We start from the raw sequence: 56,896 nt of genomic DNA, 5'->3' as shown, positions 1-56,896 counted from the left end.
GATCGTCGCGGACGGCAGCGGCGACCGCATCAAGGAGTCCGTCGGCGGCAGCCACGTCTCCTTCGACCTGGCGGGCGGACCGACCCAGGGGCTGGAGTTGCTGCCCGGCGTCAACGCCGTCGAGATCCGCGGCGACCGCGCCCTGCTGCGTACGGACGACTCGGACGCCACGGTGGTCGAGCTGGCCCGCCTCGGCCGGGTCCGCAATCTCCGGGTCTCCCCGGCCACGCTCGAGGACGCGTTCCTCTCACTGACCTCCCCCGCCACCGACTCCGAGAGCGAGACCGTGTGATGCTCCCCTACATCGTGCTCGAGATCCGGCGCACCCTGCGCGACGGCGTCTTCATGATCTTCGGGATCGGGATGCCGGTCCTGATGTACCTGCTCTTCACCAACCTCGGCGGGGGCGGGGACGACGCGAGCGGGTGGAAGGCCTTCTCGATGGTCGGTATGGCCGCGTACGGGGCGCTGGGCGCCGCCATGTCGATCGGTACGGGCGTCGCGTCCGACAAGTCCCTCGGCTGGCTCCAGCAGTTGCGGATCACCCCGCTCGACCCGTCCCGGGTGGTCGTGGGCCGCGCGATCAGCGGTTCGGTGACCGTGCTGCCGACCATCCTGACGGTGCTGCTCGCCGGGGCGCTGGTCAACGGCGTGCGGCTGGAGGTCTGGCAGTGGACGGCGCTGCCTCTGCTGCTGTGGATCGGTGCGCTGCCCTTCACCATGCTCGGCATCGGCAACGGCTACCGGCTCACCCCGCAGGCCACCGGCGTGGTCAACGTGGCCTGTCTGATGGGGTTCGCGATCGTCGGCGGACTGTGGTTCCCGCTCTCCGAGTACCCGTCCTGGCTCCGCTCCATCGGCACGTACACGCCCGCCCACCGGTTCGCCGACCTGGGCTGGGCGACCACGGGCGGCCACGCGCCCTCCGCCGGAACGATCGCCGTGCTCGCCGGGTGGCTCCTGCTGTTCGGTGCGTACGCCGTCGTCTCGTACCGTCGGTCCGCGAGGACCGTGTGACAGGAGCGAGCATGTCCCGGAGCGGATCAGGATCGTGGAAGGAACGGTGCAGGCAGCACCGGGAGGCAGGGCGCCTCGGGCCGCCCGGACCGTACGCCCTGCTGCCCTGGCTGCTGTTGGGCCTCGGCGCCTTCTCCAACCTCTTCCAGGGCGAGACTTCCAACCCCTGGATCGGCGGTCTCGGGCTCCTCGTCTTCAACTCCCTCTACCCCTCCGTGGTGTTCCGGGGGTTCGAGAAAAGGAAACGCGAGAGCCCGGTGTCGTACGTACTGCTCGCCGTGATGGCCCTGGTCACGTTGGGGCTGGCGATCGGGTACGGCGGCAGCTGGCTGCTGTTCTTCCCCCTGCTCTCACTGGCCTGCGGCACCATCCTGCGCAACCGGCAGCTGATGTTCGGCATGTTGGGCCTCGCGGCCGTCGCCACGTGTGTCGCCATCTGGCGCGGGGGCAACAACTCGGACCCCTGGACCATCGGATACGGCACCTTCATCTCGGGTGCGGTGACGGCCGCGATCCTGACCCTGTCGGAGACCGTGACGGAGCTGCGGGCCACCCGTCAGGAACTGGCCACGACCGCCGTCGAGAAGGAGCGGCTGCGGTTCTCCCGCGATCTGCACGATCTGCTGGGGCACACGCTCTCCGTGATCGTCGTGAAGTCGGAGGCCGCGCGTCGGCTCGCACCGCGCGACATGGACGCGGCGCTGGCCCAGGTCGCCGACATCGAATCCGTCGGCCGTCAGGCCCTCGCCGAGATCCGGGAGGCCGTCACGGGCTACCGCGAGGGGAGCCTGGCCACCGAACTCGACCGGGCCAGGTCCGCGTTGACCGCCGCCGGGATCGAAGCGGTGGTCCACCGCTCGGGACCGCCGATCACCCCGCAGGCGGAGGCGCTGCTGGGCTGGGTGGTGCGGGAGACGGTGACCAACGTCGTACGCCACAGCAACGCGACCACCTGCTCGTTCGTCGTGGCCGGCGCGGCCGAGCACGTCCGGCTGACCGTCACCGACGACGGCCGCGGACCGGCGGGCCCGCCGCCCGCACCCGGCATCGGCGGCACCGGCCTGAAGGGCCTCACCGAACGTCTCGCCGCGGCGGGAGGCTCGCTCACCGCGGGTCCCGTGCCGGGCGGCGGCTTCGTGGTCGGCGCGGAGCTGCCGGTGGACACGGTGGACGGCGCCGGAAGTCCCGCCTCACCCCCTACGCTGGGCCGGTGAACGAGATGCCCCGAGATCATCCGCCGCACACGTCCGTCCGGGTGCTGCTCGCCGAGGACCAGGGCATGATGCGCGGCGCGCTCGCCCTGCTGCTCGGGCTCGAACCGGACATCGAGGTCGTGGCCCAGGTCGGCGCCGGGGACGAGATCGTGGACGCCGCGCTGCTGTCCCGTCCCGATGTGGCCCTCCTCGACATCGAACTCCCGGGCCGCAGCGGGCTGGACGCCGCCGCCGACCTGCGCGAGGAGGTACCGGACTGCCGGGTGCTGATCCTCACCACCTTCGGGCGGCCCGGCTATCTGCGCCGTGCCATGGAGGCGGGCGCGGCGGGGTTCCTGGTCAAGGACGGCCCGGTCGAGGAGCTCGCGGCGGCGATCCGCCGGGTGCTGACCGGTGAGACCGTCATCGACCCCGCCCTCGCCGCTGCCGCCCTGAGCGCCGGCCCCAGCCCGCTCACGGCACGGGAACGGGACGCGCTGAACGCCTCGGTGGACGGGGCGACGGTCTCCGACATCGCGGCGAAGCTGCATCTGTCCGAGTCGACGGTACGTAATTACCTGTCGTCGGCGATCGGGAAGACAGGGACGCGGAACCGCATGGAGGCGGTGCGGGCGGCACGGCGGCAGGGCTGGCTTTAGAGCCTGTCGGGTGGTGTTCGCAGGTGGGGTGCCGGGCGTGACCGGCGCCCCACCTGCCCTCAGTCGCCGGACGGGCTCGACATGCCCGACGTGCTCGATGCGCGGGACGGAGTCGAGGTGCTCGACGGGCCTGCCATGGCCGACGGGCCGGACCTTCCGGAGCGCGACGAGCGGTGGCGCGGCAGCCACAGGGCCATCAGCAGCAGTCCGCCCAGCAGTACCGTGCCGGCCGTCCGGAACGCCAGCGCGAACCCTGCGGTCAGCTCCTCCGCGCCGGTGCCTTCCCCGGTCCGTGCCGCCGCGACCGTGGAGAGCACGGCGAGACCCAGCGCACCGCCCATCGTGCGTGAGGTGTTGACCAGCCCGGAGACCAGACCGGCGTCCCCGGGCGCCGCACCCGAGGTGGCGAGGGAGGCGAGTGGCGTGGACGCGAACCCCGCACCGGCCATCATCAGGATGCCGGGCCCGAAGATCGACGTGAGGTACGAGCCGTCCGCGCCCATCGTGGACTGCCAGCCGAAGCCCGTGGCGGTGATCGCCAGACCGATCAGGACGAGGTTCTTCGCGCCGACGTGTGCCATGATCCGTGGCGCGAACGTCGAGCCGAGCACCACCGCCAACGAGGTGGGCATCAGGGCCAGTCCGGCCTGCATCGGCGTGTAGCCCAGCACCGACTGCGCGTACACGGTCATGAAGTACCACATCGAGAACGTCGCGGAACCCATCACGATCATCGCCACGTTCGCCGCTGCCACCGCCCGCGTGCCCAGCACCCGGAGCGGCATCAGAGGCACCGCCGTCCGCGCCTCCACCAGGACGAAGAGGGCCAGCAGCGCCACCCCGCCGAGCAGCGGCACCAGGGTGGCCGCAGCCGTCCAGCCCTCCCGCTCGGTCTGCACGATGCCGTACGAGACCATGGCCAGCCCCACCGTGACAAGCACCGCGCCCAGCAGGTCGATACGGTGCCGCCCGCCCGCCCGGCTCTCGGCGAGCCAGACCGTGGCGCCGATCAGGACGAGCACGCCGAACGGCACATTGATCAGCAGGACCCATCGCCAGGAGAGGAGGTCGGTGAGCGCCCCGCCGACCAGTCCGCCGGCCGCGCCGCCTCCGGCGCCGACGGCCATCCACGTGCCGATCGCTCTGGTCCTGGCCGGGCCCTCGGGAACTGCGGCGGTGAGAAGCGTGAGGGTCGCAGGCGAGAGCACGGCGGCACCGAGTCCCTGCGCGGCACGGGCGGCGAGCAGCTGCCAGCCCTCCTGGGCGAATCCGCCGACGAGCGAGGCGGCGGTGAACAGGCCGAGACCGACCAGGAACATCCGCTTGCGCCCGTATATGTCGGCGGCGCGCCCGCCGAGAAGCATGAACCCGGCGAACGCGATCGCGTACGCGCCCAGGACCCACTGCAACTGACCGGCGCTCAGCCCCAGGTCGGACCGCATGGACGGCAGCGCCACATTGACGACGGACACGTCGAGGATGACGAGGAACTGGCCTGTGCAGGCGGCGAGTACCACCGCCCAGGTGCGGGATTTCTGCAGGGGCGTGGGCGCCATGACGTCAACCATGAGCGTCATACTCGCAGGCGCCCTGCGCCCCGTACATCGGTATATGGCCGGACACCCGGCTCCGACTATCGACGGAGGAGCGTGACGACCGCCGCGCCGCCGAGCCCGATGTTGTGGGCGAGTCCGACCCGGGCACCGGGCACCTGCCGGTCGCCCGCCTCGCCGCGCAGCTGCCAGGTGAGTTCGGCGGCCTGGGCGATGCCGGTGGCGCCGAGCGGGTGGCCCTTGGAGATCAGGCCACCGGACGGGTTGACCACCCACCGGCCGCCGTAGGTGGTGGCCCCGGACTCGACGAGCTTGCCGGACTCGCCCTCACCGCACAGGCCGAGCGCCTCGTAGGTGAGGAGTTCGTTGATGGAGAAGCAGTCGTGCAGCTCGATGACGTCGAGGTCCGCGGCCGAGAGCCCCGAGGTGTCGTACACCTGCCGGGCGGCGGCGCGTGACATGGGCAGTCCGACGGCGTCGATGCAGGTGCCGGAGGCGAAGGACTCGCCGGTGTCGGTCGTCATGGCCTGGGCGACGATCTCGACCGCTCTGTCCTCCAGCCCGTGGCTCCCGACGAAGCGTTCCGACACGACGACGGCTGCGGCCGCCCCGTCGGAGGTGGGTGAGCACTGGAGTTTGGTCAGCGGGCGGTGGACGGTCCTGGCGGCGAGGATCTCGTCGACCGTGCAGACGTCCTGGAACTGGGCGTACGGGTTGTTCACCGAGTGCCGGTGGTTCTTGGCACCGACCGCTGCGAGCTGCGCCTCGGTCGTCCCGTACCGCTCCATGTGTTCGCGGGCCGCGTTGCCGAAGATCTGGGCGGTGGGCGGAGACATCTCGAAGCCGTGGGCGGCGGCCATGATTTCGTAGTGCCGGGCGACGGGCGAGGTCCTGAAGTCCGCTCCGCCGTCGGACCCGCTCCCCAGCGATCCGCGCGTCATCTTCTCGAAGCCGAGCGCGAGGACGCAGTCGCTGATGCCGCCCTCGACGAACTGCCGGGCCAGCATCAGCGCGGTGGAGCCGGTGGCGCAGTTGTTGTTGACGTTGTAGACGGGTACGCCGGTCAGTCCGAGCTCGTACGCGGCGCGCTGGCCGGCCGTGGAGGCCTGGAAGCAGTAGCCGACGGGGACCTGCTGCACCTCCTCGTAGGCGACCGAGGCGTCGGCGAGCGCGGCGTTCCCCGCCTCCTTCGCCATGTCCCAGTACTGCCAGTCGCGTGTCTCCGGCTTCTCGAACTTCGTCATCCCGACACCGACGATGTACGCCTTCATGGAGAGGTCACGTCCCTTCAGTCACGCGGGAGGCCGAGAATGCGCTCGGCGACGACATTGAGCTGAACCTGGGTGGTGCCGCCCGCGATGGTCAGGCAGCGGGACATCAGAAATCCGTGCAGGGCCCGATCCCCCGGACCTTCCGCGGTCGCGCCCGCAGGTCCGAGCAGTTCCAGGGCGAGTTCGGCGACCTTCTGCTGGTGGGTGGTCTGGACGAGCTTGCGTACCGAGGCTCCGGCGCCCGGCTCCAGTCCGGACACCTGCTGCAGCGTGGTCCGCAGTCCGATGCAGGCGAGTGCGTGCGCCTCGGCGGCAAGGGCGCCGAGGCGCGCCCGGTAGCTGCCGTCGAGCTCGCCGGAACGGTCGATGAGCGCTTCCAGTCCGGTGTCGAAGGTCATCTGGTCGGCCATGTGGACGCGTTCGTTGCCGAGGGTGTTGCGGGCGACCCGCCAGCCGTCGCCCACGTCGCCGACGACGGCGTCGCTGGGCAGCAGGGCGTCGTCGAAGTACACCTCGTTGAAGAGGGAGTCGCCGGTGATCTCCTTCAGCGGGCGGATGTCGATGCCTTCGGTGTTCCTCATGTCGACGAGGAAGTAGCTGAGCCCCTGGTGCTTGGGGGCGTCCGGGTCGGTCCTGGCGAGCAGGATGCCGTGATCGGCCCACTGGGCGGCGCTCGTCCATACTTTCTGGCCGTTGATCCGCCAGCCCTCGGAGGTCCGCTCGGCCTTCGTGCGGAGCGAGGCGAGGTCGGAGCCGGCGCCGGGCTCGGAGAACAGCTGACACCAGAGGAGTTCGCCGCGCAGGGTGGGCATGAGGTAGCGGTCCTGCTGCTCCGGTGTCCCGTGTGCGAGGAGCGACGGCACCACCCAGGTGGCGATCCCCAGGTCGCTCACCTTCACTCCCTGCTCCTTCAACTCCTGCTGCACGGCGAGCTGGTGGAGAGGTCCGGCGTCCAGACCGTAGGGGGCGGGCAGATGCGGGGCGGCGTAGCCGGTCGGGGCGAGGACGCGGCGGGCTGCCTTCGGGTCGAGCCCCCGGGCGGCGGCGACGGCCTCGCGCGCCTCGGCGCGGTGGCGGTCGGCCTCGGCGGGGAGTTCGAGGGCGAGTTCGCGGCGTGCTCCGCCCTCGGCCAGCCGGAGGGCCCGCAGCCGGTGGGCGTCCCCCGCCCCCAGCAACTGCCGCGCCACGAGCGCCCGGCGCAGATGGAGGTGGGCGTCGTGCTCCCAGGTGAAGCCGATGCCGCCGAGGACCTGGATGCAGTCCTTGGCGCAGCTGTACGCGGCGTCGAGCGCGGTGCCGGCGGCGAGGGCGGCGACCAGTCCCCGTACCTCCGGGGCTTCGTCCGCCGCGCGGGCGGCGTCCCACACCAGGGCGCGGGCCTGTTCGACGCGGACGAGCATGTCGGCGCAGAGATGCTTGATGCCCTGGAACCGCCCGATGGGACGGCCGAACTGTTCGCGGACCCTGGCGTACGCGACGGCGGTGTCCAGCGCCCGGGAGGCGGTGCCGCACGCCTCGGCGGCGAGGAGGACGGCGGCGAGATCACGGACGGCCGCGGAGTCGATCCGTACGGCGCGGTCCGCGGGTACGAGTACGCCGTCGGCCCGGACCTCGGCGGTGGGGCGGGTCGGGTCGGCGCCGCGGTGCGGGCGCACGGTCAGCCCCTCGGTGGCGGTGTCGACGGCGAACCAGAGGGTGCCGGCGGCCGATTCGGCGGGGAGCAGAAGCAGGTCGGCGTCGGCACCCGAGAGCACAGGCGGAGCCGTGCCGTCGAGAAGGTGACCGTCCTCGCCGTCCACGACGGTGAGGGTGCCGGGGCCGAGGGCGACGGCGCCGATGCGGGTACCGGCGGCGAGGGCGCCCAGCAGGTCGCTCCCGCCCGCGTCGCCCAGCACCGCCGAGGCGAGCGCGTTCGCCAGGTACGGGCCGGGGAGCGCGGCCCGTCCCGCCTCCTCCAGAACCACGGCGAGGTCGAGGAGTGTGCCGCCTGCTCCGCCGTGCTCCTCGGGCAGATGGACGCCGAGCAGCCCCTGCTCGCCGAGATCGCCCCAGTAGCCGGGGCGCACGCCGGGTGCGGAAGGAGCGCTCGCGTCGAGGAGCTTGCGAATCTCGTCCGGGGGTACGGCGCGCGCCAGCCACCCCCGTACGGCCCGTGCCATATCCCGCTGTTCCTGGGTGATTCCGATGCCCATGTACGGATCCTCGCCGGTCGCGGCCACTGGAACGGCGCAAGAGTAGAACACGTTTCAATCTGATGGAAGGTCAGATGACCGCACGGTTCCGGCCAAGTACCTCGCCATGTCCTGTTGGTACCGCGTTCACCGGAATACCCCGGACCTGCGGAAGCGTTCAACGTGCACACACTTGGCGGTCGGTGCCGCCCGCCGCCGGACCCGCACTCCGCCCTCACCCCTCTTCCTTCCTTCCGCCGCCCGGAGGCCGCAGGTATGCCACAGACGACGAACGATCAGCACGTCGAGGAGCAGCAGCTCCCCGATCCGCGGGAGCGACGTGCGGGCGGCGGTGTCGTCCCCGTACTCGCCTTCGCGGGTATCACCGTCGCGGTGATGCAGACCCTGCTCGTCCCCGTCATCAAGGACCTGCCCGCCCTTCTTCACACCGATCCGTCCAACGCCACCTGGGTGATGACCGCGACGCTGCTCGCCGGGGCCGTCGCCACGCCGATCATGGGCCGGCTCGGCGACCTCCACGGCAAGCGGAGGATGCTGCTCGCCAGCCTCGCCGTCATGGTGATCGGCTCGCTGGTCTGCGCCTTCACCGAGGAACTCGTCGTCATGATCGTGGGGCGGGCGCTCCAGGGCTTCGCGATGGGCGCCATCCCGCTGGGCATCGGCATCATGCGCGACGAGCTGCCGCGCGAGAATCTCGGCTCGGCGATGGCGCTGATGAGTTCCTCGATCGGCGTGGGCGGCGGGCTCGCGCTGCCCGGCGCCGCGCTGGTCGCGCAGCACGCCGACTGGCACACGCTGTTCTTCGGCGCCGCCGGGCTCGGGGTGCTGTCGATGGCCCTGACCGTCCTCGTCGTACCGGAGACCTCGCTGCGCGCGCCCGGCCGGTTCGATCTGCCCGGTGCGCTCGGGCTCTCGCTCGGTCTGGTCTGTCTGCTGCTGCCGATCACCAAGGGCAGCGACTGGGGCTGGACCTCGGGCACCACGCTCGGTCTGATCGCCGCGTCCCTGCTGATCCTGGCGCTGTGGGGGCTCTTCGAGCTGCGCAGCCCGGCGCCGCTGGTCGATCTGCGGACCTCGGCCCGGCGCGAGGTGCTGCTCACCAACCTCGCCTCGGTGATGGTCGGTGTCGCGTTCTACGCGGTCTCGCTCGTCCTGCCGCAGCTGCTGCAGCTGCCGACGTCGACGGGGTACGGCCTGGGGCAGTCGATGGTCGTGGCGGGGCTGTGCGTGGCGCCGCTGGGTCTGACGATGATGTTCGTCGCCCCGCTGTACGCCCGGCTGTCCGCCCGCCGCGGGCCCAAGGTGTCGCTGATGCTCGGCCTGCTGGTCATCGCGATCGGTTACGGGGCGGGGCTCGGTCTGATGAGTGCCGCCTGGCAGACCGTGGTGATCGCGGTGGTGCTCGGGGCCGGTATCGGGCTCGCGTACTCCTCGCTGCCCGCGCTGATCATCGGGGCCGTCGATCCGTCCGAGACGGGCGCGGCCAACGGTCTGAACACCCTGATGCGGTCGATCGGTACGTCGGTGTCGAGTGCCGTGATCGGCATGGTGCTCGCCAACACCTCGGTGCGGATGGGACCGGTGTCGGTTCCCTCGATGGAGGGATTCCGGACCTCGTTCATGATCGCTACGGGTGCGGTGGTGATCGGTCTGGTGCTGGCCGCGTTCCTGCCTTCGCAGCGCGACGCGATGCGGCCGGTGCTGCTGGCGAGCAGCGCGGACGAGGCGGCGCCCGTCCGGGAGGCGTCGCATGCCGTCGCCGGTTCGGGCGGGTTCCGCGGCCGGGTGCTGGATGCGGACGGCATGCCGGTGGCCCGCGCCAACGTCACACTGATCGACCGGACGGGCCGGCAGGCGGGACTCACCGTGACGGACGAGGCCGGCAGGTACGCCCTGACCGCCCCGTCCTCCGGCGGCAGCTTCGTGCTGGCCGGGTCCGCCACCGGGTACGCGCCGCGCGCCTGCCCGGCGGCGTACCCGGCGAGCGGACTGCCCGTCGAGATCGACCTCGTGCTGACGGTCAGCGCACCGGAGCGTCGAACCGCGGTGACGTCATGAGCAGATGGGAGACGTCCGACCCCGCCGGGAGTTCCTGCGGCTGCGCGCCGCGGGTGAACAGCCGCGCGGGGCGGGCGCCCTGCACCCGGGCCTGGCGGCCGTTGACGCGCAGCCAGGATCCCTCGCGCAGGCCGAGCACCGGCACGTCGTTCTCCTCCAGGAACTCGGTCAGCCGCTCCTCGCGGGTCTCGCCCTTGTGGGTGCTGGCCGGGTCCGGATCCAGGTAGTGCGGGTTGATCTGGAACGGGACGAGGCCGAGCGCCTCGAAGGACGGCGGCTGAACGATGGGCATGTCGTTGGTGGTACGGAGGGTGGGCGCCGCCATGTTCGTACCGGCGCTGGCCCCCATGTACGGCAGCCCGGCGCGCACCGCCTCGATGACGGCGTCGCGCAACCCGGTGCGGTAGAGGGCGCTGAGCAGCCGGAAGGAGTTGCCGCCGCCGATGAACACAGCGTCGGACGCGGCGAGTTCGGCGGTCGGGTCGGCGTTCTCATGGACACCGCGGACGGTGATGCCGGACGGCTCCAGGGCGTCACGGACGCGTGCGGTGTACGTGGTGTAGTCGGCCAGCGCGTAGGGGACGAAGGCCAGTCGGGCACCGGAGGGCAGGAATCCGATAACGGTGTCGAGGGCGTGTTCCAGGTAACCACGGCCGTGCTGGGTGGAGTTGGAGAGCAGAAGCAGATTCACAGGGTTCCTCGGACGACTCAGGTGATTCGGACGGTTCGGGTGACTCGGGGGGCACCGGTATCCCGGTGACCCGGACGTTCGGGCGGGTCAGTCGGTGGTACGGGGGCGGCGGGCCCGCGGCTTCGGGCGCTGCGGTGGGTGGGTGAGCCTCTGCTCCAGGAGCTGGGCCGCCTGGCGCAGGGCGTCGAGCCGGTCCTCGGGCGCCCCCCGGAACCGCTCCTCGCCACCGCCGAGGCTGAGGCTCCCGTACGGCTCGCGCCCCAGGAACACCGGAACGGCGACGGTCGCGATCCCGGTGTCGTACTCCCCGACGGTGCAGGCGTACCCCTGGGCACGGACCTTCAGGAACTCCTGTTCCAGCTGGTCCGGGTCGGTGACGGTCCGCTCGGTGAAGCGGGCCATGGGGCGGCCGCGGAACAGCCGGTGGCGCTGCTCATCGGGCAGGTAGGCGTAGTACGACTTGCTGGTCGCCCCGGCGTGCGCCGGGTAGAGCTCGCCGACCAGGGGGTAGTAGCGCAGCGGTCCGGTCTCGCCCTCCTCGGCGGCCACACACCGCATGTGGAAGCTGTCCGGCAGGCAGAACAGGACGGTGTCACCGGTGGCCCGGCGCAGCTCCTCCAGGACCGGCCCGGCGAGCAGTTCCAGCGATCCGGAGCGCTCCCAGAGCCGGCCGAGCCGCAGCACGGCGGGGCCGATGCGGTAGCGGCGGGTGGCCGGGTCGGAGACCAGGAAGCCGCGGCCGGCGAGCGTCGCGAGGAGCCGCTGGGCCACCGAGGTGTCCCAGCCGAACTCCTCGGCGACCTCGGTCACACCCCAGTCCGGCCTGGTCCGCTCGAACGCGAGCAGCACGAGGAGCGCCCGGTCGACGGTTTGCAGGGCCCCGGCGGGGGTGCGCCGGTCCAGATCGAAGTCCGCCATCGTCATCTCACCATTCAGACCTGAATTGCAAATAACGGGAAACAGTTGCGCTCAACGCTATCCGATCCCGAATCTGCTCTCAGCACCCCGTCCGGCGCCCGTGACTCCCTGCCGGGCGCCGGACGGGTGTGATGGATGCGCGAGAAAGGCCCCCCATGTTGAAGTACGTGCTGGACATCCTTGACCTGCTGGACGACCCCCAGGCCAACGGCAAGACGGTCGTCGAGTACCTCGACTCCGTAGCGGGGGCCGAGGGCTCGTCCGCGCAGGTCACCACGGTCGCCGGCGAACGGGGCTCCACGGACTTCGTGCTCGTGAGGATCCCCGGCAGCCAGGGCCGCACCTCCGGCGGCAGCGCCCGCACCCTCGGTGTGGTCGGCCGCCTCGGCGGCATCGGCGCCCGGCCCGAGGTGACCGGTCTGGTCTCCGACGCCGACGGCGCGGCAGCCGCCGTGGCCACCGCGGCCAAGCTGCTCGACATGCGCCGCCGCGGCGATGTGCTGCCCGGCGACGTGATCGTCGCCACCCACATCTGCCCGGACGCGCCGACCGAGCCCCACGAACCGGTGCCGTTCATGGGCTCGCCCGTGGACATCGCCACGATGAACCGGCACGAGGTGACCGGCGAGATGGAGGCCGTGCTCTCCATCGACACCACCAAGGGCAACCGGATCATCAACCACAAGGGCCTGGCCCTCTCCCCCACCGTCAAGGAGGGGTGGGTGCTCCGGGTCAGCGAGCAGCTCGGTGAGCTGCTCGCCGTCGTCACCGGTGAGCCGTTGGTCACCTACCCGGTGACCACGCAGGACATCACGCCGTACGGTAACGGTGCACATCACATCAATTCCATCCTGCAGCCCTCCACCGCGACGGCCGCTCCGGTCGTCGGCCTCGCGGTCACCTCGGCCGCCGCGGTGCCGGGCTGCCAGACGGGCGCGAGCCACGAGACGGACATCGCGTCCGCCGCCCGCTACGCCGTGGAGGTCGCCAAGGCCTACGGCAGTGGCCACCTGGACTTCCACGACGCGGTGGAGTTCGACAACCTCGTCAACCGCTACGGGTCGCTGGCTCACCTGCAGACCTTCGGCCGTACACCCCAGGAGTCCTGATGGCAGCCGCCGCCCCGCAGGCCGAGGCCAAGAGCATCGGCAGCGACGACTACTCCCTCTCGCGCGTCCCGCGCGACAAGAGGTTCGGATTCTGGTCCATGCTGCTGCAGTGGCTGGCCCAGTCCGGCTCGATCTCGCAGTTCACGCTCGGCGCCACCATCGGTGTCGGCATGACCTTCGGGAACGCCTTCCTCGCCTTCACGCTCGGCGCGGTGATCCTGGAGATCGTCATCTTCGCGATCGGTCTGGCCGGGATGCGCGAGGGTCTGGCGACCCCGATGCTGACCCGCTGGGTCGGCTTCGGCCGCAATGGCTCGGCGCTGGTGAGCTTTGTCATCGCGGTCAGCCTGGTCGGCTGGTTCGGGGTCCAGAACACGATCTTCGGCAACAGCGTCTCGGCGCTGGTCGGCGGGCCGTCCTGGATATGGTGCGTGCTCGCGGGCATGGCCATCACCGCCCTGGTGATCTTCGGCTTCCGCTACATGGCGGTCTTCGCGAAGATCGTCACCCCGCTCTTCTTCGCGATGGTCGCCTGGTCCGTCGTCTCGACGCTCAAGGACCACTCGATCAGTGACCTGATCAACTCGCCGCCGCCCGGCCAGACGATCCCGCTCGCCGTCGCCGCCACCGCCATCGCGGGCGGCTTCATGACCGGCGCGATCGTGGCCCCGGAGATGACCCGCTACAACCGCAAGGGCTCGCACGTCTTCATCCAGAGCGCCTCGTCGATGATCCTCTCCGAGTACATCGTCGGCATGACCGGTGTGCTCCTCGGCCACCTGGTCAAGAGCAACGAGGTGTCGCACATCGTGCTCTCCACCTCGGGCGCCTTCGGCGTCATCGTGGTCCTGATGTCCACCGCGAAGATCAACGACTGGAACCTGTACGGCTCCTCGCTCGGCGTCGTCAACTTCTTCCAGGTCGTCTTCGGCAAGCGGCTGCACCGCGGCGCGGTCACGATCGTCCTCGGCATCGCCGGCACGGTCCTGTCCGCGATCGGGATCATGACCCACTTCACCGAGTTCCTCTCGATCCTCGGTGTGGCCATCCCGCCGATCGGCGGCATCATCGTGGCCGAGTACTGGGTCGTGAAGAGGATGCGCAAGCCGCTGGACGACACCCGCGAGGCCGAGACGCTGCCGAGGACCTCGCCGACCTGGGTGCCGATGTCCATAGTCATCTGGATCGTGGCGTTCTGCGTCGGCAAGTTCTACGACGGCGGCATCCCGGCGCTCAACTCGCTGGGCACGGCCTTCGTGCTGTACGCGGTGCTCGGCCTGCTGGGCTGGGTCAAGCCGTACGGCACCTCCACCCTGGGCGACGAGGACAGCGCTGTCCCCGCCTCCCGCGCAACGACCTCCGTGGGAGCAGCATGACCACCCCCGACCCCGCCGCGCCCCTCGTCCCGGCGTCCGACCGGGCTCAGGCCGAGGTCATCGACCTCTGCGCCGAACTGATCCGGTTCGACACCTCCAACCCCACCAGCAACGAACGCGCGAGCGCCGACTGGGTGGTGGGCCGTCTCGCCGAGGTGGGCATCGACTCCGAGCTGGTCGAGTCCGCCCCGGGCCGGGCCAACGTCGTCGCCCGCATCGCCGGCCGCGACCCTGAGCGCGGCGCCCTGCTGGTCCACGGTCACCTCGACGTGGTCCCGGCCGACGCGTCCGAGTGGCAGGTGCCGCCGTTCTCCGGCGAGATCCGCGACGGCTACCTCTGGGGCCGCGGCGCGATCGACATGAAGGACACGGTGGCGGTCATGATCGCCACTGCTCGGCACTTCGCCCGCACGGGCACGAAGCCTTCCCGCGACCTGGTCCTCGCCTTCCTCGCCGATGAGGAGGCGGGCGGCAGGTTCGGCGCGCACTGGCTGGTCGAGCACCGTCCGGAACTGTTCTCCGGGGTGACCGAGGCGATCGGCGAGGGCGGCGGTTTCTCCTTCGCCATCGACGACACCCGGCGCCTCTACCCGATCGAGAACGCCCAGCGCGGCATGGCCTGGATGGAGCTCACCGCCACCGGACGGGCCGGCCACGGTTCGTCCCCCAACGACGAGAACGCGGTCACCGACCTCGCCGAGTCGTTGACCCGGATCGGCCGCCACACGTTCCCGATCCGCCTGATCGAGCCGGTCCGCGCGCTGCTCGAAGAGGCCGCCCGCCTCCAGGGGGTCGACTTCGACGAGGACGACATCGAGGGCAGTCTGGCGAAGCTGGGCCCGGTCTCCGACTTCATGCAGGTCGTCCTGCGCAACTCGGCGAACCCGACCATGTTCGGCGCCGGTTACCAGACGAACGTCATCCCGGGGAAGGCCACGGCCCGCGTCGACGGCCGGTTCCTCCCCGGACACGAGCAGGAACTCATCGACACCATCGACCAGTTGCTCCTGCCGTCGGTCAGCCGCGAGTGGGTCAACCACGACATCGCGATGGAGACGACGTTCGACGGCCCGCTCGTCGACGCGATGTGCGAGGCCGTACGCGCCGAGGACCCGGACGGACACCCGGTCCCGTACTGCAACCCCGGCGGCACGGACGCCAAGGCCTTCACCCACCTCGGCATCCGCTGCTTCGGCTTCAAGGGCCTGAAGCTGCCGCACGACCTGGACTACGGCCGGCTCTTCCACGGCGTGGACGAGCGAGTCCCGCTGGAGGGGCTGCGGTTCGGGGTCCGCGTCATGACCCGACTCTGGCAGAGCTGCTGAGCCGATCCAGCAGCTCCGCCGGGGGCCGCCCCGACCCGGGCCCACCCCTCGTACGCCCCCGCCGGACCTGTTCCGGCGGGGGCGTACGGCATGGAGCGCAGCCCTGCCCGAGCCGTACCCGGACGTTCACGACCGCTTCACGGAACGGTCAGCCGGGGCGCCCCTCCCCCTCCCTGTGACCACCTAGCGTCCTTGGTTCAGACCGGTTACCGACTCGTTATGATGACCGCGCCAGAGACAAGGAACCCCCGTGAGAATCACCCCTCTTGTGATCGTTGCCGCGTCCGCGGCCCTCGCCGCACCGACCGCTGCCCACGCCGAGCCCGACACCTCTCACCCGCCCGCGACACCCGGTGTGAGTGCGCCCGGTGGGCGGTACGAGCACGCGGTGACACTGAAGTTCAGCACCGAGCGCGGAACCACCGTCCGCTACACGCTGGACGGCTCGACCCCGACCCGCGGGAGCAGCGTCTACTCCCCCGGCCGCCCGCTGCGGATCACCGAGGACACCAACGTCACGGCTGTCGCCTTCCACGGCAGTCAGGCGAGCCCGCCCGTCTCGTACGGCTACCTGATCAAGACGCAGGAGAAGCCGCTCGCCACGTTCGTCGTCATGTCGGACGTCCACGTCGGCGACCACGCGCACAACGACAAGAAGTACGAGAGCTTCTTCGACACCATCGGTTCGATCTTCCCGAACCCGGACGCGATCCTGTCCAACGGCGACATGATCAACGACAACGGCGACGGCAAGGGTCCGGACCACAGGATCGTCTCGGAGATCTTCCAGGCGAACCTCAAGCGCAAGGGCATGGACAGCACCCAGCTGCTGATCTCCAACGGCAACCACGACGCGAGCCTCGCCGCGATACGGGCCGGCTACCCGAAGGCGTGGTTCCCGGACTCCGGCGGCGGCTACTACGAGTCCGACGTCAAGGGTGTGCACCTCTTCACGGTGAACACGGAGACGTACAACAACGACACCGCGCAGCGCACCTGGCTGAAGACCCGCCTGGCCGAGCTCACCGCTGACCCGGCGAACGCCAACCGGCCGATCCTCGTCCAGGGCCACCGCCCCACCACCGGAACGGCGATGGACGGCCAGCAGGCGTCCAACCCGCGGCTGGCCGAGGACCTGAGCGCCTTCCCGCAGGCGATCCTCTTCAGCGGCCACTCGCACCTCAACATCAACGACGACCGGTCGATCCACCAGCGCGACTTCACGTCGGTCAACGACGGTTCGATGTCGTACGTCGAGATCGACCACGGCTACCAGATGGTCACCGGGACGGGCCTCGCCAACCGCTTCGAGTCGCCGACCGCCCAGGCGCTCTTCGTCGAGGTCTACAAGGACCGTACGGAGATCGACCGCATCAACATGGCCGCGGACCAGCACGACATCTACGCCGGAGGCCAGTGGTCGGCGAGCTGGCAGCCGCCGTACGCCAGCGCGGGCACACTGAGCGGTCCGGGCTGGACGGTACGTCTGAAGGGCTCGACGAACCAGCAGATCAAGGACAACTTCCGGTACACGGCCGCCGAACGGAACAAGGTGGCACCGGAGTTCACCACCGGCGAGCCGCTGACAGCGGTGCGCGGCCCCGAGGGCGCCACCGCCGTGCGGATCGCGCAGGCCCAGGACGACCAGATGGTCCATCACTACGAGGTCGACATCACCGACACGACCACCGGCACCAAGGCCGTCTCGTCCAAGGTCCTCTCCGACTTCTACATCATGCCGCACCCCAACACTCTGGACATCCCGGTCCCGGGCGCGGTGGCGGGCCACGCGTACGAGGCGCGGGTCGTGGCGGTGGACGCGTACGGCAACGCCTCCCCGGCCGCGACGCTGACGTTCACCCGCTGACGCGCCGGAAAACCCCCTGGAGCGGTGGGCCGGCGGGCCCACCGCTCCTGCGGCCGCACCAGATGTCGGCCCTGTCGGCACATGCCACCCCGCCGACAGCGCCGACCGGCCCGTACGGCACGATGAGGCGCCGTTTCATTCCCGTACGACCAGGAGGAACCCCGTGGCCGCCGAGCCCGAGCCGGAGATTCTCGCCGCCTTCCAGGCGGCCAAGGGCTTCATGCCGGTGGTCGAGGGGCTCGCCCTCCACGCGGCCGCCACCGACGCCGCCGCGCTCGGTCTGCCGCTGCTGGAGGTCGGAACGTACTGCGGGCGGTCCACGATCCTGCTCGCCGACGTCGCCCGGGCGGCCGGTGTGACCGCACTCACTGTCGACCATCACCGGGGCAGCGAGGAGCAGCAGCCCGGCTGGGAGTACCACGACCCGACCGTCGTGGACCCGGAGGTCGGCCGGATGGACACGCTGCCGACCTTCCGCCGCACGCTGCACGCGGCGGGCCTCGAAGACCATGTCGTGGCGCTCGTCGGACGGTCCCCGCAGGTCGCGGCCGTCTGGGGCGGGCAGCTCGGCTTCGTCTTCATCGACGGCGGGCACACCGACGAGCATGCGAACGGTGACTACGAGGGGTGGGCGCCGCATGTCGCCGAGGGCGGGCTGCTCGTGATCCACGACGTGTTCCCCGATCCCGCGCACGGTGGCCAGGCGCCGTACCGGGTGTATCTGCGGGCGCTGGAGTCCGGGGCGTTCACCGAAGTGTCGGTCACGGACTCGCTGCGCGTCCTGCGCCGTACCGGAACGGGGATCTGAGCCGCCGGATAGCATCGCGACGTGCCGTACGACACCAGTGTTTCTCCCACCCCGCGCCCCGCACGGCGCCGCCGGACCCTGCTCGCCGCTGCCGCGCTGGGCTGCGTGTGCCTGATCGCGGGCTGCGGGGGTGGCAGCGGCGGTGGAGCGGCTGCGCAGCCGCGCGAGGGCGGTGGTGGCACGTCGTCCACGCCGCCCCTGTCGCCTTCGCCCGCGAAGAGCAGTCCGGCGAGGACGACCTCGGTGCCGCCCTCCCCGTCGAAGTCCGCCGGCCGCACGGTGTCCGGGCCGCTGTCGGGGAAGACGGTCGTGATCGACCCCGGGCACAACCCGCGCAACCACGAGCACACCCGCGAGATCGGCCGCCAGGTGGACATCGGCACCGCGCACAAGGAGTGCGACACCACCGGTACGTCCACCGACTCGGGTTACGCCGAGGCCGAGTTCACCCTCGACGTGTCGCACCGGCTGCGGGCGCTGCTGCAGGCGCAGGGCGCCGAGGTGGTCCTCACGTACGACAACGACCGCCCGTACGGGCCGTGTGTCGACGAGCGGGCCCGGATCGGCAACAACGCCGGGGCCGATGCGGTCGTGTCGGTGCACGCGGACGGTTCCGCGGTCGGCAACCGCGGCTTCCATGTGATCCTTCCCGCACTCGTACGCGGCGGTGCTGCGGACACCTCGAAAATCGTCGAACCGTCTCGCGAACTCGGCACCCGGATCGCCGGCCTCTTCGTCCGGGCTACCGGAAGTGCACCTTCCAATTACGTGGGCGGCAATACAGGGTTGGACACCCGTAAGGATCTGGGCGGACTCAATTTGTCCAAGGTGCCCAAGGTGTTCATCGAGTGCGGCAATATGCGTGATCCGAAGGACGCCGCCCTGCTCACCAGCGCGGGCTGGCGCCAGAAGGCCGCACAGGGCATTGCGGATGGCATCAGTTCCTACCTGCGCGGGTAAGCACCCCTGGTTATGCGGTGGTTGTGCGGTGGTTATGCAGGGTTATTCAGGGGGATGACCGTCCAAGGTTCGGGCCAGGACACAACCCGCCCGGGCAGACGATAGATTCATCCGTACGATGGGGAGCCGCCCCCGAGCTTCGTACCGTGCCCGCCGTACCGGCGGCAGCGACGACCGCCCCGACGAGACGACCGACTAAGGACCTTCACGTGAATATCCGCTCGCTCACTAGAGGCGATGGCGTGGTGATCGGAGCAGCGGTGGTGCTGTTCATCGCCTCTTTCCTCGATTTCCTCTCCTACAACGGCCTCGGCGTCGACGCGCCGAACGCCTGGGACTCGCTGGGCAATGCGATCGGCGTCTACCTGGTCGGGGTGATCGGTGCGGCACTGATCGTGCTCTCCCGTTCGCAGCCCCAGCCCCGCAAGATCGTCGGCCTGGACCTCGGCCAGTTCGGTGTCGCGGCCACGGTCTTCACCGCGTGGAACGTCTTCTGGACGATCATCGACCTCGGCCAGGTCGACGCCGGTGCCGGTCTCGTCCTCGGCCTGATCGCCTCGCTCGTGCTGGCCGGCGGCGCGGTCGCCACCCCGCTGGTTCCCGCACTGAAGGCGCCCCTGATGGGCGCCCCGCGCCCGCAGCCCGTGCAGGCGCCGTACGGCGGCCAGCCGCAGCCCGGCCAGGGGTACGGCTACCCGGGTGCCCAGCAGCAGCCGTACGGTGCGCAGCCGGGTCAGCCCCAGCCGTACGGTGCCCAGCCGCAGCCCGGTCAGCCCGACCCCGCCCAGGCGCAGGCGCAGCAGGCCCCACAGGGCGGCGCCGCGCCGGCCGGTGACTTCACGCCGTTCTGGTTCGCCGTGCCGGTGGCCCGTCCGCTCTACGGGGAGGACGGTTCGCCGAGCCCGATCGCCGAACTGGCACCGGGCACCTGGTACCTCGCGGTCGAGCAGCGCGGTCCGAGCCTCATCGCCCAGACCCAGGACGGCCGTCGTGGCGTTCTGCAGGACACCACGGGCATCCAGCGCGGCTGACAGCACTCCCGCTCCGCGGCCCCTCGCCCCTTCCGGGCGGGGGGCCGCTGCCGTACTCTCCGTCCGTACAAAGCGATCTGATGTGTCATCAGTTCGATATGGCTGGAGGGACCGGTATGCGGCTCGGACTCGCTCTCGGCTACTGGGGCCGCGGCCCGAACCCCGCCCACCTGGATCTCGCCCGCGAGGCGGAACGGCTGGGCTACGACTCGGTGTGGACGGCGGAGGCCTGGGGCTCCGACGCCTTCACCCCGCTGACCTGGATCGCGGCGCACACCTCCCGCATCCGGCTGGGCACCGGCATCGCGCAGATGGCGGCACGCACCCCGACCGCGACGGCCATGCACGCACTGACCCTCGACCATCTCTCCGGCGGCCGCATGATGCTCGGGCTCGGGCTGTCAGGGCCCCAGGTGGTGGAGGGCTGGTACGGGCGCCCGTTCCCGAAGAGCCCGTTGACCGCCACTCGCGAGTACGTCGAGGTCATCCGGCAAGTACTGAGGCGCGATGGCCCTGTTGAGCTGGACGGGCGGTTCCACTCTCATCCGTACACCGGTCCTGACGCGACCGGGCTCGGCAAACCGCTGAAGCCGATCACCCATCCGCTGCGGGCCGGGATGCCCGTACTGCTGGGCGCCGAGGGCCCGAAGAACGTCGCGCAGACGACCCGGATCGCGGACGGCTGGCTGCCGTTGTACTGGTCGCCGCTGCGGACCGATGTGTACGAGGCGTCGCTGACCGAGCTCCCCGACGGCTTCATGATCGCGCCGATGGCCCGCGCGCACGTCTGTGACGATGTCACGGAAGGCCTGCTGCCGGTGAAGGCGATGCTCGGCTTCTACATCGGCGGGATGGGACACGCCGCCCGTAACTTCCACGCCGATCTGATGGCACGGATGGGCTTCGAGGAGGAGGCGCGGCGGATCCAGCAGCTGTTCCTGCAAGGCCGCAAGGAGGAGGCGGTGCTGGCCGTGCCGGACGCGTTCGCCGATGAGATCTCGCTCGTCGGCCCGCGTGAACGGATCGCGGAACGGCTGGAGTTGTGGCGGAAGGGCCCGGTGACCGACCTGCTGGTCACGGCACCGGACCCGCAGACTCTGCGCGTCCTGGCAGACCTCAACAACGCCTGAGCGCCCGCCTCAGCGGAACGTCGCCCGCTCCAGCCAGAAGTCCAGCAACTCCCGGTCCCCGAGCACCTCGGCCCGCCCGCTGTCCACGTCCAGCCGCCGGTTGATCAGCACCATCAGGTCCGTCAGCTGCGCGCGCACCGCGACGGTCGCCTTCTCGTGCGCCCGCCGCCAGGCGAACCCGTCCTCGCCGAACTCGATCAGCCACTCCGCCCCGGGCACGTCCGTGGCATGGAAGTGGAGGGACCGGCCGGCCCCCCGGAGCTCCGCGGCCTCCGGGTCCCCCTGGGACTGGGCGAAGGCGACGATCTCCAGCCACTCGTCCATCGTGTCGGCCGCCAGCTCGGGCGCCACCGCGTAGTCGGCCCGCACGGCGAGCACCGCGTCGGCGCGGTGGACGACCGTCTCGTGCGCCATGCGCCGCGCCCAGAACCCGGCGCTCCTGTCCCACGACCAGCTCCAGACCTGCCGGTCGCGACCTGCGTCGCGCAGCACGTCAGCCGTCTTCGCCGCCCCGTCGGCCAGCCAGGCGTCCAGCACGGCCGGGTCGTCGCCGTCCGGCGTGAACTCCGGCACCTGTTCGTCCGGGAGTTGCCCGGTCGCCCGGGTGCGGACGATCTCGCCGGCCCAGCGGTGGGCGCCGCCGACGTGCACGGCCAGCTCGCGCAGCGTCCAGTCGGGGCAGGTCGGGACCGGCGCGGCGAGATCCGCGCCCTTGAGCGTCGCCCTCAACTCATCGGTCTGCCGGACGATTTCGTCGCAGTAGCGATCATGTGCCAGAAGCGTCATGGCGGCACCCTATTGCGGCCGCCTCGCAGCCCACATCCCGTTATCCGCCGAGCTGGGACGTGGACGGCACCTTGTCCTTCACCTCGGCGCCCGCGCTCTTGCCCGCGTCCTTGATGCCGTTGATGACGTTCTCGAAGGCACCGACGTCCCCCGCGCCCGCCTCGCCCGTGCGGAGCTTGGTCCCGAGCCCCTTGAGCGATGCGATGCCCGCCGTCAGCGGCGCGACCGCCTTCGACAGCAGCGGGTCGCCCTTGGCGTTCTCCGCCGCCGCCTTGAGCCGGTTGTACGCGAACCCGCCCGCGAGCCCCGCCTTGACCAGTGCGGTCTTCCGCCCGTCGGCGCCCTTCTTGAACTTGCCCGCACGGTACGGCTTCACGATCCACTGATACGTGGCTCCCGCCGCGAGCCCCGCATTGGCGACGAACCGCGTCTTCGCGAGCTTCTGCTTCTCCGGGGACGCCGTACCGCTCGGGGTCGGGGAGGAACTCGAACTGCTGCTGGACCCCCCGCCGCACCCGGTGGCGCCCACCAGCACGGTGCAGGACAGCAGCAACGCCACGAACAGACGCCGGAGCGGTACGGAACTGGGCACAGCGGGCCTCCCTGAATGGGCACACGGTGGGTTCTGCGGGTGAGTGACGCGGTCCGGCACTCCCGGCCAGGCTCATCCCGGCCCGGGTGCCGCGCCACTCGGGAGGCGCCGTCCGGGTTTCAGGCCGGGGAAAGCGGCAACCCGGTGTTCATGCCTCCTGGAAAAGGAACGAGAAGCAGCACCGCCGCACGTGTCATAGCCGTCGTGGCCGATGTCATGGCCGCCATCATCGGCCTGTGGATCCTCATGTACCTCCTGGACGCGAACCGGGCCAACGACCTGGTGGACTTCGTCAGGGGCACGGCCCGCTGGCTGGCCGGCTGGTCGTACGACCTGTTCACGTTCGACGCGGCGTGGGCACGGGTCGTCGCCGGATACGGCCTCGCCGCCGCCGTCTACCTCTTCGTCGGACATGCTCTGGCGAGCCGCATCCGGCGCTACTGACCCGCCGGCGAGGAAGCGTTCAGTGGTCCGAGCAGACCATCAGGTGCGCGAAGCCTCGCCGCAGCAGTCCGGTTCCAGCCCGTTCGGCAGCCGTTCGCCGCTGAAGACCGCGGTGGTCGCCTCGTCGCCCCCCAGTGCGGCCACCGCGAGCAGCAGCGAGCCGGCGGTCCAGGTGGTGTGCTCCTCCGGCCAGAACGCCCGGTTGCCCTCGAAGACGTAACCGGTCCAGTACATGCCGCCCTCGGCGCGCAGGTGCTGGATGGACTGGAGGATCTCCAGAGCCCGGTCGGACTCACCCATCACCCAGAGCGCCAGGGCCAGTTCGCAGCTCTCGCCGCCGGTCACCCAGGGGTTGGGCAGCACACAGCGGACCCCGAGGCCGGGGACGACGAAGCGGTCCCAGGCTTCCTCGATCCGTTCCTTGGCGGCCGTTCCGGTGAGCGCGCCGCCGAGGACCGGGTAGTACCAGTCCATCGAGTAGTGGCTCTTGTCGAGGAAGCGCTCGGGGTGGTTGCGGATCGCGTGCGCGAGGGCACCGGTCGCCAACTCCCAGTCGGGCTGCGGCTCTTCGCGCTGCTCGGCGATGGCGAGTGCACAGCGCAGCGCCTGGTGGATGGAGGAGCAGCCGGTCAGCAGGGCGTCGTCGACCGGGGTTCCGTCGGGTTCGCGCTTCCAGCCGATCTGGCCGCCGGGCTGCTGGAGCCGCAGGACGAATTCGACGGCCGCGTAGACGGTCGGCCACATCCGGTCGATGAACGCGTCGTCGCCGGTGGCGAGGTAGTGGTGCCAGACGCCGACCGCCACGTACGCGCAGAAGTTGGACTCCAGGCCCCGGTCGGTCGGCCGGTCCGGGTCGCCGTCGTGGTAGGCGGCGTACCAGGAGCCGTCCTCGTTCTGGTGCCGGGCCAGCCAGTCGTAGGCGCGTTCCGCCGCGGTGTGCTCACCCGCGGCGTCGAGGGCCATGGCGGCCTCGGTGTGGTCCCACGGGTCGAGGTGGTGGCCTCGGAACCAGGGCAGCGCTCCGTTCTCGCACTGCACGGCGAGCAGTGCCTCGACGGTCTCGGTGGCCTGCTCGGCGGAGAGTACTCCGGGCAGCACGAGGTGTTCGGTCTGCTCGGGAGTGGTCACGCCTCGGCCTTCGAAAGGTCGTCCGCGGCGGCGGCCCTGGGCAGGTGCGGCTTGGTGGCGTAGGCGACGAAGCTCTTGCCGACGACCGGGTTGAGCAGTTGCTCGGCGACCCGGGTGACGGCCGGCTTCTTCATGATGTCCCAGACCAGCAGCTTGTGGTACGCGCGGACCGGGAGCGCTGCGTCCTTGCCGTCGCGGCCGACTCCGAACGCGCACTTCAGCCACCAGTACGGCGAGTGCAGGGCGTGGGCGTGGTGGGTGCCGTACGGCTTGAGACCGGCGCCACGGATCTTGCCCAGGAGTTCATCGGCCTTGTAGATGCGGATGTGGCCGCCCTCGACCTCGTGGTACGCGTCGGAGAGCGTCCAGCAGATCTTCTCGGGGCCGTACCGCGGCACGGTGATGGCGATCCGGCCACCGGGCTTGAGGACCCGGACCATCTCGGCGAGCACGCCCTTGTCGTCGGGAATGTGCTCCATCACCTCGGAGATGATGACGACGTCGAAGGACTCGTCGGGGAACGGCAGGTTGAGCGCGTCGCCCTCCATCGCGGTGGCGGTGGCACCCTCGGGGGCCTCGCCGGCCTCCTTCATCGCCGCGAACCACTTCGCGACCTCGCGGATCTCCTCGCCGTTCTGGTCGAGTGCCACCACCTGGGCGCCGCGCCGGTAGCACTCGAAGGCGTGGCGTCCGGCGCCGCAGCCCAGATCGAGCACTCGGTCGCCTGCGGCGAGCGGGAAGCGGGTGAAGTCCACGGTCAGCACGAATACCTGCTTTCGCGGTCGGGGGTCGAGGGGGGTCAGGGAGCAGGGGCGGCGGGGACGGGCGTCGGGGTCACCGACGGCCGCCGGAGTGCGTGGTGGCTGCGCGGGCGGCGATCGCCTGCCGGTAGAGCTCCGCGGTGCCGATGGCCGCCTGCTTCCAGGTGAACCGGGACAGCACCCGTTCGCGGCCCGCGGCGCCGAGCCGGGCCCGCAGGTCCGGGTCGCCCAGCAGCCGGGCGAGTGCGGCGGCCAGCGCCCCGGCGTCGGCGGGCGGCACGGCCAGGCAGGTCTCGCCGTCCGGGCCGGCCACCTCGGGGATCGCCCCGCCGGTGGTGGCGACGAGCGGGGTGCCCGTGGCCATGGCCTCGGCGGCGGGCAGTGAGAACCCCTCGTACAACGACGGGACACAGGCGATCTCGGCGCTCCGCACCAGGTCGACGAGTTCGGCGTCGCTGATGCCCTTGACGAACTCGACGGCGTCCTGGAGTCCGTACCGCTCTATGGCCTGCGCGACCGGTCCGTCCTCGGCCCGCTTGCCGACGACCACGAGGTGCGCCCGCGGGTTCTCGGTACGGAGCTTGGCGAGCGCCTCGACGAGGTGGACGAGGCCCTTCAGCGGGACGTCGGCACTGGAGGTGGTGACGATGCGGCCCGGCACCTCGGCGATCTTCGGGTCGGGCGACCACAGGTCGGTGTCCGCACCGATGTGCACGACATGGATCCGGTCCTGCCGCACCCCGAGGTGGTCGACGATCTCCTGCTTGGAGGAGCCGGAGACGGTGAGGACCGACGGCAGCCGACGCGCGACCCGCTTCTGCATGCGGGTGAAGGCGTACCAGCGGCGCACGGAGGCGCGGCGGCGACGGCTGCCGGCGGCGTCCAGTTCCAGCTGCCGGTCGACGGTGATGGGGTGGTGGATGGTGGTGACGAGCGGGGCGCCGAGATCCGCCAACAGCCCGTACCCGAGGGTCTGGTTGTCGTGGATGACATCGAACTCGCCGCGGCGCGCGGCGAGATGGCGGCGGGCGCGGAGGCTGAAGGTGAGCGGTTCCGGGAAACCGCCGGTCCACATGGTGGCGACCTCGGCGGCGTCGATCCAGTCCCGGTACTCGCCGCGCCCGGGGGTGCGGAACGGGTCGGGCTGGCGATAGAGGTCCAGGCTCGGCAACTCGGTGAGCGGGACGCCCTCATCGAGTACGGGATAGGGCTGGGCGCCGATCACTTCGACGCTGTGGCCGAGGCGGGCGAGCTCGCGGCCGAGGTGGCGTACGTACACACCCTGACCGCCGCAGAACGGGTTGCCCTTGTAGGTGAGAAGTGCGATGCGCAGGGGTCGCCCGTCGGTGCTGCCCGACGCGTGGCCGCCCGTGCGGGGGCCCGCTTCTATGGCCTCAGCGGTCACACTCGGCCCCCTTCTCACTGCGTGTTCGCCGGAGCGTAACCGCTCGCGCTAATCTAGAACAAGTTTCAGACTGGATCGTTCAATGAGCTACGAATCTACCGGCAGGTAGCGTCGACGCAACGGCCGGATCAGGTGATTCGCGCCACCACCGGGCACCCTGGCATGCTGTGCGCCGCCGGGGCCCAGACGCCTCCCCCGGTTGCGGACAGAAGCCATGGATGGGGACACATGACAGCGGAAGCCAAGCCGGCATCGCCGCCCCTGACGGAACGGCAGGAGGCCCGCCGTCGTCGCATTCTGCACGCCAGCGCCCAGCTCGCCAGCAGGGGCGGTTTCGAGGCGGTACAGATGCGTGAGGTGGCGGAGGCCGCCGGAGTCGCCCTGGGCACGCTGTACCGGTACTTCCCCTCCAAGATCCACCTCTTGGTCGCCACCATGCAGGACCAGCTCCAGCACATGCACGGGACGCTGCGCAAGCGCCCGCCGGCCGGGGACGACGCGGCGGCGCGCGTCGCCGACACCCTGATGCGGGCGTTCCGTGCGATGCAGCGCGAACCGCATCTGGCGGATGCGATGGTGCGTGCGCTGACCTTCGCGGACCGCAGCGTCAGTCCCGAGGTGGACACCGTCTCGCGGATCACGACGGCAATCATCCTGGACTCGATGGGGCTCCAGCACCCGACGCCGGAACAGCTGTCCGCGGTCCGGGTCATCGAGCACACCTGGCACTCGGCGCTGATCACCTGGCTGTCGGGGCGGGCGTCGATCGCGCAGGTGAAGATAGACATCGAGACGGTGTGCCGGCTGATCGACGTGACGACGCCGGACGCCCCCTGAGAGCCGGCCCGTCATCCCTGCCGGGCGCACGACGACGGCCATGACACCTCGCCGCGGACAGTCCTTGGCGAACCCACCCCGAGGCATCACCTGTCGACCACATACCCCTCACATCTCTGTGCCGGGTGCCCTCGAATCTCTCCTAGCATGAACCTGACCAGCACCGATGGAGAGGAAGACATGGCTGACGAGTCAGGCACGGCAGGCGGGCAGAACCTGGGCGTCCCCCCCGGGACGGCGCCGGGGTACGGCGTCGCCCAGGCCCCTTACGGCTACGGGTACCCCACGGGCGCCGCGCTGCCCACCGGCAAGGCGACCGCCTCGATGGTGCTCGGCATCGTCGGACTGCTGCTCATCCCGATCGTGGCGCCGATCATCGCCCTGTGCCTGGGTATCTCGGCCCGCCGCATGGCGGACCGGGGCGAGGGCGGCGCCCGCGGCCAGGCGACCGCCGGAATGGTGATGGGGATCATCGGCTGCGCCTTCGCCTGCCTCGGGTTCCTCGTGGCCACGATCCAGGCGGTCAGCGGCGTCTGACATCGCCGACGGTCATCCGCCCGGGCGGATGACGCGGCGGTGACAGGGCGCGGTCCCCCGGGGCCGCGCCACCCTGCCCCCGGCTCCGGCCCATGTGCGACCCCCACATGTGCACCGCCTCAGGTGGGGGCCCCTGCACCATGTCGACGGCGGCGCGGGCTTCATACGGTTCGGCGACATCACAGGAATCCCGCCGAGGAGCCGGTCACCATGCGTCGCAGAGCCACAGGCACCGCCCACCGCAGATCCCTCTCCGCACTCGCCACGCTGGCCGCCGCCGGCGTCCTGCTGACCGGCTGCACCGCCGCCGGCAAGGCGGGCGAGGCTGACACCGCGTCCGGCAAGGGCGCAAAGGACCAGACCGTCGACGTGGGGCTGGTCTACTCCCGGACCGGGCTGCTCGCGGCCTACGGGAAGCAGTACCGCGACGGCTTCATGGCGGGTCTGGACTACGCGACGAAGGGCACCGGCAAAGTGGCCGGGCACCGCATCGAGGTCACCGAGCAGGACGACGCGGGCGACCCCGGCAAGGCGGTCGCCGCGGCGAAGAACCTGATCGGCAAGGGCTTCAAGGTACTGGCCGGGACCACGGACTCAGGGGTCGCCCTGCAGATGGCGCCGCTCGCCGCGCAGAACAAAGTGCTCTACGTCAGCGGACCCGCCGCCACCGACGTCGTGACCGGGATCAACGCCTACACGTTCCGCTCCGGCCGGCAGTCCTACCAGGACATCCTCACCGCCGGGGCGATGCTCGGCGGGGCCAAGGGCAAGAAGGTCACCGTGCTGGCCCAGGACTCCACGTTCGGCCAGGCCAACGTCGCCGCGGTGAAGGCCGTGCTCGGCGGCCAGGGCGCGAAGGTGGGTTCCGTGCTGGCCCCGCCGAGCGCCACGGACCTGACCCCGTTCGCCCGGCAGGTGAAGGCCGCCGGTCCCGATCTGGTCTTCGTCGCCTGGGCCGGTTCCACCGCCCCCGCACTGTGGACCGCCCTGGACCAGCAGGGGGTGCCGAGCGCCTCCAAGGTGGTCACCGGGCTGGCCGGGACCGCCTCGTACCCGGTCTTCGGCGCGGCGGGTTCCAAGGTCTCGTTCCTGGCGCACTACTTCCCCGGCGCGGGCGGCGGCAACGCCGTGGAGAAGGCCATGCTGGACGCGGTGGCCAAGGCGGGCGGAACCCCTGATCTGTTCACCCCCGACGGCTTCACCGCGGCCCAGATGATCGTGCACGCCGTGGAGGAGGGCAGCGCCACCGATCCCGCCGCCATGGCGAAGGCCCTGGAGGGCTGGAGCTTCGACGGGGTGAAGGGCGAGGAGCAGATCCGCGCCGAGGACCACGCGCTGCTGCAGCCGATGTTCGTGGCGAAGCTGACCGGGAAGGGCGCCACCGCGAAGCCGGAGCTGGTGACCACCGAGCCGATGGACAAGGTGGCGCCGCCCGCGAAGCCCGCGGCGGGCTGACCGGTGGCAGCACCTGACATCACGACGGATCACGGGAGCGCGGCGCACTCCGCCGCCCCCGTGCTTCAACTGGCCGGACTGAGCTGGGGCGTCGGTGGGGCGACCATCGTCGAGGACATCACCCTGGATGTCCGCGAGGGCGAGTTCCTGGCCTTCATCGGCCCCAACGGGGCCGGCAAGACCTCGCTGTTCAATCTGATCAGCGGGCTGACGACAGCCACCTCGGGCACCCTCGCGCTGGACGGTACGGACCTGACCGGCCGTCCCGCGCACGTCCGGGCCCGGCGCGGGATCGGCCGGACGTTCCAGACGTCCAGCCTGTGGCCGGGGATGAGCGTGGCCGACCACGTCCGGCTGGCCGCCCAGGCCGCCGGGGGCGGCTCGTACCGCGTGTGGCGGCGCGCCTCCCCGTACACCGACGAGGTGCGCGGCGTGCTGGAGCGCACCGGACTCGGCCACCGCGCACGGGCGCTGGCGTCCGAGCTGTCGCACGGCGAGAAGCGGAAGCTGGAGCTGGCGGTGCTGCTCGTGGGCGAGCCGCGGCTGATGCTGCTCGACGAACCGATGGCCGGCGTGAGCGCGGAGGAGGTCCCCGCGCTCACCGAACTGATCCGCACCCTGCACCGGGACGAGGGCCGCACCGTCCTCATGGTCGAGCACCACATGGACGTACTGCTGGGGCTGGCCGACCGGCTGGCCGTGATGCACCACGGCCGGCTGCTGGCGCTGGACACCCCCGAGGCCGTGACCGCCGACCCGACCGTGCAGCAGGCATACCTCGGGGAGGGGCTGTGACGACGGAGACCCTGCTCGCCGTACGGGACCTGCGGGTTCTCATCGGCGGACGGCACATCCTGCACGGCGTGGACCTCGATGTCGCCCGCCACGGGGTGACCGCCCTCCTCGGCCGCAACGGTGCCGGGAAGACCACGACCGTGCGCGGCGTCCTCGGCCTCGTCCCGCGCACCGGAAGCGTCCGGCTCGACGGTGAGGAGACCGTGGCGCTGCCCACCCACACGCTGGTGCGGCGGGGCATCGGTTACGCCCCCGAGGACCGCGGCATCTTCGCCGGACTGACCGTGGCGGAGAACCTGCGGCTGGCCGAGCGGCGCGGGGCGGGCGCACCGGCGTACCCCCTCGTCCACGAGCTCTTCCCCGAACTGAAGCGCCGGGAGCGTCAGTTGGCCGGGACGCTGTCCGGCGGACAGCAGCAGATGGTCGCCATCGGGCGCACCCTGCTCAACGGAAACCGGCTGATCATCGCGGACGAACCCACCAAGGGTCTGGCGCCCAAGGTGGTCACCGAGGTCGCCGAGGTGCTGGAGCGGGCAGCCGAGGCGGTGCCGGTGCTGCTCGTGGAGCAGAACCTCGCAGTCGTACGGCGCCTCGCCGCGCACTGCACGGTGCTCGCCGACGGCCGGACCGCCCATCAGGGACCGGCCGGTGAGCTGCTGGGCGACGCGGAGGCGGCGCGCCGGCTGCTGGGCGTGGGGCACGGTCCGGCCGCCCACGTGCCTTCCCGGAACGCGGAGGAAGATTCCTGATGTCCACCCTTGTGCTGCTCACCATGACCGGACTCGGTCTGGGGGCGCTCTACTTCCTGATCGCGTCGGGGCTTTCGCTGATCTTCGGCCTGATGGACGTGCTCAACTTCGCGCACGGGGCGCTGCTCTCCATCGGCGCGTACGGCACCTGGTGGGCGGCGTCCGGCAATCTGCCGGGCGCGGGCCCCGGCGGTGCGGGCTTCGTCCTCGCGGTCCTGTTCGGTACGGCGGTGGGCACCGCCGCCGCGGTGCTGCTGGAGCTCACCGTCGTCCGCCCGCTCTACACCCGGCCGCGCGAGCAGGTGCTCGCCACGGTCGGGGTGGGGCTCGCCGTCCCGGCGCTGCTGTCGGGCATCTGGGGCTCGGACGCCCGTACCTTCCCCGGGCCCGAGGCGCTGTCCGGCACGTTCTCGCTGCTGGGCGCGGAGGTCCCGGTCAACCGGCTGGTGCTGATCGCGGCGGCGGTCGTGGTGCTGATCGCGCTGCGGCTCTTCCTCGGGCGGACCCGGCACGGACTGGTCGTACGGGCGGGGGTCGAGGACCGGGCGATGGTGACCGCGCTCGGCATCGACGTCCGCAAGGCGTTCACGCTCGTCTTCGCGATCGGCGGCTGCGCCGCCGCGCTCGGCGGGGCGCTCGGCGGGCTGTACTTCGGCTCGGTCGACCCCCGGCAGGGCACCTCGCTGCTGATCTTCGCATTCGTCGTGGTCGTCACCGGGGGCATGGGCTCGGTGACCGGCGCCGCCGTGGCGTCCGTCGTGATCGGCCTCGTCCAGCAGTTCGCCAACTACTACACCGCAGCGGGCCTCGGCGACCTGGCCGTCGTCGTCCTGCTCGCCGCGCTGCTGCTCGTACGGCCGCGCGGACTGACCGGGAGGCTCGCGTGAGCACCGTGACCGGGACACCCGACCGCACGAGCGGAACACCGGCGGCACCGTCCGACGCACCGGTGCGCGCGAACACGGCGCGGCTGCTGCGCTGGTGGCCGGCCGTGGTGCTGGTGCTGCTGATCGTCGCACCGTACAGCGCCCTGCCGTTGCCGGGCCTGCTCGACGGCCCGCTGGGCAGTCCGGGCAGCCTGCAACTCCTCGCCACCTGCCTGCTGTTCGGCGCCCTGGCCACCGGTTACGACCTGCTCCTCGGCCGGACCGGGCTGCTCTCCTTCGGGCATGCCCTGTACTTCGCGGCGGGCAGCTACGCCACCAACACCATCATGCTGGAGGCCGGACTGCCGTTCGCCGTCTCCGCGCCGGTCGGCGTCTGCTTCGGGATCGCGCTCGCACTGGTACTGGGATCGGTGAGCCTGCGGGTCACCGGCATCGGCTTCTCCATGGTGACGCTGGCCTTCGCCCAGGCGGGCTCGATCCTCGTCTCCCGCAACCCCGGCGGCTTCACCGGCGGCGAGGAGGGCCGGGCCGCGCCCGCCGAGCTGCTGCCGTCGGGGCTCGTGGGCATCGAGCACACGGCGAACCTGTACTGGGTCGCGCTCGGCTATCTCGTCCTCACGCTGGCCGTCGTCCACTGGGCGGTCCGCTCCCCGACGGGGCGGGTCTGGGAGGGCATCAAGGAGAACGAGCGCCGGGTGGAGGTGCTGGGGCTGAAGCCGTACGGCTTCAAACTGACGGCGTTCGTCCTGGCCGGTGCGCTGGCCGCGCTCGGCGGGCTCGTCCATCTGCTGCTCACCGGCGGCTCCACCCCGCAGACGACGACGTCGGACTTCACGCTGTCGCTGCTGGTGATGGTGGTGCTGGGTGGCTCGGGCACCCGCTGGGGACCGATGGTCGGCGGCATCCTCTACACGTGGGCCGACCACCGGCTCGGCGATCTCGCCGGATCGGGTGCGGTCGCCGACCTTCCCGCGGTACTGCGGGTACCGCTCTCCCAGCCGCTGTTCCTGCTCGGTGTGGTGTTCGTGGCCGTGGTCCATCTCCTGCCGGGCGGGCTGGCACGGCTGCCGTCCCGGATACGTTCCGTACTCCGTGCGCCCAGTGAGGGCGTACCCGCCCAGAAGGAGGACCGGCGCTCATGACCGCGTACGAGGAGATTCGTGTCCCGGTGGCCGGGGGCGAGCTGGCCGCCCTGCGCTGGCCGGCCCGGAAGCCCGACGCGCCGGTGGTCGTCGCCCTGCACGGCATCACGGCCAACGCGCTCTCCTGGGGCACAGTGGCGCGGCTGCTGGCCGGCCAGGTCACGCTGGTCGCCCCGGACCTTCGCGGCCGGGCCGGAAGCTCCGGGCTGCCCGGACCGTACGGCATCGCGGCGCACTCCGATGACATCGCGGCCCTGACCGGGGCGCTCGGCCTGGACCGGGTGGTGCTGGCCGGTCACTCGATGGGCGCGTTCGTGGCGGCGCTGGCCGCCGTACGGCATCCTGACCGGTTCGGTCCGCTGCTGCTCGTCGACGGTGGGATCGGCTTCCCCGCCCCCACCCATCTCTCCCCGGACGAACTGATGACGGCGGTGATCGGCCCGGCCATGGACCGGCTGTCGATGACGTTCCCCGACCGGGCCGCCTACCGGGAGTTCTGGCAGGCGCATCCCGCTTTCGCCGGGGACGCCTGGTCGCCCGAGGTGGACGCGTACATCCAGCGCGATCTGACGGGCGACGAACCGGCGATGCACTCGACGTGCCGGCTCGAGGCGGTGCGCACCGACGGGATCGGTCTCTTCGACGGCGACGTGCTGTCGGCGGTACGGAAGTTGCCGGCGCCGGCGACGCTGCTGTGGGCGGCGCGCGGTCTCATGGACGAGCCGCAGGGACTGTACGACGAGCAGCGGCTGGCGGCCGCCGACCTCTCCGGCACCCTGCTGGAACCGGTGGCGGTGCCGGACGTCAACCACTACACCGTGCTCACCGGGGACACCGGCGCACGGGAGATCGCCACGCGACTGGTGGCACTCTCGAACATACCGAACCCGTGCGGCGGTTGAGGAAGGAGCGGTAGTCGGCCGACCGGCCGGCTACCGCTCCTGACCGCCCGACAACAGGTTCAGCCGCAGCGCCAGCTGAAGTTCCAGCGCCCGGTCGGGCTCGTTCCAGTCACGGCCGAGCAGCACCTGGATCCGGTCCAGCCGCTGCACCACCGTGTTGACGTGGACGTGGAGTTCGTCCTTGGCGCGGATGAGACTGCAGCCGGAGCCGAAGTAGGCGCTCAGCGTGCGTACGAGGTGGGTGCCGCGCTGGGCGTCGTACCGCAGCAGGGGTCCCAGCGTCGCCGTGACGAAGCCGTCGACGTCCTGCGCGTTGCCCAGCACCACGCCGAGGAAGCCGAGTTCGTCGACACAGGCGCCTTCTCCGGTACGGCCCAGGACCCGCATGGCCCGCAGGCAGCGTGAGGCTTCGGCGTACGCGGCGGCGAGCTGCCGCGGCCCCCGGGCCGGACCGGTGGCGGCCACGGTGACGGGGGCCTGGACCAGCTGGCCGAGCTGGGCGGCCGCCGCCCGCGCCGCGTCCCCCGCATCGGGTCCGGGGTCCGCTTCCGCCTCGCAGCCGATCAACAGCACCACGGTTCCCGCGTGTTCGGCACTCACGCCGCGGATGTCCCCGCCGAACAGATAGCGCAGGGCTGCGGCGCAGAGCTTCTCCCGGGCGCCCGCCTCGGCCACGAGCAGCAGATGCGGGCGGTCCAGGTCGATGCCGAGGCGTCGGCCGCGTTCGGCCAGTCCGGCGGGGTCGCGGTCCGCGTCGGTCAGCAGATCGCTGATCAGCTCGCCGCGGATCCGGTTCTCGGTCTCGGCGACCGTGCGCCGCAGCAGCAGGAGGAGACCGGTGACCACGGCGGCGCGTTCGAAGAGCCGCCGGTCCGAGTCGTCGAGCCGGCCGCGCTGGTGCAGGACCAGACTGGCCAGGAGTTCCTGCCCGGCGAGCACGGCGCAGATCCACCGGCCGTCGCGGTGCACGGCGCGCGCTCCGGTGCGGGACTCCTCGGCGGTCTCGACCAGCCATCCGGCGTCCATGGAGTCGGCGGCGAGACCCGCACCGTCGGGCCGGACGGCCGCCAGCGGGCGCCCGCCCGGGTCGTGGATGGTCAGTGGCGAGTCCAGCAGCCCGGCGACGGCCGCCGCGACGTCCTTGACGTCACCGCCGCGCAGCACCAGGTCGGTCAGCCGGTCATGTGCCTCCTCGGCCCGCTGCATGGCGGCCGAGTGCTCGCGTACCGCCGCGTTCGCCTCCGCCAGCTCGGCATTCGCCTCGGCGAGTTCGGCGAGGGCGGACCGGGTGTCGGCGAGGGCGCGGGCGGTGTCGATCGCGATCGCGGCGTGCGCGGCGAGTGAGCAGAGCAGGGCGACCTCGTCGGGGCTGAAGACGCGGGGTGCGCGGTCGGCGGCGAAGAGGACGCCGATCACCTTCCCCGTACCGCCGCGGCTGGAGCCGAGGAGCAGGGGCACGCCCAGGATGGCGACGAGCCCCTCGTCGAGGACCCCGGCGTTGATGTTGCGGGTGTGGCGGAAGCGGTCGTCGGTGCGGTAGTCGGGGGTGGCGTACGGGCTCGCGGTCTGCGCGACCAGGCCGCCGAGCCCTTCGCCGAGTTCCAGCCGCAGCCGCTGGAAGAGGAGCGACACCGACCCGTCGGTCACCCGCATGTAGGTGTCCCCCGCCTCCTCGTCGGGGAGTGTGAGATACGCCGTGTCCGTGCCGAGCAGCATCCTGGCCCGCCGGACGATCGCCTTCAGCACGTCGTCCAGATCCCGGGAGGCGGCCAGATCGCCCGCGGTGTCGAAGAGCGCAGTGAGCTGGAGCTCGCGGCGCCGGTGCTGGCGCAGGGCGCCCCTGATCCGCAGGGCGGTGGCGGTGGCCGCCTCCACCTCGGCGAGTTCGCCCGCGGGCACACCGGCCGCCCGCGCCTGGGAGGACACGGCTCCCAGCGCCTCGGCGGGGACGTCCTTGGCCAGCAGGTCGAGGAGGAGGCGCAGGTGGGGCGCGGCGGAGGGGATGGGTGCAGACATGGGCGGCCATCGTTCGTCGGGAGGGGCGGGGAGCCGGGAGGGTCAGTTGGCGGTCCAGCCGCCGTCCATGGAAAGGGAGGTGCCGGTGATGTGTGAGGTACCCGGTCCGCACAGCCAGAGCACCGCCCCGGCAACGTCCTCGGGTTCGATCAGGCGCTTGATGGCGCTGCGTTCCAGCATCACCTTGCCCACCACCTCCTCCTCCGTGATGCCATGGGTACGGGCCTGTGCCGCGATCTGGTTCTCGACCAGGGGAGTGCGTACGTAGCCGGGGTTGACGCAGTTGCTGGTCACTCCGTGCGGTGCTGCTTCCAGGGCGACCACCTTGCTGAGTCCCTCCAGTGCGTGCTTGGCCGATACGTATGCCGATTTGTACGGGCTGGCGCGCAGCCCGTGGACGGAGGAGATGTTGACGACGCGCCCCCAGCCGCGTTCGTACATGCCGGGCAGGGTGCGGCGCAAGATGCGGAACGGTGCTTCCACCATGACGCGGTGGATCAGGGCGAAGCGGTCCGGCGGGAATTCGTGCACGGGGGCCACATGCTGCAGCCCGGCATTATTGACCACCAGGTCCGCGTCGTCCGGCAGGGAGTCCACCGCCTCGGGCACGGACAGATCGACGACCCAGGCCGTTCCGCCGATCCGCTCCGCCAGTTCTTCCGCCGCGTCGGCTGCCTTGTCCACGACGTACACATGGGCGCCCGCGGCGGCGAGAGCCTGCGCGCAGGCCTGTCCGATGCCGCTCGCCGCACCGGTCACCAGGGCGGTACGGCCGGCGAGGGACCGGTCTGCGGGCGAGGGGACGGTGAGCGGTGCGGGCCCGGGTTCCGGGCGCTGGGGAGTCTCCATGGTCGTCACCGTAAGGAGGCGGAAGCCCACGTCACACGGGGTCGGTGCACACACCGCCGCGTGTCGGCATGGTGGCGGCGTACATGGTGCGAGGCAGGGGCGGAGGCCGTCAGCGCCTGTCGTCGAGCCCGGGTCGGGCCCGGGCTCGACGACGGGCACTCAGTGGGCCGCGTCCAGCGTCGCCCGCTGCTCCGCCGTCAGCTCCAGGTCCACCGCGGCCAGGCTCTCGTCCAGCTGTGCCACCGAGGAGGCGCCGACCAGCGGGACGACCGGGACGTCGCCGCCGATGAGCCAGGCCAGGACCACCTGGTTGACGGTCGCCCCGGTCTGCTCGGCCACCGCCCGCAGCGCCGCCTGCCGGGCCGGTGTGCCCGGGTGGTCGAACTCCGGGCCCAGCGGCTTGTCCGCCCGGACATAGGCACCGGCCAGGAGCGGCGAGTAGGCGACCGGCACGAGGGCGGGTTCGGCCCGCAGATAGCTGAGCAGGTCCCCGGAGAGCACGCCCTCCTGACCGTCCGGGGACCGCAGGCCGGGCAGGTCCGTGCGTTGCCGCAGATAGCTGTGGTGGTACTGGAGGACCTCGTATCCCGGCAGTCCGGCGGCCGCGGCGAGGGTCCGGGCCCGCTCCACCTGCCACGCCCAGTGGTTGCTCACGCCCAGCAGGCCGACGGTCCCTTCGGTCACCAGCTCACCGAAGGCCTCGACGGTCTCGCTCATCGGCACGCTCCGGTCCTGCACGTGTGCGTACAGCAGGTCCAGCTTCTCGACGCCGAGGTGTTCCCGGCTCCGCTCCGCGGACTCCCGGATCACCTTCGGCGAGAGCCCCTCGATGTCGTGGGTGAAGCCGGTGGCGGGGGCGTTCGGCCGGGCACCGAGCTTGGTGGCGATGACGATCTCGTTGCCGACACCGCGGCTCCGGCGCCATCGGCCGAGCAGCTGCTCGCTCTCCCCGCCTTGGCTGCCGTCGACCCAGAACGCGTAGTTGTTCGACGTGTCGATGAAGGTGCCGCCGGCCTCGGCGTACCGGTCGAGGATGGCAAAGGACGTCGCCTCGTCGGTGGCTGTGCCCATCAGCATGGCGCCGAGGCTGAGCACGCTGACCTCGCGGCGGCTCTTCGGGTCCGTGCCGATCGTGCGGTACCGCATGTCTACCCCCTCCCAACAGCCCATCTCGGTGCGGGCGTTGCTGACCGGGAGTCTGTATGTTCGAGCGCACTCGATGTCAATCCCCGCTTCCCGCCGGCGCTCACGACGCAAGAGCGGCGTCGCACACAGCGGGGTCCGAGGGATGTCAGCCCGCCCCATGGGCCGGGGCGGCCCGGACTCCTAGGTTCCGGCAGCAGTCCGTATGTCCGCGCGTCCGCACGTTCCGAACAGGGAGGCCCCCGTGCGCCCATCCATCCTGCGACGCCTGCTCCGGAGCATCGCGTCCACCGCTGTCCTCGGTGTCGTCGCGGCGACACCGAGCACCGTGGCCGCAGCCCCGCCCGCCGCTGCCGCCGGTGGCCTCCAGCAGGTCACCGGTTTCGGCTCGAACCCCGGCAATCTGCAGATGTACGAGTACGCCCCCGCCGGTCTGCCCGCGGGCGCACCCCTGGTGATCGCCCTGCACGGCTGCACGCAGACGGCGAACGACTACTACACCAACTCGGGCTGGCCGAAATACGCCGACCTGTGGAAGTTCGCCGTGGTCTTCCCGCAGACCACCTCCGCGAACAACTCGCTCTCCTGCTTCGGCTGGTTCGATCCGGCCGAGGACACCAGGGGCAAGGGCGAGGCCGCCTCCATCGTGCAGATGGTGGAGCACGCGAAGCAGCAGTACGGCTCGGACGGCCGCCGGGTGTACGTCACCGGGCTCTCGGCGGGCGGCGGAATGACCGCCGATCTGCTGGCCGCCTACCCGGACGTGTTCGCGGGCGGGTCCGTGGCCTCCGGTCTGCCCGCGCAGTGCGCAACCAGCCAGGCGGCCGCTTCCGGCTGCCAGACCGGCCCGCAGAAGCTGACCCCGGGCCAGTGGGGCGACAAGGTCCGCGGCTCCTACCCCGGCTACTCGGGTCCATGGCCGCGCGTGGCCATCTGGCAGGGCACGTCCGACTACACGGTGTATCCCGCCAATGCCACCGCCCTGCGCGACCAGTGGACCGATGTCTGGGGCATCGGCCAGACCCCCTCCAGCACCACCGCCCTGCCCGGGAACACCACCCGGAGCGTCTACAACGACGCCTCCGGGCAGCCGGCCGTGGAGACGTACTCCATCTCCGGCATGGGCCACGGCCTGGCCGTCTCCCCCGGCTCCGGAACCGATCAGTGCGGGACGACCGCCGCGTACTTCCTGAGCTCGATCTGCTCGACCTACCACACGGGCGTCTTCTGGGGGCTGGACCAGGGCGCACCGGGCGGTGGCGGCGAGGACCCACTGCCTGCACCCTCCGGCCTGAAGGTCACCGGTGTCACCGGGACCAGCGCCTCGCTGTCCTGGGGCGCCGTCGCGGGAGCCTCCTCGTACGCCGTCCACCGCGACGGCAGCAAGGTCGCCCAGCCCGCGTCGACGGCGTTCACCGACACGGGGCTGTCGGCCGGGACCGCGTACCGCTACACGGTGGCCGCGGTCGACGCCTCGGGCGCGGTCGGCGCGGTCTCGTCCCAGGTGACGGCGACCACGACCTCGGGAGCGACCGGCGCCTGCTACACGGCGACCAATTACGCGCAGGTGGCGGCGGGCAGGGCGCACACGACCGGCGGCTACGTGTACGCCAACGGCTCGGAGCAGAACATGGGGCTGTACAACGTGTTCGTCACGCACACCCTGCGGGAGTCACCGGCGGGCTGGTTCGTCATCGCCGACACCGGTTGCACCGCCTGAGGCCGAGAGGTCCTGCCGTGCAGACCGGGGTCCGCGCCGGTCTGCACCTCGCGCTTGCCGGCCAGTTGGTGATGGCGAACCAACTGGTGCAATTAACCGCTCCGTTGACATACCGCTCGAAGTATCCGTTCGACGAACCGGTGCGGTTGCCGCTGCCGTGCTTGGTGACGGTCACCACGCACGCTGATCCCGCACATCCTTGATTGGCCGTCAGACAAATGGACCTCCACCAGCCCTCAGTCCTCCGGCGGGAAGACCACCTCGCCCGAATCGGCCAGCGTCAGCGTGATCGCTTCGACGGGACATCCTTCCGCCGCCGCGAGCACCCGCTCGTTGGCATCGGTCTCCGGATCGCCCGGGTGGGACTGCCGGGAGGAGTCCAGCCGGAAGCCGTCCGGAGCGTGGTTCACGCACATCCCGGAGCCGATGCATACGCTCCGGTCGACCTCCACATGCCAGCGGTCCCCCATCACGCCCCCTCCTGCGGGCCGGGCTGCGCGGGCCGGTACCCGGCGGGCAGATGGATCATCTTGTGCTCGAAGTACTCGCCGTATCCCTCGGGTCCGAACTCCCGCCCCAGGCCGGAGTTCTTGTAGCCGCCGAACGGCCCGAGCATGTCGAGACTGAAGGTGTTCACGCTGTACGTGCCCGTCCTCACCCGGCGGGCGATGTCGATGCCGCGCTCGGTGTCGGCGGTCCAGACGCTGCCGCTGAGCCCGTACTCGGAGTCGTTGGCGATCTTCACCGCCTCCGCCTCGTCGCCGTACGGAAGCAGGCAGATGACCGGCCCGAAGATCTCCTCGCGGGCGATGCGCATGGAGTTGTCGACGGATCCGAAGAGGGTCGGCTCGACGTACCAGCCGTGCTCCTGGGAGGCCGGACGGCCGCCGCCCGTAAGGATTTTGGCGCCTTCCTCCTGGCCGATCCGGATGTAGTCGAGGGAGCGCTGCCGCTGGCGCCGCGCGACCAGGGGGCCGAGTTCGGTGGCGGGGTCGAGCGGGTCACCGACCTTCAGCGCTCCCGCCGCGGCGGCGAACGCCTCGGCGGTCTCGTCGTAGCGGGAGCGTGGGACGAGGATGCGGGTCTGGGCGACGCACGCCTGGCCGTTGATCATCCAGGCGAACGGGACGATGCCCGCGACGGCCGTGTCCAGATCGGCGTCGGGAAGGATGACAGCGGCGGACTTGCCGCCGAGCTCCAGGGTGACACGGGTGAGGTTCCGTGAGGCGACCTCCATGACCCTGCGACCCGCCGCGACCGAGCCGGTGAACGACACCTTGTCGACGCCCGGATGGCCGACCAGGTACTCGCTCACCTCGCGGTCCGCCGGAAGGATCGACAGCACCCCTTCGGGGAGCCCGGCCTCGGCGGCGATCTCGGCCAGGATGTAGGCGTCCAGGGGCGATTCCGGCGAGACCTTGAGCACGGCGGAGCAGCCTGCCAGGAGCGCGGGCGCGAGCTTGGCGGCGGCGGTGAACTGCGGGACATTCCACGGCACGACGGCTGCGACCACCCCGACCGGCTCCCGGCGCACCAGCAGCGGCCCGAGGACACCGTCGCGGCGCTCCTCGTACGGGAAGGTGCGGGCGACGGTGATCGCCGCGTCCCACACCATCATCGCGGCGAGCGCCTGCACCATCACGCTGGAGCTGTACGGAGTTCCGTTCTCGGAGCTGATGACGCGGGCGATCTCCTCGTACCGCACGGCGAACGCGTCCTTGATCCGCGTGATCACCTCGATCCGCTCGTTCAGGGACGCGCGCGGCCAGGGCCCTTCGTCGAAGGCCCGGCGGGCGGCGGCGACAGCCCGGTCCACATCCGCTTCACAGGCGTGCGGCACCCGGCCGATGACCTGCTCGGTGTGGGGCGATATCACCTCGATGACGTCCTGGCCGAGCGGATCGACCAACTCCCCGCCGATGAACAGTTTTCCGTGTTCCACAAGCTCGGTCATGGCTGCTGCCTCCCGCGACCCGGCACGTACCGACTCCACACCTGACTTCATATCTGACTCTGTGTCAGAACTGATACCAGTTCCGGTTCCAGGAGTCCACGCCCCGGACAGGGGCGCCGCAACACCCCGGCGCGGATGGTCGACTTGGGCTACTAATGGAACAAGTTCTCGTTACAGTAGGGATGGCACAGTGCGGCCAGGGGCCGACGCGAGAGATGGGGAGCCCATGACACAGGTGACCGAGCACGGCGGCGGCGTGTGGTCCATCAAGGTCCCGATCCCGGACAACCCGCTCGGTCACACCCTGGTGCATGTCCTCGACACCGACCGCGGGCCGGTCCTCGTCGACACCGGCTGGGACGACCCCGACGCCTGGGACACCCTGGTCGCCGGAGTCGCGGCCGTCGGTGTGGACGTCGCAGGCATCCACGGCGTGGTCATCACCCACCACCACCCCGACCACCACGGACTCTCCGGACAGGTCCGCGAGGCATCGGGGGCGTGGATCGCGATGCACGCCGCGGACACCGCGATCGTGCGCCGCACCCGCGAGTCCGAACCGGGCACCTGGTTGAGCTACCTCGCGGCGAAGCTCGCCGCGGTCGGCGCACCGGAGGAGCACCTCGCCCCGCTGCGCGCCGCCCGCACGGGCGGCCGGATGCGCACGCTCCCCGGACTGCGCGCCGCCCTCCCGGACCGCGAGATCGTCCCCGGCGAGCTGCTCGACCTCGCGGGCCGGCGGCTCCGGGCGATCTGGACGCCGGGCCACACCCCCGGCCATGTCTGCCTGCACCTGGAGGAGAACCACCCGGCCGGTCTGCCCGGCCTCGGCCGCCTCTTCTCCGGTGACCATCTGCTGCCCGGCATCAGCCCCCATATCGGGCTGTACGAGGACCCGGACGACGCGACGGTCACCGACCCCCTGGGCGACTACCTGGACTCGCTGGAGCGCATCGGCCGGCTCGGGGTCGCCGAGGTGCTCCCCGCCCACCAGTACCCGTTCACGGACGCGGCGGGGCGCGTACGGGAACTCCTGGACCACCACGAGGAGCGGCTGACCGGACTGCTCGCCCTGCTCGCCACCCCGTTGACGCCGTGGCAACTGGCCGAACGGATGGAGTGGAACCGGCCCTGGGAGCAGATCCCGTACGGTTCGCGGAACATTGCCGTCTCCGAGGCGGAGGCTCATGTGCGCCGACTGGTGAAGCTGGGGCGCGCGGAGGCGGTGCCGGGCAGCGGGCCAGTGACGTACGTCGCTGTGTGAGGCAGCCCTCCGCCCGGAAGGAGCGGGCTACGCCCCGGTAGAATGCGCGAGTCGTCATCATGCCCGTTCAGGGGGAAGCCGGTGCGAATCCGGCACTGACCACGCAACCGTGAGCCGCTGACACAGCGGCGAGTCGGGCTGCCCTGTCCGCGGTCGTGACCGGCTCGCGTCACCGGAACCCCGGTGGCCGGCACCGTCGAGGAATACGGGGCCGGAGCCTGGTGCCTGAGTGTGCCTGTGCCCGGATTCCCACCAGGAGAGGCTCAGCCCGCCATGACCGTACGCCGCAGCGCAGCAGCGCTCGCCGCCACCGCCACCGTGCTCTGTGCGGCCGCTGCCCCGGCCGCGGTCGCGGCGCCGTCCCCCTCCCCCACCCCGTCCGTCGCGCTGCCCTCCGGGCTGTACGGCACCAAGGACCCGACGTACGACGGGGTCTGGCGGCAGTCGCTGGCCTTCCTCGCCCAGCGCATAGAGGGCGTCGTGCCCGCGACGAAGTCGGTGGACTGGCTGATCGCCCAGCAGTGCGCGAGCGGCGCCTACGCCTCGTACCGCGCCGATGTCTCCAAGCCGTGCGACGCCAAGACCATGCTGGACACCAACGCGACCGCCGCCGCGGTGCAGGCGCTGGCGGAAATCGGCGGGCACGGCGACATCGTCAACAACGGCGTCCGCTGGCTGAAGTCCATCCAGAACGAGGACGGCGGCTGGGGCTACAACGCCGGCTCCCCCAGCGACGCCAACTCCACCTCGATCGTGATCGGCGCGCTGGCCCGGCAGGGCCAGCGGATCGGCGACATGACGAATCCGGGCGGCAAAACCCCGTACGACGCACTGCTCGCACTCGCGATCCCGTGCGGCGGCAAGGACGGGGGCGCGTTCGCGTACCAGCCCGACAAGGCCGGGAAGCTCGCCGCGAACGCGGACGCCACCGCGGCCGCCGTACTCGGCTCGATGGGCAAGGGGCTGGCCGCCGGGGACAACGCCGCGGTCGAGGGCAAGCCGCCGGCCTGCCGGACGAGCGACGTCGCCAAGCCGGAGCAGGCCGCCCAAAACGGCGCCTTCTACCTCGCGGGCGCCCTCGCCAAGAACGGCAACCATCTGAACCTGCCGCCGATGCCGGGCTCCGACGACACCACCCCGCAGCCCGACTTCGGCAACACCGCGGACGCGGTCGTCGCCCTGGCCTCCGCGGGCCACAAGAACAAGGCGGCCGGCGCGGTCGACTGGCTGCAGAAGAACTCAAGGAGCTGGGCCGAGGAGAGCGGCCCCGCCGCCTATGCCCAGCTGGTCCTGGCCGCTCACGCGACCGGCGCCGACGCCCGCGACTTCGGTGGCGTCGACCTGGTCCGGGAGCTGAACGCGAGCGGTCCCGCGCCCGCCGCCGTCATCACGCCCAGTGCGACCCCGGACGACTTCTCGGCCGAGGACGGCACCAGCGACGACGCCGGTCTCGGGGTGTGGTGGCTGGTCGGTATCGGTCTCGCCGCCGGTGCGGGCATCGGTTTCCTGATCAGCAGCCGCCGGAAGCAGTCGTGAACCGGGCGGGGAATCGTGCGGGGAATGCCTTCGACGGACGGGTGGCCGTCGCGCTGCTGCTGGTGCTCGGCGCCGCTCTGACCATGCTCGGCGCGGGCACGGCCCATGCGGCCGGCTACCGCTACTGGTCGTTCTGGGAGGGCAAGGGGTCCGGCTGGGCCTACGCCACCCAGGGGCCCTCGCTCGTCCGGCCCGACGACGGGGCGGTGCAGGGCTTCCGGTTCTCCGTGAGCAAGGACTCCCAGGACTCGGCGAAGCCGCGCCCCACCCCCGACTTCGCGACGGTCTGCGCGGACACCCCCGCCGAGGACGGCACCAAGCGCGTCGCGCTCGTCATCGACCCCGGTACGGCGGCGGATGCCCCGGCCGGGGAGACGCCGCCCGCGCTGCGCACCGCCTGTGCGCAGGTCGCCCCCGGGGCGAGCACCGCCGAGGCGCTCGCCTCGGTGGCCAAGCCGCTGCGCTACAACAGCGACGCCCTGCTCTGCGCGATCTCCGGCTACCCCGCCTCGGGCTGCGGTGAGCAGGTCTCCGGCAGCGGGCACACGGCGTCCGCCTCTCCCTCGTCCTCCCACCCCGGGAGCGGGCGCAGCGGTCCGTCCACCGGGGTGCTCGTCGGGCTCGGGGCCGTCCTGCTGCTCGGCATCGCCGCCGTCCTGCAGGCCCGCCGCCGGCGCGGATGACCGCCTCCCCCGGCGCGGTCCGGCTCAGCCATGCACTGCGGGCGCCCGAGGCGACCCGCAGCAATGCCCTGCCTGCCGGGGCCTGGTGGCTGTGGGCGCTCGGGCTGGCCACCGCCGCGTCGCGGACCAGCAATCCGCTGCTGCTCGGGCTGCTGGTGGGGGTGGCCGGATATGTCGTGGCGGCGCGCCGGACGGATGCGCCGTGGGCGCGTTCGTACGGGGCGTTCATCAAGATCGGACTGTTCGTCGTCGCCGTACGGTTGCTGTTCTCCGTCGTCCTCGGCTCGCCGATCCCCGGTACGCACCTGGTGGTCACCCTCCCCGAAGTCCCGCTGCCCGACTGGGCGCAGGGTGTCAGGATCGGCGGCCGGGTCACCGCCGAGCAGCTGCTCTTCGCGCTGTACGACGGGGCGAAGCTGGCCACGCTGCTGATCTGCATCGGCGCGGCGAACTCGCTCGCCAACCCGGCCCGGCTGCTCAAGTCGCTGCCGGGTGCGCTGTACGAGGCGGGGGTCGCCGTCGTCGTCGCGATGACGTTCGCGCCGAACATGGTCGCCGATGTGGTGCGCCTGCGCACCGCACGCCGGCTGCGGGGCCGCCCGACCGGGGGCATCAGGGCCGTTCTGCAGATCGGACTGCCGGTGCTGGAGGGTGCGCTGGAGCGGTCGGTGGCCGTGGCGGCGTCGATGGACGCGCGCGGGTACGGGCGTACGGCGCAGGTCCCGCCCGTCGTCCGGCACACCACGAACGTCCTCACCCTCGGCGGTCTGCTGGGGGTCTGCGCCGGTACGTACGGCCTGCTGGCCTCGCAGGGTGCGGTCTACGGTCTGCCGCTGCTGCTCGCCGGGCTCGTCGCCGCGACGGCCGGACTGCGGCTCGGCGGCGCCCGCTCGGTCCGTACCCGCTACCGGCCCGACCGGTGGGGTGTGCGGGCCTGGCTGGTGGCGGGGTCGGGTGCGGCGGTCGCGACGGCGATGATCCTGGCGGGCAGCGTCGACCCGGAGGCGCTGCACCCCGGGGTCGTACCCCTGGTCGCACCGGTGTTCCCGCTGTGGCCCGCGACGGCGGTGCTGATCGGGCTGCTGCCCGCGGTGGTGGCGCCCGCGCCGCCCCCGGTGGGTGGCCCGGCCGAGGCTCCCGTCGCGCACTCCGAGAAGGGGCAGTGATGATCCGGTTCGAGCAGGTCTCGGTGCAGTTCGAGGGCACGGCGCACCCCACCCTGTCCGGCGTCGATCTGACGGTCCCGGAGGGCGAGTTGGTGCTGCTCGTCGGTCCGTCGGGGGTCGGCAAGTCGACGCTGCTGGGGGCCGTCTCCGGTCTCGTACCGCACTTCACGGGCGGCACGCTGCGCGGCCGGGTCACGGTCGACGGCCGCGACACCCGCACCCACAAACCGCGCGAACTCGCAGATCTGGTCGGCACGGTGGGCCAGGACCCGCTCTCCCATTTCGTCACCGACACCGTCGAGGACGAGCTGGCGTACGGCATGGAGTCGCTGGGGCTCGCCCCCGATGTCATGCGGCGGCGGGTCGAGGAGACCCTCGACCTGCTGGGCCTCGCCGGGCTGCGCGACCGGCCGATCGCCACGCTCTCCGGCGGCCAGCAGCAGCGGGTCGCAATCGGCTCCGTGCTGACCCCGCACCCCAAGGTGCTGGTCCTGGACGAGCCGACGTCCGCCCTGGACCCGGCGGCGGCCGAGGAGGTCCTCGCGGTGCTCCAGCGGCTGGTGCACGACCTGGGCACGACGGTCCTGATGGCGGAGCACCGGCTGGAACGCGTGGTCCAGTACGCGGACCAGGTCGTCCTGCTGCCGTCGCCGGGCGCCGCACCCGTGGCGGGTGCGCCCGCCGACGTCATGGCCGTGTCCCCCGTCCACCCGCCGGTGGTCGCGCTGGGACGGCTGGCGGACTGGACTCCGCTGCCGCTCTCCGTGCGCGATGCGCGACGCCGGGCGACCGGGCTGCGGGAACGGCTGGAGTCGGCCGAGCCGCCGTCGGCCGTCCCGTCGGCGAGGCCTGCTGCCCCGGCACCGCTGCCCACCGCCCCGGTACGGCGTGGGCTGTTCGGACGCCGTCGCGCACCCGAGCCGGAGCCCGCTCCGGGTCCCGCGGGGGAAGCGATCGTCCGGGCCGAGGGTCTGGGGGTGCGGCGCGGTCGCGTCGAGGCGCTGCGCCGGGTGACGCTGTCCGTCACACCCGGCGAGACCGTCGCGCTGATGGGCCGCAACGGCGCGGGCAAGTCCACGCTGCTCGCCACTCTCGTCGGCACGGTCGAGCCCACGGCCGGCACCGTCCACGTGGGCGGCCGGGCCCCGCACCGTACGCCGCCGCGCGACATGGTGCGCCGGGTCGGGCTCGTACCGCAGGAACCGCGCGATCTGCTCTACGCGGACACGGTCGCCACCGAGTGCGCGGCGGCCGACACGGACGCGGGCGCCGCGGCGGGCAGCTGCCGGGCCCTGGTCTCCGAGCTGCTGCCGGACGTACCGGACGACACCCACCCGCGCGACCTCTCCGAGGGGCAGCGCCTCGCCCTGGCACTCGCGATCGTGCTGACCGCGCGCCCCCCGCTGCTGCTGCTCGACGAGCCGACCCGTGGCCTGGACTACGCGGCGAAGGCCCGCCTGATACGCGTGCTGCGCGGTCTGGCGGCCGAGGGCCATGCAATCGTCCTGGCCACCCACGATGTGGAGCTCGCCGCCGAGCTGGCCCACCGGGTGGTGATCCTCGCCGACGGGGAGATCGTCGCGGACGGACCGACCCGGCAGGTCGTGGTCTCGTCCCCGGCGTTCGCACCGCAGACCGCGAAGATACTCGCCCCGCAGGAGTGGCTGACCGTGCCGCAGGTACGCGCGGCACTGGAGGCGGGCGCATGACGCACCGGGAACGGGCCGTACGAGCGGCCGAAACGCCGAGGGGCCGGCGCACGGGCGACCGGCAGGCGCGGGCGGTCCGGCTCGGGCCGCGTGCGATCGCCGCGCTCCTCCTGATCAGCGCGATCGGTGTCGTCGCCATCGGCTGGCCGCTGCTGGCCGGCGCGGACTCCGGCCTCGCGCACTCCCAGGACGCGCCATGGCTGTTCGCCGCGCTGCTTCCGCTGCTGGTCGGGGTGGTCGTCGCGACGATCGCGGACTCCGGACTGGAGGCGAAGGCGGTGGCGATGCTGGGTGTGCTCGCCGCGGTCGGCGCCGCGCTGCGCCCGCTCGGCGCGGGGACGGCGGGCCTGGAGCCGATGTTCTTCCTGATGGTGCTGAGCGGCCGGGTGCTCGGCCCGGGCTTCGGGTTCGTGCTCGGCTCGGTGACGATGTTCGCGTCCGCGCTGCTCACCGGCGGGGTGGGCCCGTGGATGCCGTTCCAGATGCTGTCGATGGGCTGGTTCACCATGGGCGCCGGGCTGCTGCCGGGCCCGGACCGGCTGCGCGGGCGGGCCGAGCTGCTGATGCTCGCGGCCTACGGGGGTGTGGCGGCGTTCGCGTACGGCACGGTGATGAACCTGTACGGCTGGACGATCGTGCCGGGCCTCGGCTCGGGCATCTCCTTCCATCCCGGTGACCGGCTGACCGAGAACCTGGTCCGCTTCCTCGCGTACTGCCTGGCCACTTCGCTGGGCTGGGACCTGGGACGGGCCGTGCTGACCGTGGCGTTGACCCTCGTCGTCGGCGGGACGTTGCTGAAGGCGCTGCGCCGGGCCACGCGGCGTGCGGCCTTCGAGGCCCAGGTCACATTCGACGCCCCGAAGGCGTGAAGGCCCCCACAGGACCTTGATCCTCCACCATCGGGAGTAGTAGCCGTTCCACCCCGGAGGAGGACGAACAGGAAGCACTTCCTCCCCTCCGACCTGCAATAAAGCTATTTGTACTGGTTCGGGACTTTCGGCCCTGAATGCGAGACGGGGTCGTACCGGGGGTCGTTGCACCGGCTGAACGCCGCGGCCAACACTGGTCACGTCGCCGGGCACCGCATGGTCCACCGGAACGGACCGCGGTCAACGAGCGCCGGTTCCCGTGTCATTGGGCCCGGTCCGCGACTCCCCTGTACCCGACGTTAGGTTTCTCCGTGGCGTTCGCCCGCACCGTCCTCGCCCAGCCCCGCACCCCCCGCCGCAAGGCCACCGTCGCCGGAGCCGCCGTGCTCCTCGGCGCCACCGGCCTGGCGCTCGGCGTCACCCCGGCCATGGCCGCACCGGCGTCCGCGCCGACGTCCGCCGCGGCCGGTGCCCGGAGCATGGCGAAGTCGATGATCGGCGACGAGGCGCAGTTCCAGTGCTTCAGCAACATCGTTTCGCACGAGAGCGGCTGGAACCCCAGCGCCACCAACGCGTCCTCGGGCGCCTACGGCCTGGTCCAGGCGCTGCCCGGCTCGAAGATGGCCTCGGCCGGTGCCGACTGGAGGACCAACCCCCAGACCCAGATCAAGTGGGGTCTGGACTACATGAAGTCGCGCTACGGCAGCCCGTGCGGCGCCTGGGCTTTCTGGCAGAACAACAGCTGGTACTGAGCCGTCCACCGGCCGCAGTGCGGGAAGACCCCGACCGGGTTCCGGTCGGGGTCTTCCCCGTGCCCGCGGCCGGCACGAGGTCCCGGTTCGCGGTGTCCGGCCGCCACCGGCCCTCCGTCGGCTCCGGGTCCGGCCCGGTCCGATCAGCGGTGACGCCGTCCCGCTGCGGCGATCGTGTCGAACCAGCGGACGATCTGCGGGCCGGACTTCATGAAGGTCCCGTTGTGATCGGTCGCCCCCTGGTCGATGACCGGAACCCGCGTGCCGTGCGCGGCGAAGTCGGCTGCACAATTACGGGAGTTGGCGATCGCCACGTCCCGGTCGCCGGCTGACGAGTAGAGCCGCACGGGCACCTCGGGCTTCCAGTCGCACTGACCGTCCTGGGCGTTCAGTACCTCGCGCAGCACCCCTGCCGGATGCTGCAGGTCCTGATAGGCCTCGTCGGTGAGGAGTTCCTTCAGCGTGCCGGGCAGCGCCGGGATGATGTCCTCCTCGAAGTGGTGGGTGTCGAAGAGGCTCTCGACAGTGTCCGCGTACGGCTCGCGGAAGAACTCCGAGGGGTCCTTGTAGAGCGAGTGCAGCCGGTTCTGCGCGGTGAGGAAGTACGACATGTAGAAGACGGCGCTGATGTCGTTGATCCGGCCGTCGAACATGGCGGGCGTCTCCGCACCCCGCAGGTCGTACGGCCCCGAGACCGGTGCCAGCGCCCTCAGCCTGAAGTGCCGGTCCGCGCCGCTGTCGAGGGCCTTGGCCAGAGCCATCGCGACCTGGCCGCCCTGGGAGAAGCCGCTGGCGTACACCTCGCCGGTGAGGGGGCGCCCCAGCTCCCGCGCCGCGGTGCGGGACGCGTGCAGCATGTCGAGGGAGGCGGTGACGGCGGACGCGGTGTCCATGTAAGGGTGCGGGCCCGGCCCCTTGCCGAGGCCGAGGTAGTCGGGGGCGGCGACGGCGCGGCCGGCGGAGGCGTGCAGGTACGGGGCGAACCGGCCGAAGTCCTCGCCGACGGAGGGCGCGTAGTCACGGTGGACCATCGTGCCGTGGGTGTCGGAGACCAGATCCAGGTGGTCGGCGCCACCCCTGGGGAGGACGAACAGACCGGTGGCGGTGGTGGGTTCGCCCTGCGGGGTGAGCGTGCGGTACGTGAGGCGGTAGGCGCGTACACCGTAGCGGACGGTGCCCGTGTCCATGCCTGCCGAGGCGAGGAAGGCGCCGACGCCGGTGCGGTCGAGAGTGGCGACGGGCGTGACGGCGAGGAGCGCGCCCCGTCCGGCGGCGGGGACGGCATGGGATCCCCCGGCCGCCGGTCCGGCCTGCTGGGCCACGGCGGGCGCGGCGCCGAGGGTGACGAGGGCGATGACCGTGGCGGCCGCCAGTCCTCGCCGGGCGCCACGCCGAGTACCCCTGGAAGAAGGGGTGCTGCTGCACGTCTTGCTGTTCTTGTTCTCCATGGCCGTGACGCTATGCATCCGTGAGCGGCGCCGACAGCGGCGTGGACCCCCGGCCGGGGTGCACCTGGCACCACCCCCGGCCGGGGGAATTCCTCACAGCCGCTGGATGATCGTGCCGGTGGCCAGTGCCCCGCCTGCACACATGGTGATGAGCGCGAACTCCTTGTCGCGACGCTCCAGTTCATGCAGCGCCGTGGTGATGAGCCGGGCCCCGGTGGCACCCACCGGGTGGCCGAGTGCGATGGCGCCGCCGTTGACGTTGACCTTCGCGAGCCCGTCGAGGTCCCGCTCGAAGACCTGGGCCCAGCTCAGCACCACCGACGCGAACGCCTCGTTGATCTCGACGAGGTCGATGTCCTTGAGCGACATCCCGGCCTTGCCCAGCACCGCGCGGGTCGCGTCGATCGGCCCGTCGAGGTGGAAGTGCGGGTCGCAGCCGACGAGCGCCTGGGCGACGATCCGGGCGCGTGGCTTGAGCTTCAGTGCCCGCGCCATCCGCTTGGACGCCCACATGATCGCGCAGGCGCCGTCGGATATCTGCGAGGCGTTGCCCGCCGTGTGGATCGCGGTGGGCATGACCGGCTTGAGCCGGGCGAGCCCCTCCATCGTGGTGTCCCGCAGCCCCTCGTCCCGGTCGACGAGGCGCCACATGCCCTGCCCGGCCGCCTGCTCCTCCTCGGTGGTCGGCACCTGGACCGCGTACGTCTCCCGTTTGAACCGCTCCTCGGCCCAGGCCGCGGCCGCCCGCTCCTGTGAGATCAGCCCGAGCGAGTCGACGTTCTCCCGCGTGAGGCCCCGCTTGCGGGCGATGCGCTCGGCGGCCTCGAACTGGTTGGGAAGGTCGACGTTCCACTCGTCCGGCCAGGGCTTCCCCGGGCCGTGCTTGGAGCCGCTGCCCAGCGGCACGCGTGACATCGCCTCGACACCACAGCTGATACCGACGTCGATGACTCCGGCCGCGACCATGTTGGCGACCATGTGGGAGGCCTGCTGCGAGGAGCCGCACTGGCAGTCCACGGTGGTGGCGGCGGTCTCGTACGGAAGTCCCACGGTGAGCCAGGCGTTGCGGGCCGGGTTCATGGACTGTTCGCCGGCATGGGTGACCGTACCGCCGACGATCTGTTCCACGCAGTCGGCGTGGATGCCGGTGCGTCCGAGAAGTTCACGGTAGGTCTCGCCCAGCAGATAGGCGGGGTGCAGATTGGCGAGCGCGCCTCCGCGCTTGCCGATGGGGGTGCGTACGGCTTCGACGATGACGGGTTCCGCGGCCATGAGCTCGTCCTCTCCTCGCGCTTCCGCAGGGGGCGTCCCGGCGCCCGCGGAAGGAACTAGTACGCGTTCTAGTTCTGCAAGCAGTCTTATGAGGCTTACCCCCGGTACGCAAGAGCCGTGCACGTACCTTGCACGCACAAGGGGCGCACCTCGAAGCCTGCATGCGCCCCTTCGCGCAACAGATCGGGCCACAGCTCTTGCCAGTTGCAGAACTCGTTACTACCTTGCGGGCAAATTCTGATGGGTCGTCAGGCAATGCTCGGGCGCCCCTCGGACCGACCTGGAGTTGCCGATGCCCTGCCCCCATCTGCCCGAAGGGTTCGACTTCACCGATCCCGACCTGCTCCAAGCCCGCATCCCGCACCCGGAGTTCGCCCGGATGCGGGAGACCGCACCGGTCTGGTGGTGCACCCAGCCGGCCGGTATCTCCGGTTTCGACGACGAGGGCTACTGGGTGGTTACCCGGCATGCGGACGTCAAGTACGTCTCCACACACCCTGAACTGTTCTCCTCCCACACCAACACCGCGGTCATCCGTTTCAACGAGACGATCAGCCGCGACCAGATCGACGTCCAGAAGCTGATCATGCTGAACATGGACCCGCCCGAGCACACCCGGGTCCGCCAGATCGTCCAGCGCGGCTTCACCCCCCGCGCCATCCGCTCCCTGGAACAGGCCCTGCGCAGCCGCGCCCGGTCGATCGTCGACACGGCCCTCGCCTCCGCCGCCGACGACGGCTCGTTCGACTTCGTCACCCACATCGCCGTCGAACTGCCGCTCCAGGCCATCGCCGAGCTCATCGGCGTACCGCAGGAGGACCGGTCCAAGATCTTCGACTGGTCCAACAAGATGGCGGCGTACGACGATCCCGAGTACGCGATCACCGAAGAGGTCGGCACCGAGGCGGCCATGGAGATCGTCTCGTACGCGATGAACCTGGCAGCGGCACGCAAGGAGTGCCCCGCCAAGGACATCGTCAGCCAGCTGGTCGCCGCGGAGGGCGAAGGCAACCTCTCCTCGGACGAGTTCGGATTTTTCGTGATCCTCCTCGCCGTCGCCGGCAACGAGACCACCCGGAACGCCATCAGCCACGGCATGCACGCCTTCCTCACCCACCCCGAGGAGTGGGAGCTCTACAAGCGCGAGCGCCCGGAGACCGCCGCCGAGGAGATCGTCCGCTGGGCCACCCCCGTGGTCTCCTTCCAGCGGACCGCCACCCAGGACGTCGAACTGGGCGGGCAGCAGATCAAGAAGGGCGAGCGGGTCGGGCTGTTCTACTCCTCCGCCAACAACGACCCCGAGGTCTTCGAGAGCCCGGAACTCTTCGACATCTCCCGGGACCCCAACCCCCATCTCGGATTCGGTGGCGGCGGACCGCACTTCTGCCTCGGCAAGTCCCTCGCCGTCATGGAGATCAACCTGATCTTCAACGCGATCGCGGACGTGCTGCCCGATCTGCGGCTGGTCGAGGACCCGCGGCGGCTGCGCTCCGCCTGGCTGAACGGAATCAAGCAGCTCCGGGTCGGTACCGCCGCCGGCTGACCGGCTCGCGGATTCCCGGACGGCGGGGGCCGTCCCTCCCACGCCCCGGCCCCTGCCGGCCGTCCGTGCCCCGTCCCCTCCTGGCCTCCGCACCCCGGCACAGGCAGTGGACAGCCGTCCGAGGATCATGGCGTCCATGCATGCCCTGCTCTCCGCATTCGCTCCGATCTGGACACTCACCGCGATCGGCTACGCGGTCGGCCGCAGCGGCCTGCTCGGTGAGCAGGCGGAAGCCGTGCTCGGCCGGTTCGTCTTCCATGTGGCCATGCCGGCGGCGCTGTTCACGATGGTCTCCGGTGCGCGACTGGACGCCTTCGCCAACTCCTCGATGGTGGCGTTCGGGACGGGCACGGCGCTCGTGTCCGCCCTCGGGTTCCTGTTCGCCCGGCGCTTCTTCGGCCGCAAGACGGCTGACCAGGCGATCAGCAGCATGGCGTCCGGCTACGTCAACTCCGCCAATCTGGGTATCCCGGTGGCGGTCCAGGTGCTCGGTGACGCGTCGTTCGTCGCCCAGATCATCCTCTTCCAGGTGCTGCTGGTCTCCCCCGTGATCCTGACGCTGCTGGACACGGGTACGGGGGCGGGCTCCGGAAAGGGCGTCGCGCTGCGGCGGATGGTGACCATGCCCGTACGCAATCCGATCATCATGGCCTCGATGCTCGGCGTCGTCGTCTCCGCGCTCGGGGTGCGGCTGCCGCACGCCCTCGAACACTCCTGTGATCTGCTCGGCGCGGCCGCCGTGCCCACCGCCCTGATCACCCTCGGCCTGTCCCTGCACGGCCGCCCGGATCCGGCAACGACCGCGACGACGGTGCCCGCGGGGCGTACGGAGGTGGGCCTGGCGGTCGTGCTGAAGACGCTGGTCCAGCCCCTGATCGCCTTCCTGGTCGGCGGCCCACTGCTGCACCTGCCGGACCACCAGCTACTCGCCGTGGTCCTCTGCTCCGCCCTCCCGACGGCCCAGAACGCCTTCATCTACGCCCGCCAGTACGGCCTGGACACCAGCCTCGCCCGCAACTCCGTGGTGGCGTCCACGGTCGTGTCCATGGCCACGCTGTCGCTGGCCGCCTGGGCGCTTGCACCGTCCCACCCCTGAGAGCCTGTCGGGTGACCTTCGATCGGACAGCGGACGCGGTCTGGTGCGTGCGATTCCAAGGCGGCGGAAGGTCCTCGGACGGGGTCTCCCCGGCTCGAACGAAGCCGAGAGCTCGGAAAAGGAGCTACCAGGACATTTCGGCAACGCGGGAAGCGCGCGTGCCAGGGCGTGGCCGCCCGATCAGAGGTCACCCGACAGGCCCTGAGCCGTTCGAGTGGCGGGCCGCCCCGGACAGGCGGATGCTGGAAGACGCGGCGATCCACGCCGAAGGGGTGCCGGGACGATGCGGTTCGTCCCGGCACCCCTTCGGCCCTCAGGGGCCGGGCTCCGGCTACCCGGGGAGGTTCCACTGCTGTTCGGAGGCTGTTCCACAGGTCCGGATCAGCAGACGCGCGCCGTCCGTGGCGCCGCCCTCGGCGTGCAGGCACAGCGCCGATTTGACGTTGCGCAGGGTGCCGTCGGGCAACGGGGTCCAGGACTGGGCCGGGGTGCCGTTGCACTGGTAGAGCTGGACGGCGGTGCCGTCGGCCGTCGAGCCGTTGCGGACGTCCATGCACTTGCCGTACGCGACGAGCGTGCCGTCGCCCGGCACGGTCCAGGTCTGGGCGGGGGCGCCGTCGCAGGCCGAGAGCTGCAGGGCGGTTCCGTCGGCGGAGGAGCCGCCTTCGGGAGCGACGCACCTGCCGCCGATGCCGGTGATCGGGCCCGGTACGACGGGTGCCGGAAGGGCTGTGCGTACGGTGTCGGCCAGCTGCACCGGGTCGCCCTCGGGCCGCACCGGGTAGCTCGTGCGCTCCAGGTTCCAGGCGTTGTCCCGCGCGAACCAGTCGATCGCGGCCGGCGGCTGCCCTGTGACCAGGGCCGCGTCCAGAGAGTCGAGGTACACCGTCCAGCGCTTCGCGTAGAAGTCGGAGACCAGTCCCGACCATTCGCGGTTCGCGTAGTCGCGCAACCCGCCGGATTCGCTGCCGGACCGGTCGCCCCAGGTGGTGAGGATCGAGCGGGCGTCGAATTCCGCGGCGGCCCGCTCCGCGTCGGTGCGTCCCCAGGACTTGGCGTCCTGCAGCCAGGGCCCCAGCATGAACCGGCTGTCGGTGGCCAGCAGCCGGTCCAGCAGGGCGAGGTCCTGCTTCCACTCGGTGACCCGCTGCCGGTACAGGGTGAGGTTCTTCCCCTCGTACGCCGCCCTGATCTGCGGCAGCAGCGTGCGGCTGCGGTTGGCCATGGCCTGCCGGGCCACATCCACCACATCGAAGCGGTACGCATCGGACTTCCGCAGCTCCGGGGCAACCTGCAGGAGCTCCGTGAGCGCCCGCTGCACCGTCGACGCGTCATACCGCATGGACGAGGGGCTCCAGCTGGCCGCGGTACCGGCGGTCAGTGAGGGGCGTGCGGTGAAGAGACTGTCCTGGGACTCGCTCCAACTGCCGGACGGAGTGCTGTAGGGGCCGGTACGCAGCAGTTCCCAGGCCTTGGCGGCATGCGGGTCGGCGCCACCGTAGCGACGCTCCGCGTAGTCGGCGAACCAGGCCGTCCGGTCCACCGGGCCCGCGTGCCAGGCGAGTTCGGTGAACAGCTCGTAGGCAACGGGATTGCCGCCGGTCCCTTCAGGGAGGTAGGCGATCCCCCGGAGCGCGCTGTTCGGCTTGGTGCGCCACTCGTGGAACCGCGCGGTCCAGACGGCGGTGTTGGCGCCCATGGTGGTGTGCCCGCCGAAATTGGGGATGGTGCCGAAGGCGTAGGGGGTTCCGTGCCAGGCGGCTTCTCGGTCGAGGCCGTTGTAGCGGTCGGCCAGTCCGTCCACGATGAACAGCTTGCTCCGGTCGACCGCGTCGATGAGTTGAGTGGAGGGGTTGCTCTGCCAGCCGAGCAGGACCCAGGTGGCGCCCGGGCGCGCCCTCTGCAGGGCGTTCATGACGGCCCTGGCGGCGTCCCCGATGGGCACGTTGCCGGGCTTGCCGCCCTCGTGCAGCAGATCCATCTTGTACAGGGTGGAGTCACCGAACAGCGTGCGCTGATGACGGTAGAACGCCTCGGCGACCTTGGGGTACATCTCGCTGCGCGGGTCCAGCCAGTCCGGCCGTTCGAAGCCGACCCAGCCGCCCTGCGGGACCACGGGACCGGTGGGGTTCCTGTCCGTGAACCCGGGCGGGACCGTGCCGTAGTAGCCGGGCAGGACGGGCGTCATCCCGAGCCGACGCAGCCGGTCCGCGATCTTGCGGCCGAGCTGTGCGCGCTGCGCCAGCAGCCGGTCCGTGACCGGCCCGCCGAAGCCGGACATGTTCTGCATCAGCCACC

Annotated in this window: 51 protein-coding genes and 1 riboswitch (2 of these 52 cut by a window edge); of the genes, 33 read left to right on the top strand and 18 right to left on the bottom strand. The window is 71.3% G+C overall.

Annotated elements, in window-relative coordinates; genetic code table 11:
- The 4 genes in view from OG395_RS36000 to OG395_RS35985 are tightly spaced (at most 11 nt apart) and all read left to right on the top strand, a layout consistent with a single transcriptional unit that may run on beyond the window.
- On the top strand, positions 1–292 hold the 3' end of the coding sequence (locus OG395_RS36000; RefSeq protein ID WP_327246661.1) for an ABC transporter ATP-binding protein. It extends 644 nt beyond the left edge of the window; 292 of the gene's 936 nt are visible here — the last part of the coding sequence; the start codon falls outside the window, past its left edge; the stop codon is at positions 290–292.
- Complete coding sequence (locus tag OG395_RS35995; protein ID WP_327246660.1) at positions 292–1,017, top strand: ABC transporter permease; 726 nt, start codon at positions 292–294, stop codon at positions 1,015–1,017. Before OG395_RS36000 ends, OG395_RS35995 begins: the two co-directional genes overlap by 1 nt.
- 11 nt (positions 1,018–1,028) lie before the next feature.
- The gene (locus OG395_RS35990; RefSeq protein ID WP_327246659.1) at positions 1,029–2,231 is read left to right on the top strand and encodes a sensor histidine kinase; all 1,203 of its coding nucleotides are present in this window, start codon (positions 1,029–1,031) and stop codon (positions 2,229–2,231) included.
- 5 nt (positions 2,232–2,236) lie between these two features.
- Positions 2,237–2,869, top strand: a complete 633-nt coding sequence (locus OG395_RS35985) for a response regulator transcription factor (protein WP_327249558.1) — start codon at positions 2,237–2,239, stop codon at positions 2,867–2,869.
- Between the two features lie 59 nt (positions 2,870–2,928).
- Here OG395_RS35985 and OG395_RS35980 read toward each other — a convergent pair whose 3' ends face one another.
- The 3 genes from OG395_RS35980 to OG395_RS35970 are packed head-to-tail and all read right to left on the bottom strand — an operon-like array spanning position 2,929 to position 7,885.
- Positions 2,929–4,446 carry an MFS transporter gene (locus OG395_RS35980; RefSeq protein ID WP_327246658.1) on the bottom strand — a complete coding sequence of 506 codons (1,518 nt, stop codon included), beginning with the start codon at positions 4,444–4,446 and terminating at the stop codon, positions 2,929–2,931.
- A 56-nt stretch (positions 4,447–4,502) separates the two neighbouring features.
- Positions 4,503–5,693: a lipid-transfer protein gene (locus OG395_RS35975; protein WP_327246657.1), complete on the bottom strand. Its 1,191-nt coding sequence runs from the start codon at positions 5,691–5,693 to the stop codon at positions 4,503–4,505.
- A gap of 17 nt (positions 5,694–5,710) precedes the next feature.
- Positions 5,711–7,885, bottom strand: coding sequence for an acyl-CoA dehydrogenase (locus OG395_RS35970; RefSeq protein ID WP_327246656.1), 2,175 nt, complete (start codon positions 7,883–7,885; stop codon positions 5,711–5,713).
- A 255-nt stretch (positions 7,886–8,140) separates the two neighbouring features.
- Here OG395_RS35970 and OG395_RS35965 point away from each other — a divergent pair, with 255 nt between their 5' ends.
- Positions 8,141–9,943, top strand: coding sequence for an MFS transporter (locus OG395_RS35965; protein WP_327246655.1), 1,803 nt, complete (start codon positions 8,141–8,143; stop codon positions 9,941–9,943).
- Here OG395_RS35965 and pepE read toward each other — a convergent pair.
- The gene (gene pepE, locus OG395_RS35960; protein WP_327246654.1) at positions 9,906–10,634 is read right to left on the bottom strand and encodes a dipeptidase PepE; all 729 of its coding nucleotides are present in this window, start codon (positions 10,632–10,634) and stop codon (positions 9,906–9,908) included. The genes OG395_RS35965 and pepE overlap by 38 nt on opposite strands.
- An 87-nt stretch (positions 10,635–10,721) precedes the next feature.
- The gene (locus OG395_RS35955) at positions 10,722–11,552 is read right to left on the bottom strand and encodes an IclR family transcriptional regulator (protein ID WP_266986191.1); all 831 of its coding nucleotides are present in this window, start codon (positions 11,550–11,552) and stop codon (positions 10,722–10,724) included.
- Between the two features lie 155 nt (positions 11,553–11,707).
- Between OG395_RS35955 and OG395_RS35950 the strand changes: the two genes are divergently transcribed.
- The 8 genes from OG395_RS35950 (at position 11,708) to OG395_RS35915 (ending at position 21,158) form a co-directional block, all read left to right on the top strand.
- Positions 11,708–12,661 carry a DUF1177 domain-containing protein gene (locus OG395_RS35950; RefSeq protein ID WP_327246653.1) on the top strand — a complete coding sequence of 318 codons (954 nt, stop codon included), beginning with the start codon at positions 11,708–11,710 and terminating at the stop codon, positions 12,659–12,661.
- Entirely contained in the window at positions 12,661–14,037 is a 1,377-nt protein-coding gene (locus OG395_RS35945) for a cytosine permease (RefSeq protein ID WP_327246652.1), read from the top strand. The genes OG395_RS35950 and OG395_RS35945 overlap by 1 nt, the downstream gene beginning before the upstream one ends.
- Positions 14,034–15,362, top strand: a complete 1,329-nt coding sequence (locus OG395_RS35940; RefSeq protein WP_327246651.1) for a M20/M25/M40 family metallo-hydrolase — start codon at positions 14,034–14,036, stop codon at positions 15,360–15,362. The genes OG395_RS35945 and OG395_RS35940 overlap by 4 nt, the downstream gene beginning before the upstream one ends.
- 250 nt (positions 15,363–15,612) lie before the next feature.
- Complete coding sequence (locus tag OG395_RS35935) at positions 15,613–17,229, top strand: chitobiase/beta-hexosaminidase C-terminal domain-containing protein (protein ID WP_327246650.1); 1,617 nt, start codon at positions 15,613–15,615, stop codon at positions 17,227–17,229.
- Between the two features lie 220 nt (positions 17,230–17,449).
- Positions 17,450–18,037 carry a class I SAM-dependent methyltransferase gene (locus OG395_RS35930; RefSeq protein WP_384034252.1) on the top strand — a complete coding sequence of 196 codons (588 nt, stop codon included), beginning with the start codon at positions 17,450–17,452 and terminating at the stop codon, positions 18,035–18,037.
- 21 nt (positions 18,038–18,058) lie between these two features.
- Positions 18,059–18,997 carry an N-acetylmuramoyl-L-alanine amidase gene (locus OG395_RS35925; protein WP_327246649.1) on the top strand — a complete coding sequence of 313 codons (939 nt, stop codon included), beginning with the start codon at positions 18,059–18,061 and terminating at the stop codon, positions 18,995–18,997.
- A gap of 242 nt (positions 18,998–19,239) precedes the next feature.
- Complete coding sequence (locus tag OG395_RS35920; protein ID WP_327246648.1) at positions 19,240–20,028, top strand: hypothetical protein; 789 nt, start codon at positions 19,240–19,242, stop codon at positions 20,026–20,028.
- Between the two features lie 116 nt (positions 20,029–20,144).
- Positions 20,145–21,158 carry an LLM class F420-dependent oxidoreductase gene (locus OG395_RS35915; RefSeq protein ID WP_327246647.1) on the top strand — a complete coding sequence of 338 codons (1,014 nt, stop codon included), beginning with the start codon at positions 20,145–20,147 and terminating at the stop codon, positions 21,156–21,158.
- Positions 21,159–21,167: 9 nt separating this feature from the next.
- On the opposite strand, the gene OG395_RS35910 is transcribed toward OG395_RS35915, so the two are convergent.
- Together OG395_RS35910 and OG395_RS35905 are read right to left on the bottom strand one after the other, a co-directional pair.
- A complete protein-coding gene (locus OG395_RS35910) occupies positions 21,168–21,944 on the bottom strand; it encodes a maleylpyruvate isomerase family mycothiol-dependent enzyme (RefSeq protein ID WP_327246646.1) in 777 nt (258 codons plus the stop codon).
- Positions 21,945–21,984: 40 nt separating this feature from the next.
- A complete protein-coding gene (locus OG395_RS35905; protein ID WP_266986177.1) occupies positions 21,985–22,536 on the bottom strand; it encodes a hypothetical protein in 552 nt (183 codons plus the stop codon).
- 150 nt (positions 22,537–22,686) lie between these two features.
- Here OG395_RS35905 and OG395_RS35900 point away from each other — a divergent pair, with 150 nt between their 5' ends.
- On the top strand, positions 22,687–22,980 hold the full coding sequence (locus OG395_RS35900) for a hypothetical protein (protein ID WP_327246645.1): 294 nt from the start codon (positions 22,687–22,689) through the stop codon (positions 22,978–22,980).
- Positions 22,981–23,019: 39 nt separating this feature from the next.
- Here the strand turns inward: OG395_RS35900 and OG395_RS35895 are convergent, their stop codons facing one another.
- The 3 genes from OG395_RS35895 to OG395_RS35885 form a co-directional block, all read right to left on the bottom strand.
- Entirely contained in the window at positions 23,020–24,108 is a 1,089-nt protein-coding gene (locus OG395_RS35895) for a prenyltransferase (RefSeq protein ID WP_327246644.1), read from the bottom strand.
- Positions 24,105–24,872 carry a class I SAM-dependent methyltransferase gene (locus OG395_RS35890; RefSeq protein WP_327246643.1) on the bottom strand — a complete coding sequence of 256 codons (768 nt, stop codon included), beginning with the start codon at positions 24,870–24,872 and terminating at the stop codon, positions 24,105–24,107. Before OG395_RS35890 ends, OG395_RS35895 begins: the two co-directional genes overlap by 4 nt.
- A 70-nt stretch (positions 24,873–24,942) precedes the next feature.
- Positions 24,943–26,274: a glycosyltransferase family 4 protein gene (locus tag OG395_RS35885; protein ID WP_327246642.1), complete on the bottom strand. Its 1,332-nt coding sequence runs from the start codon at positions 26,272–26,274 to the stop codon at positions 24,943–24,945.
- 228 nt (positions 26,275–26,502) lie between these two features.
- Here OG395_RS35885 and OG395_RS35880 point away from each other — a divergent pair, with 228 nt between their 5' ends.
- The 8 genes from OG395_RS35880 to OG395_RS35845 all read left to right on the top strand — a co-directional run bounded on the left by OG395_RS35880 (position 26,503) and on the right by OG395_RS35845 (position 33,578).
- Entirely contained in the window at positions 26,503–27,111 is a 609-nt protein-coding gene (locus OG395_RS35880) for a TetR family transcriptional regulator (RefSeq protein WP_266986167.1), read from the top strand.
- A 180-nt stretch (positions 27,112–27,291) separates the two neighbouring features.
- Positions 27,292–27,648 (top strand): DUF4190 domain-containing protein, encoded by a 357-nt coding sequence (locus OG395_RS35875; RefSeq protein WP_327246641.1) that lies wholly within the window; start codon positions 27,292–27,294, stop codon positions 27,646–27,648.
- Between the two features lie 210 nt (positions 27,649–27,858).
- A complete protein-coding gene (locus OG395_RS35870; protein ID WP_327246640.1) occupies positions 27,859–29,103 on the top strand; it encodes a substrate-binding domain-containing protein in 1,245 nt (414 codons plus the stop codon).
- Positions 29,104–29,106: 3 nt separating this feature from the next.
- On the top strand, positions 29,107–29,898 hold the full coding sequence (locus OG395_RS35865) for an ABC transporter ATP-binding protein (RefSeq protein WP_327246639.1): 792 nt from the start codon (positions 29,107–29,109) through the stop codon (positions 29,896–29,898).
- On the top strand, positions 29,895–30,647 hold the full coding sequence (locus OG395_RS35860; protein WP_327246638.1) for an ABC transporter ATP-binding protein: 753 nt from the start codon (positions 29,895–29,897) through the stop codon (positions 30,645–30,647). The genes OG395_RS35865 and OG395_RS35860 overlap by 4 nt, the downstream gene beginning before the upstream one ends.
- Entirely contained in the window at positions 30,647–31,534 is an 888-nt protein-coding gene (locus OG395_RS35855; RefSeq protein WP_037694442.1) for a branched-chain amino acid ABC transporter permease, read from the top strand. The genes OG395_RS35860 and OG395_RS35855 overlap by 1 nt, the downstream gene beginning before the upstream one ends.
- Positions 31,531–32,676: a branched-chain amino acid ABC transporter permease gene (locus tag OG395_RS35850; protein ID WP_327246637.1), complete on the top strand. Its 1,146-nt coding sequence runs from the start codon at positions 31,531–31,533 to the stop codon at positions 32,674–32,676. Before OG395_RS35855 ends, OG395_RS35850 begins: the two co-directional genes overlap by 4 nt.
- Positions 32,673–33,578: an alpha/beta fold hydrolase gene (locus OG395_RS35845; protein ID WP_327246636.1), complete on the top strand. Its 906-nt coding sequence runs from the start codon at positions 32,673–32,675 to the stop codon at positions 33,576–33,578. Before OG395_RS35850 ends, OG395_RS35845 begins: the two co-directional genes overlap by 4 nt.
- 30 nt (positions 33,579–33,608) lie before the next feature.
- Here the strand turns inward: OG395_RS35845 and OG395_RS35840 are convergent, their stop codons facing one another.
- From OG395_RS35840 to OG395_RS35830, 3 genes are all read right to left on the bottom strand, one after another.
- Entirely contained in the window at positions 33,609–35,594 is a 1,986-nt protein-coding gene (locus tag OG395_RS35840; RefSeq protein WP_327246635.1) for a helix-turn-helix domain-containing protein, read from the bottom strand.
- 42 nt (positions 35,595–35,636) lie between these two features.
- Entirely contained in the window at positions 35,637–36,443 is an 807-nt protein-coding gene (locus OG395_RS35835) for a 3-hydroxybutyrate dehydrogenase (protein ID WP_327246634.1), read from the bottom strand.
- A 159-nt stretch (positions 36,444–36,602) separates the two neighbouring features.
- Positions 36,603–37,589: an aldo/keto reductase gene (locus OG395_RS35830; protein WP_327246633.1), complete on the bottom strand. Its 987-nt coding sequence runs from the start codon at positions 37,587–37,589 to the stop codon at positions 36,603–36,605.
- A 241-nt stretch (positions 37,590–37,830) separates the two neighbouring features.
- On the opposite strand from OG395_RS35830, the gene OG395_RS35825 reads away from it, so the two are divergent.
- Positions 37,831–39,306 (top strand): extracellular catalytic domain type 1 short-chain-length polyhydroxyalkanoate depolymerase, encoded by a 1,476-nt coding sequence (locus OG395_RS35825; RefSeq protein WP_327246632.1) that lies wholly within the window; start codon positions 37,831–37,833, stop codon positions 39,304–39,306.
- A 17-nt stretch (positions 39,307–39,323) separates the two neighbouring features.
- Complete coding sequence (locus tag OG395_RS35820; protein WP_327246631.1) at positions 39,324–39,509, top strand: hypothetical protein; 186 nt, start codon at positions 39,324–39,326, stop codon at positions 39,507–39,509.
- 33 nt (positions 39,510–39,542) lie between these two features.
- Here the strand turns inward: OG395_RS35820 and OG395_RS35815 are convergent, their stop codons facing one another.
- Both OG395_RS35815 and OG395_RS35810 read right to left on the bottom strand, forming a co-directional pair.
- A complete protein-coding gene (locus OG395_RS35815; RefSeq protein WP_327246630.1) occupies positions 39,543–39,776 on the bottom strand; it encodes a ferredoxin in 234 nt (77 codons plus the stop codon).
- Positions 39,776–41,260 carry an aldehyde dehydrogenase gene (locus tag OG395_RS35810; protein ID WP_327246629.1) on the bottom strand — a complete coding sequence of 495 codons (1,485 nt, stop codon included), beginning with the start codon at positions 41,258–41,260 and terminating at the stop codon, positions 39,776–39,778. The genes OG395_RS35815 and OG395_RS35810 overlap by 1 nt, the downstream gene beginning before the upstream one ends.
- A 226-nt stretch (positions 41,261–41,486) precedes the next feature.
- Between OG395_RS35810 and OG395_RS35805 the strand changes: the two genes are divergently transcribed.
- The 7 genes from OG395_RS35805 to OG395_RS35775 all read left to right on the top strand — a co-directional run bounded on the left by OG395_RS35805 (position 41,487) and on the right by OG395_RS35775 (position 49,239).
- A complete protein-coding gene (locus tag OG395_RS35805; protein ID WP_327246628.1) occupies positions 41,487–42,524 on the top strand; it encodes an MBL fold metallo-hydrolase in 1,038 nt (345 codons plus the stop codon).
- Between the two features lie 71 nt (positions 42,525–42,595).
- Positions 42,596–42,668: riboswitch (cobalamin riboswitch) on the top strand.
- Positions 42,669–42,797: 129 nt separating this feature from the next.
- Positions 42,798–44,060: a prenyltransferase/squalene oxidase repeat-containing protein gene (locus tag OG395_RS35800; protein WP_327246627.1), complete on the top strand. Its 1,263-nt coding sequence runs from the start codon at positions 42,798–42,800 to the stop codon at positions 44,058–44,060.
- An 83-nt stretch (positions 44,061–44,143) separates the two neighbouring features.
- Positions 44,144–44,743, top strand: a complete 600-nt coding sequence (locus OG395_RS35795) for an SCO2322 family protein (RefSeq protein WP_327249557.1) — start codon at positions 44,144–44,146, stop codon at positions 44,741–44,743.
- A complete protein-coding gene (locus OG395_RS35790) occupies positions 44,740–45,909 on the top strand; it encodes an energy-coupling factor transporter transmembrane component T (RefSeq protein ID WP_327246626.1) in 1,170 nt (389 codons plus the stop codon). The genes OG395_RS35795 and OG395_RS35790 overlap by 4 nt, the downstream gene beginning before the upstream one ends.
- Positions 45,909–47,618, top strand: coding sequence for an ABC transporter ATP-binding protein (locus tag OG395_RS35785; RefSeq protein ID WP_327246625.1), 1,710 nt, complete (start codon positions 45,909–45,911; stop codon positions 47,616–47,618). Before OG395_RS35790 ends, OG395_RS35785 begins: the two co-directional genes overlap by 1 nt.
- A complete protein-coding gene (locus tag OG395_RS35780) occupies positions 47,615–48,487 on the top strand; it encodes an ECF transporter S component (protein ID WP_327246624.1) in 873 nt (290 codons plus the stop codon). Before OG395_RS35785 ends, OG395_RS35780 begins: the two co-directional genes overlap by 4 nt.
- A gap of 311 nt (positions 48,488–48,798) precedes the next feature.
- Positions 48,799–49,239, top strand: coding sequence for a transglycosylase SLT domain-containing protein (locus OG395_RS35775; RefSeq protein WP_327246623.1), 441 nt, complete (start codon positions 48,799–48,801; stop codon positions 49,237–49,239).
- Between the two features lie 143 nt (positions 49,240–49,382).
- On the opposite strand, the gene OG395_RS35770 is transcribed toward OG395_RS35775, so the two are convergent.
- Together OG395_RS35770 and OG395_RS35765 are read right to left on the bottom strand one after the other, a co-directional pair.
- On the bottom strand, positions 49,383–50,687 hold the full coding sequence (locus OG395_RS35770) for an alpha/beta hydrolase (protein ID WP_327246622.1): 1,305 nt from the start codon (positions 50,685–50,687) through the stop codon (positions 49,383–49,385).
- 93 nt (positions 50,688–50,780) lie between these two features.
- Positions 50,781–51,959: a steroid 3-ketoacyl-CoA thiolase gene (locus OG395_RS35765; RefSeq protein ID WP_327246621.1), complete on the bottom strand. Its 1,179-nt coding sequence runs from the start codon at positions 51,957–51,959 to the stop codon at positions 50,781–50,783.
- Between the two features lie 292 nt (positions 51,960–52,251).
- Between OG395_RS35765 and OG395_RS35760 the strand changes: the two genes are divergently transcribed.
- Together OG395_RS35760 and OG395_RS35755 are read left to right on the top strand one after the other, a co-directional pair.
- On the top strand, positions 52,252–53,502 hold the full coding sequence (locus tag OG395_RS35760) for a cytochrome P450 (RefSeq protein WP_327246620.1): 1,251 nt from the start codon (positions 52,252–52,254) through the stop codon (positions 53,500–53,502).
- 127 nt (positions 53,503–53,629) lie between these two features.
- Positions 53,630–54,598 (top strand): AEC family transporter, encoded by a 969-nt coding sequence (locus OG395_RS35755; protein WP_327246619.1) that lies wholly within the window; start codon positions 53,630–53,632, stop codon positions 54,596–54,598.
- Positions 54,599–54,929: 331 nt separating this feature from the next.
- Here the strand turns inward: OG395_RS35755 and OG395_RS35750 are convergent, their stop codons facing one another.
- A protein-coding gene (locus tag OG395_RS35750; protein WP_327246618.1) for an alpha-N-acetylglucosaminidase crosses the window boundary here: on the bottom strand, positions 54,930–56,896 show its 3' portion. The gene runs 637 nt beyond the window's last position; 1,967 of the gene's 2,604 nt are visible here — the last part of the coding sequence; the start codon falls outside the window, past its right edge — the gene reads right to left on this strand; its stop codon occupies positions 54,930–54,932.

Source organism: Streptomyces sp. NBC_01320 (assembly GCF_035974375.1).
GTDB classification, from domain to species: Bacteria; Actinomycetota; Actinomycetes; order Streptomycetales; family Streptomycetaceae; genus Streptomyces; species Streptomyces yanii.
The sequence above is the reverse complement of the archived record's forward strand: the minus strand, read 5'-3'. Positions and strand labels throughout refer to the sequence as shown.

What these genes read in the sequence shown, in the direction of transcription:
- OG395_RS35995 (WP_327246660.1), top strand. Translation starts at nt 292, where the DNA reads ATGCTCCCCTACATCGTGCTCGAGATCCGGCGCACCCTGCGCGACGGC.
- OG395_RS35990 (WP_327246659.1), top strand. Translation starts at nt 1,029, where the DNA reads ATGTCCCGGAGCGGATCAGGATCGTGGAAGGAACGGTGCAGGCAGCAC.
- OG395_RS35985 (WP_327249558.1), top strand. Translation starts at nt 2,237, where the DNA reads ATGCCCCGAGATCATCCGCCGCACACGTCCGTCCGGGTGCTGCTCGCC.
- OG395_RS35980 (WP_327246658.1), bottom strand. Translation starts at nt 4,446, where the DNA reads ATGACGCTCATGGTTGACGTCATGGCGCCCACGCCCCTGCAGAAATCC.
- OG395_RS35975 (WP_327246657.1), bottom strand. Translation starts at nt 5,693, where the DNA reads ATGAAGGCGTACATCGTCGGTGTCGGGATGACGAAGTTCGAGAAGCCG.
- OG395_RS35970 (WP_327246656.1), bottom strand. Translation starts at nt 7,885, where the DNA reads ATGGGCATCGGAATCACCCAGGAACAGCGGGATATGGCACGGGCCGTA.
- OG395_RS35965 (WP_327246655.1), top strand. Translation starts at nt 8,141, where the DNA reads ATGCCACAGACGACGAACGATCAGCACGTCGAGGAGCAGCAGCTCCCC.
- OG395_RS35955 (WP_266986191.1), bottom strand. Translation starts at nt 11,552, where the DNA reads ATGGCGGACTTCGATCTGGACCGGCGCACCCCCGCCGGGGCCCTGCAA.
- OG395_RS35950 (WP_327246653.1), top strand. Translation starts at nt 11,708, where the DNA reads ATGTTGAAGTACGTGCTGGACATCCTTGACCTGCTGGACGACCCCCAG.
- OG395_RS35945 (WP_327246652.1), top strand. Translation starts at nt 12,661, where the DNA reads ATGGCAGCCGCCGCCCCGCAGGCCGAGGCCAAGAGCATCGGCAGCGAC.
- OG395_RS35940 (WP_327246651.1), top strand. Translation starts at nt 14,034, where the DNA reads ATGACCACCCCCGACCCCGCCGCGCCCCTCGTCCCGGCGTCCGACCGG.
- OG395_RS35930 (WP_384034252.1), top strand. Translation starts at nt 17,450, where the DNA reads ATGCCGGTGGTCGAGGGGCTCGCCCTCCACGCGGCCGCCACCGACGCC.
- OG395_RS35915 (WP_327246647.1), top strand. Translation starts at nt 20,145, where the DNA reads ATGCGGCTCGGACTCGCTCTCGGCTACTGGGGCCGCGGCCCGAACCCC.
- OG395_RS35910 (WP_327246646.1), bottom strand. Translation starts at nt 21,944, where the DNA reads ATGACGCTTCTGGCACATGATCGCTACTGCGACGAAATCGTCCGGCAG.
- OG395_RS35900 (WP_327246645.1), top strand. Translation starts at nt 22,687, where the DNA reads ATGCCTCCTGGAAAAGGAACGAGAAGCAGCACCGCCGCACGTGTCATA.
- OG395_RS35880 (WP_266986167.1), top strand. Translation starts at nt 26,503, where the DNA reads ATGACAGCGGAAGCCAAGCCGGCATCGCCGCCCCTGACGGAACGGCAG.
- OG395_RS35875 (WP_327246641.1), top strand. Translation starts at nt 27,292, where the DNA reads ATGGCTGACGAGTCAGGCACGGCAGGCGGGCAGAACCTGGGCGTCCCC.
- OG395_RS35870 (WP_327246640.1), top strand. Translation starts at nt 27,859, where the DNA reads ATGCGTCGCAGAGCCACAGGCACCGCCCACCGCAGATCCCTCTCCGCA.
- OG395_RS35855 (WP_037694442.1), top strand. Translation starts at nt 30,647, where the DNA reads ATGTCCACCCTTGTGCTGCTCACCATGACCGGACTCGGTCTGGGGGCG.
- OG395_RS35845 (WP_327246636.1), top strand. Translation starts at nt 32,673, where the DNA reads ATGACCGCGTACGAGGAGATTCGTGTCCCGGTGGCCGGGGGCGAGCTG.
- OG395_RS35840 (WP_327246635.1), bottom strand. Translation starts at nt 35,594, where the DNA reads ATGTCTGCACCCATCCCCTCCGCCGCGCCCCACCTGCGCCTCCTCCTC.
- OG395_RS35835 (WP_327246634.1), bottom strand. Translation starts at nt 36,443, where the DNA reads ATGGAGACTCCCCAGCGCCCGGAACCCGGGCCCGCACCGCTCACCGTC.
- OG395_RS35830 (WP_327246633.1), bottom strand. Translation starts at nt 37,589, where the DNA reads ATGCGGTACCGCACGATCGGCACGGACCCGAAGAGCCGCCGCGAGGTC.
- OG395_RS35815 (WP_327246630.1), bottom strand. Translation starts at nt 39,776, where the DNA reads ATGGGGGACCGCTGGCATGTGGAGGTCGACCGGAGCGTATGCATCGGC.
- OG395_RS35810 (WP_327246629.1), bottom strand. Translation starts at nt 41,260, where the DNA reads ATGACCGAGCTTGTGGAACACGGAAAACTGTTCATCGGCGGGGAGTTG.
- OG395_RS35805 (WP_327246628.1), top strand. Translation starts at nt 41,487, where the DNA reads ATGACACAGGTGACCGAGCACGGCGGCGGCGTGTGGTCCATCAAGGTC.
- OG395_RS35800 (WP_327246627.1), top strand. Translation starts at nt 42,798, where the DNA reads ATGACCGTACGCCGCAGCGCAGCAGCGCTCGCCGCCACCGCCACCGTG.
- OG395_RS35795 (WP_327249557.1), top strand. Translation starts at nt 44,144, where the DNA reads ATGCTCGGCGCGGGCACGGCCCATGCGGCCGGCTACCGCTACTGGTCG.
- OG395_RS35790 (WP_327246626.1), top strand. Translation starts at nt 44,740, where the DNA reads ATGACCGCCTCCCCCGGCGCGGTCCGGCTCAGCCATGCACTGCGGGCG.
- OG395_RS35785 (WP_327246625.1), top strand. Translation starts at nt 45,909, where the DNA reads ATGATCCGGTTCGAGCAGGTCTCGGTGCAGTTCGAGGGCACGGCGCAC.
- OG395_RS35780 (WP_327246624.1), top strand. Translation starts at nt 47,615, where the DNA reads ATGACGCACCGGGAACGGGCCGTACGAGCGGCCGAAACGCCGAGGGGC.
- OG395_RS35770 (WP_327246622.1), bottom strand. Translation starts at nt 50,687, where the DNA reads ATGGAGAACAAGAACAGCAAGACGTGCAGCAGCACCCCTTCTTCCAGG.
- OG395_RS35765 (WP_327246621.1), bottom strand. Translation starts at nt 51,959, where the DNA reads ATGGCCGCGGAACCCGTCATCGTCGAAGCCGTACGCACCCCCATCGGC.
- OG395_RS35760 (WP_327246620.1), top strand. Translation starts at nt 52,252, where the DNA reads ATGCCCTGCCCCCATCTGCCCGAAGGGTTCGACTTCACCGATCCCGAC.
- OG395_RS35755 (WP_327246619.1), top strand. Translation starts at nt 53,630, where the DNA reads ATGGCGTCCATGCATGCCCTGCTCTCCGCATTCGCTCCGATCTGGACA.